62 protein-coding genes and 1 pseudogene (1 of these 63 running past the window's edge) are annotated in these 56,891 nt (G+C 47.5%); 31 read left to right on the forward strand and 32 right to left on the reverse strand.

Features of this window, described 5'->3' with window-relative positions; all coding sequences use genetic code 11:
* The first annotated feature begins 77 nt into the window (after window positions 1-77).
* From P5704_025355 to P5704_025365, 3 genes are all read left to right on the forward strand, one after another.
* Entirely contained in the window at window positions 78-923 is an 846-nt protein-coding gene (locus tag P5704_025355) for a hypothetical protein (protein WOF82118.1), read from the forward strand.
* Between the two features lie 84 nt (window positions 924-1,007).
* Window positions 1,008-1,853, forward strand: a complete 846-nt coding sequence (locus P5704_025360; GenBank protein ID WOF82119.1) for a hypothetical protein — start codon at window positions 1,008-1,010, stop codon at window positions 1,851-1,853.
* Window positions 1,846-2,013 (forward strand): hypothetical protein, encoded by a 168-nt coding sequence (locus P5704_025365; protein ID WOF82120.1) that lies wholly within the window; start codon window positions 1,846-1,848, stop codon window positions 2,011-2,013. Before P5704_025360 ends, P5704_025365 begins: the two co-directional genes overlap by 8 nt.
* Window positions 2,014-2,042: 29 nt before the next feature.
* On the opposite strand, the gene P5704_025370 is transcribed toward P5704_025365, so the two are convergent.
* Window positions 2,043-3,119, reverse strand: coding sequence for a hypothetical protein (locus tag P5704_025370; protein ID WOF82121.1), 1,077 nt, complete (start codon window positions 3,117-3,119; stop codon window positions 2,043-2,045).
* Window positions 3,116-3,607: a hypothetical protein gene (locus P5704_025375; protein WOF82122.1), complete on the reverse strand. Its 492-nt coding sequence runs from the start codon at window positions 3,605-3,607 to the stop codon at window positions 3,116-3,118. The genes P5704_025370 and P5704_025375 overlap by 4 nt, the downstream gene beginning before the upstream one ends.
* Before the next feature lie 116 nt (window positions 3,608-3,723).
* Between P5704_025375 and P5704_025380 the strand changes: the two genes are divergently transcribed.
* Window positions 3,724-4,089, forward strand: coding sequence for a hypothetical protein (locus tag P5704_025380; protein ID WOF82123.1), 366 nt, complete (start codon window positions 3,724-3,726; stop codon window positions 4,087-4,089).
* Here the strand turns inward: P5704_025380 and P5704_025385 are convergent.
* Window positions 4,046-4,573 (reverse strand): hypothetical protein, encoded by a 528-nt coding sequence (locus P5704_025385; protein ID WOF82124.1) that lies wholly within the window; start codon window positions 4,571-4,573, stop codon window positions 4,046-4,048. The genes P5704_025380 and P5704_025385 overlap by 44 nt on opposite strands.
* A 124-nt stretch (window positions 4,574-4,697) precedes the next feature.
* Between P5704_025385 and P5704_025390 the strand changes: the two genes are divergently transcribed.
* Window positions 4,698-7,352, forward strand: coding sequence for a helicase-related protein (locus P5704_025390; protein WOF82125.1), 2,655 nt, complete (start codon window positions 4,698-4,700; stop codon window positions 7,350-7,352).
* Here P5704_025390 and P5704_025395 read toward each other — a convergent pair.
* The 3 genes from P5704_025395 to P5704_025405 all read right to left on the reverse strand — a co-directional run bounded on the left by P5704_025395 (window position 7,336) and on the right by P5704_025405 (window position 10,267).
* Window positions 7,336-7,743: a hypothetical protein gene (locus P5704_025395; GenBank protein WOF82126.1), complete on the reverse strand. Its 408-nt coding sequence runs from the start codon at window positions 7,741-7,743 to the stop codon at window positions 7,336-7,338. The genes P5704_025390 and P5704_025395 overlap by 17 nt on opposite strands.
* A gap of 3 nt (window positions 7,744-7,746) precedes the next feature.
* Entirely contained in the window at window positions 7,747-9,612 is a 1,866-nt protein-coding gene (locus P5704_025400) for a hypothetical protein (GenBank protein WOF82127.1), read from the reverse strand.
* A 61-nt stretch (window positions 9,613-9,673) separates the two neighbouring features.
* Complete coding sequence (locus tag P5704_025405; GenBank protein WOF82128.1) at window positions 9,674-10,267, reverse strand: hypothetical protein; 594 nt, start codon at window positions 10,265-10,267, stop codon at window positions 9,674-9,676.
* 172 nt (window positions 10,268-10,439) lie between these two features.
* On the opposite strand from P5704_025405, the gene P5704_025410 reads away from it, so the two are divergent.
* From P5704_025410 to P5704_025430, 5 genes are all read left to right on the forward strand, one after another.
* Window positions 10,440-11,027 (forward strand): TerD family protein, encoded by a 588-nt coding sequence (locus tag P5704_025410; protein ID WOF82129.1) that lies wholly within the window; start codon window positions 10,440-10,442, stop codon window positions 11,025-11,027.
* Between the two features lie 92 nt (window positions 11,028-11,119).
* Complete coding sequence (locus P5704_025415) at window positions 11,120-11,770, forward strand: hypothetical protein (GenBank protein WOF82130.1); 651 nt, start codon at window positions 11,120-11,122, stop codon at window positions 11,768-11,770.
* A gap of 183 nt (window positions 11,771-11,953) precedes the next feature.
* Entirely contained in the window at window positions 11,954-12,403 is a 450-nt protein-coding gene (locus tag P5704_025420) for a hypothetical protein (protein WOF82131.1), read from the forward strand.
* 68 nt (window positions 12,404-12,471) lie between these two features.
* Complete coding sequence (locus P5704_025425; protein WOF82132.1) at window positions 12,472-13,323, forward strand: hypothetical protein; 852 nt, start codon at window positions 12,472-12,474, stop codon at window positions 13,321-13,323.
* Between the two features lie 82 nt (window positions 13,324-13,405).
* Window positions 13,406-14,293 carry a DHHA1 domain-containing protein gene (locus P5704_025430; GenBank protein ID WOF82133.1) on the forward strand — a complete coding sequence of 296 codons (888 nt, stop codon included), beginning with the start codon at window positions 13,406-13,408 and terminating at the stop codon, window positions 14,291-14,293.
* 119 nt (window positions 14,294-14,412) lie between these two features.
* Here the strand turns inward: P5704_025430 and P5704_025435 are convergent, their stop codons facing one another.
* From P5704_025435 to ligA, 3 genes are all read right to left on the reverse strand, one after another.
* The gene (locus P5704_025435; protein ID WOF82134.1) at window positions 14,413-16,080 is read right to left on the reverse strand and encodes a hypothetical protein; all 1,668 of its coding nucleotides are present in this window, start codon (window positions 16,078-16,080) and stop codon (window positions 14,413-14,415) included.
* Between the two features lie 52 nt (window positions 16,081-16,132).
* Entirely contained in the window at window positions 16,133-16,741 is a 609-nt protein-coding gene (locus P5704_025440) for an IS607 family transposase (GenBank protein WOF82135.1), read from the reverse strand.
* 97 nt (window positions 16,742-16,838) lie between these two features.
* Complete coding sequence (ligA, locus tag P5704_025445; GenBank protein ID WOF82136.1) at window positions 16,839-18,839, reverse strand: NAD-dependent DNA ligase LigA; 2,001 nt, start codon at window positions 18,837-18,839, stop codon at window positions 16,839-16,841.
* A gap of 48 nt (window positions 18,840-18,887) precedes the next feature.
* Between ligA and P5704_025450 the strand changes: the two genes are divergently transcribed.
* Together P5704_025450 and P5704_025455 are read left to right on the forward strand one after the other, a co-directional pair.
* Window positions 18,888-19,541, forward strand: coding sequence for a hypothetical protein (locus P5704_025450; protein WOF82137.1), 654 nt, complete (start codon window positions 18,888-18,890; stop codon window positions 19,539-19,541).
* The gene (locus P5704_025455) at window positions 19,525-20,109 is read left to right on the forward strand and encodes an HAD family hydrolase (GenBank protein WOF82138.1); all 585 of its coding nucleotides are present in this window, start codon (window positions 19,525-19,527) and stop codon (window positions 20,107-20,109) included. Before P5704_025450 ends, P5704_025455 begins: the two co-directional genes overlap by 17 nt.
* 21 nt (window positions 20,110-20,130) lie before the next feature.
* On the opposite strand, the gene P5704_025460 is transcribed toward P5704_025455, so the two are convergent.
* The 3 genes from P5704_025460 to P5704_025470 form a co-directional block, all read right to left on the reverse strand.
* The gene (locus tag P5704_025460; GenBank protein WOF82139.1) at window positions 20,131-20,751 is read right to left on the reverse strand and encodes a YfbR-like 5'-deoxynucleotidase; all 621 of its coding nucleotides are present in this window, start codon (window positions 20,749-20,751) and stop codon (window positions 20,131-20,133) included.
* Between the two features lie 66 nt (window positions 20,752-20,817).
* Window positions 20,818-21,546, reverse strand: a complete 729-nt coding sequence (locus P5704_025465) for a UbiA family prenyltransferase (GenBank protein WOF82140.1) — start codon at window positions 21,544-21,546, stop codon at window positions 20,818-20,820.
* 4 nt (window positions 21,547-21,550) lie between these two features.
* The gene (locus tag P5704_025470) at window positions 21,551-22,072 is read right to left on the reverse strand and encodes a hypothetical protein (GenBank protein WOF82141.1); all 522 of its coding nucleotides are present in this window, start codon (window positions 22,070-22,072) and stop codon (window positions 21,551-21,553) included.
* A gap of 190 nt (window positions 22,073-22,262) precedes the next feature.
* Between P5704_025470 and P5704_025475 the strand changes: the two genes are divergently transcribed.
* Both P5704_025475 and P5704_025480 read left to right on the forward strand, forming a co-directional pair.
* Window positions 22,263-23,666 (forward strand): hypothetical protein, encoded by a 1,404-nt coding sequence (locus tag P5704_025475; protein WOF82142.1) that lies wholly within the window; start codon window positions 22,263-22,265, stop codon window positions 23,664-23,666.
* Between the two features lie 89 nt (window positions 23,667-23,755).
* Window positions 23,756-24,964 (forward strand): hypothetical protein, encoded by a 1,209-nt coding sequence (locus tag P5704_025480; GenBank protein WOF82143.1) that lies wholly within the window; start codon window positions 23,756-23,758, stop codon window positions 24,962-24,964.
* A gap of 2 nt (window positions 24,965-24,966) precedes the next feature.
* Here the strand turns inward: P5704_025480 and P5704_025485 are convergent, their stop codons facing one another.
* The 6 genes from P5704_025485 to P5704_025510 all read right to left on the reverse strand — a co-directional run bounded on the left by P5704_025485 (window position 24,967) and on the right by P5704_025510 (window position 29,919).
* Entirely contained in the window at window positions 24,967-25,863 is an 897-nt protein-coding gene (locus tag P5704_025485; GenBank protein ID WOF82144.1) for a hypothetical protein, read from the reverse strand.
* Window positions 25,864-25,924: 61 nt separating this feature from the next.
* Window positions 25,925-26,404 (reverse strand): hypothetical protein, encoded by a 480-nt coding sequence (locus P5704_025490; GenBank protein ID WOF82145.1) that lies wholly within the window; start codon window positions 26,402-26,404, stop codon window positions 25,925-25,927.
* 54 nt (window positions 26,405-26,458) lie between these two features.
* A complete protein-coding gene (locus tag P5704_025495; protein WOF82146.1) occupies window positions 26,459-27,595 on the reverse strand; it encodes a hypothetical protein in 1,137 nt (378 codons plus the stop codon).
* Complete coding sequence (locus P5704_025500) at window positions 27,592-29,265, reverse strand: hypothetical protein (protein ID WOF82147.1); 1,674 nt, start codon at window positions 29,263-29,265, stop codon at window positions 27,592-27,594. The genes P5704_025495 and P5704_025500 overlap by 4 nt, the downstream gene beginning before the upstream one ends.
* Window positions 29,258-29,464: a hypothetical protein gene (locus P5704_025505; GenBank protein WOF82148.1), complete on the reverse strand. Its 207-nt coding sequence runs from the start codon at window positions 29,462-29,464 to the stop codon at window positions 29,258-29,260. Before P5704_025505 ends, P5704_025500 begins: the two co-directional genes overlap by 8 nt.
* On the reverse strand, window positions 29,461-29,919 hold the full coding sequence (locus P5704_025510; protein ID WOF82149.1) for a hypothetical protein: 459 nt from the start codon (window positions 29,917-29,919) through the stop codon (window positions 29,461-29,463). Before P5704_025510 ends, P5704_025505 begins: the two co-directional genes overlap by 4 nt.
* 73 nt (window positions 29,920-29,992) lie before the next feature.
* On the opposite strand from P5704_025510, the gene P5704_025515 reads away from it, so the two are divergent.
* The gene (locus P5704_025515) at window positions 29,993-30,538 is read left to right on the forward strand and encodes a hypothetical protein (GenBank protein ID WOF82150.1); all 546 of its coding nucleotides are present in this window, start codon (window positions 29,993-29,995) and stop codon (window positions 30,536-30,538) included.
* Here P5704_025515 and P5704_025520 read toward each other — a convergent pair.
* A complete protein-coding gene (locus P5704_025520; protein WOF82151.1) occupies window positions 30,507-30,764 on the reverse strand; it encodes a hypothetical protein in 258 nt (85 codons plus the stop codon). The two genes, P5704_025515 and P5704_025520, sit on opposite strands and share 32 nt — an antisense overlap.
* Window positions 30,765-30,876: 112 nt before the next feature.
* On the opposite strand from P5704_025520, the gene P5704_025525 reads away from it, so the two are divergent.
* Window positions 30,877-31,254 (forward strand): hypothetical protein, encoded by a 378-nt coding sequence (locus P5704_025525; protein WOF82152.1) that lies wholly within the window; start codon window positions 30,877-30,879, stop codon window positions 31,252-31,254.
* A gap of 2 nt (window positions 31,255-31,256) precedes the next feature.
* Here the strand turns inward: P5704_025525 and tmk are convergent, their stop codons facing one another.
* From tmk to P5704_025550, 5 genes are all read right to left on the reverse strand, one after another.
* Window positions 31,257-31,904, reverse strand: coding sequence for a dTMP kinase (tmk, locus tag P5704_025530; GenBank protein WOF82153.1), 648 nt, complete (start codon window positions 31,902-31,904; stop codon window positions 31,257-31,259).
* Between the two features lie 79 nt (window positions 31,905-31,983).
* The gene (locus tag P5704_025535; GenBank protein ID WOF82154.1) at window positions 31,984-32,631 is read right to left on the reverse strand and encodes a hypothetical protein; all 648 of its coding nucleotides are present in this window, start codon (window positions 32,629-32,631) and stop codon (window positions 31,984-31,986) included.
* 80 nt (window positions 32,632-32,711) lie between these two features.
* A complete protein-coding gene (locus P5704_025540) occupies window positions 32,712-33,356 on the reverse strand; it encodes a hypothetical protein (protein WOF82155.1) in 645 nt (214 codons plus the stop codon).
* A gap of 17 nt (window positions 33,357-33,373) precedes the next feature.
* Window positions 33,374-35,779, reverse strand: a complete 2,406-nt coding sequence (locus tag P5704_025545; GenBank protein WOF82156.1) for a patatin-like phospholipase family protein — start codon at window positions 35,777-35,779, stop codon at window positions 33,374-33,376.
* Between the two features lie 52 nt (window positions 35,780-35,831).
* Entirely contained in the window at window positions 35,832-36,665 is an 834-nt protein-coding gene (locus P5704_025550; GenBank protein ID WOF82157.1) for an NYN domain-containing protein, read from the reverse strand.
* Window positions 36,666-36,813: 148 nt separating this feature from the next.
* Between P5704_025550 and P5704_025555 the strand changes: the two genes are divergently transcribed.
* Both P5704_025555 and P5704_025560 read left to right on the forward strand, forming a co-directional pair.
* A complete protein-coding gene (locus P5704_025555) occupies window positions 36,814-37,194 on the forward strand; it encodes a histone-like nucleoid-structuring protein, MvaT/MvaU family (GenBank protein ID WOF82158.1) in 381 nt (126 codons plus the stop codon).
* 120 nt (window positions 37,195-37,314) lie between these two features.
* Window positions 37,315-38,013: a 2OG-Fe(II) oxygenase gene (locus tag P5704_025560; GenBank protein ID WOF82159.1), complete on the forward strand. Its 699-nt coding sequence runs from the start codon at window positions 37,315-37,317 to the stop codon at window positions 38,011-38,013.
* A gap of 4 nt (window positions 38,014-38,017) precedes the next feature.
* Here the strand turns inward: P5704_025560 and P5704_025565 are convergent, their stop codons facing one another.
* Window positions 38,018-38,563 carry an RNase H family protein gene (locus tag P5704_025565; GenBank protein WOF82160.1) on the reverse strand — a complete coding sequence of 182 codons (546 nt, stop codon included), beginning with the start codon at window positions 38,561-38,563 and terminating at the stop codon, window positions 38,018-38,020.
* Between the two features lie 69 nt (window positions 38,564-38,632).
* Between P5704_025565 and P5704_025570 the strand changes: the two genes are divergently transcribed.
* The 3 genes from P5704_025570 to P5704_025580 all read left to right on the forward strand — a co-directional run bounded on the left by P5704_025570 (window position 38,633) and on the right by P5704_025580 (window position 40,638).
* Entirely contained in the window at window positions 38,633-39,430 is a 798-nt protein-coding gene (locus P5704_025570; protein WOF82161.1) for a hypothetical protein, read from the forward strand.
* A 76-nt stretch (window positions 39,431-39,506) separates the two neighbouring features.
* Complete coding sequence (locus tag P5704_025575) at window positions 39,507-39,836, forward strand: hypothetical protein (GenBank protein ID WOF82162.1); 330 nt, start codon at window positions 39,507-39,509, stop codon at window positions 39,834-39,836.
* Window positions 39,796-40,638 carry a hypothetical protein gene (locus tag P5704_025580; GenBank protein ID WOF82163.1) on the forward strand — a complete coding sequence of 281 codons (843 nt, stop codon included), beginning with the start codon at window positions 39,796-39,798 and terminating at the stop codon, window positions 40,636-40,638. Before P5704_025575 ends, P5704_025580 begins: the two co-directional genes overlap by 41 nt.
* Here the strand turns inward: P5704_025580 and P5704_025585 are convergent.
* Entirely contained in the window at window positions 40,635-41,606 is a 972-nt protein-coding gene (locus P5704_025585; protein WOF82164.1) for a hypothetical protein, read from the reverse strand. The two genes, P5704_025580 and P5704_025585, sit on opposite strands and share 4 nt — an antisense overlap.
* 123 nt (window positions 41,607-41,729) lie before the next feature.
* Here P5704_025585 and mfd point away from each other — a divergent pair, with 123 nt between their 5' ends.
* Window positions 41,730-45,113: a transcription-repair coupling factor gene (gene mfd / locus P5704_025590; GenBank protein ID WOF82165.1), complete on the forward strand. Its 3,384-nt coding sequence runs from the start codon at window positions 41,730-41,732 to the stop codon at window positions 45,111-45,113.
* A gap of 101 nt (window positions 45,114-45,214) precedes the next feature.
* Here the strand turns inward: mfd and tnpA are convergent.
* Window positions 45,215-45,550 (reverse strand): annotated as a pseudogene (tnpA, locus tag P5704_025595) (IS200/IS605 family transposase).
* A gap of 642 nt (window positions 45,551-46,192) precedes the next feature.
* Here tnpA and P5704_025600 point away from each other — a divergent pair.
* Window positions 46,193-46,999, forward strand: a complete 807-nt coding sequence (locus P5704_025600) for a transposase (protein WOF82166.1) — start codon at window positions 46,193-46,195, stop codon at window positions 46,997-46,999.
* A gap of 26 nt (window positions 47,000-47,025) precedes the next feature.
* On the opposite strand, the gene P5704_025605 is transcribed toward P5704_025600, so the two are convergent.
* The gene (locus tag P5704_025605) at window positions 47,026-47,523 is read right to left on the reverse strand and encodes a hypothetical protein (GenBank protein WOF82167.1); all 498 of its coding nucleotides are present in this window, start codon (window positions 47,521-47,523) and stop codon (window positions 47,026-47,028) included.
* Between the two features lie 65 nt (window positions 47,524-47,588).
* Here P5704_025605 and P5704_025610 point away from each other — a divergent pair, with 65 nt between their 5' ends.
* The 4 genes from P5704_025610 to P5704_025625 are packed head-to-tail and all read left to right on the forward strand — an operon-like array spanning window position 47,589 to window position 49,855.
* Complete coding sequence (locus P5704_025610; GenBank protein WOF82168.1) at window positions 47,589-48,128, forward strand: hypothetical protein; 540 nt, start codon at window positions 47,589-47,591, stop codon at window positions 48,126-48,128.
* 46 nt (window positions 48,129-48,174) lie between these two features.
* Window positions 48,175-49,065, forward strand: coding sequence for a prepilin peptidase (locus P5704_025615; GenBank protein WOF82169.1), 891 nt, complete (start codon window positions 48,175-48,177; stop codon window positions 49,063-49,065).
* Window positions 49,062-49,442, forward strand: a complete 381-nt coding sequence (locus P5704_025620; GenBank protein WOF82170.1) for a hypothetical protein — start codon at window positions 49,062-49,064, stop codon at window positions 49,440-49,442. Before P5704_025615 ends, P5704_025620 begins: the two co-directional genes overlap by 4 nt.
* A gap of 35 nt (window positions 49,443-49,477) precedes the next feature.
* Complete coding sequence (locus tag P5704_025625) at window positions 49,478-49,855, forward strand: hypothetical protein (protein ID WOF82171.1); 378 nt, start codon at window positions 49,478-49,480, stop codon at window positions 49,853-49,855.
* Window positions 49,856-49,911: 56 nt separating this feature from the next.
* Here the strand turns inward: P5704_025625 and P5704_025630 are convergent, their stop codons facing one another.
* Both P5704_025630 and P5704_025635 read right to left on the reverse strand, forming a co-directional pair.
* The gene (locus tag P5704_025630; protein ID WOF82172.1) at window positions 49,912-50,577 is read right to left on the reverse strand and encodes a dUTPase; all 666 of its coding nucleotides are present in this window, start codon (window positions 50,575-50,577) and stop codon (window positions 49,912-49,914) included.
* 11 nt (window positions 50,578-50,588) lie between these two features.
* Entirely contained in the window at window positions 50,589-50,978 is a 390-nt protein-coding gene (locus P5704_025635; GenBank protein ID WOF82173.1) for a hypothetical protein, read from the reverse strand.
* A gap of 123 nt (window positions 50,979-51,101) precedes the next feature.
* On the opposite strand from P5704_025635, the gene P5704_025640 reads away from it, so the two are divergent.
* The 4 genes from P5704_025640 (at window position 51,102) to P5704_025655 (ending at window position 55,887) form a co-directional block, all read left to right on the forward strand.
* On the forward strand, window positions 51,102-53,729 hold the full coding sequence (locus P5704_025640) for a hypothetical protein (protein ID WOF82174.1): 2,628 nt from the start codon (window positions 51,102-51,104) through the stop codon (window positions 53,727-53,729).
* 81 nt (window positions 53,730-53,810) lie between these two features.
* Window positions 53,811-54,332 (forward strand): hypothetical protein, encoded by a 522-nt coding sequence (locus tag P5704_025645; GenBank protein ID WOF82175.1) that lies wholly within the window; start codon window positions 53,811-53,813, stop codon window positions 54,330-54,332.
* A gap of 219 nt (window positions 54,333-54,551) precedes the next feature.
* Window positions 54,552-55,136, forward strand: coding sequence for a fibrinogen-like YCDxxxxGGGW domain-containing protein (locus P5704_025650; protein ID WOF82176.1), 585 nt, complete (start codon window positions 54,552-54,554; stop codon window positions 55,134-55,136).
* Window positions 55,137-55,455: 319 nt separating this feature from the next.
* Window positions 55,456-55,887, forward strand: a complete 432-nt coding sequence (locus P5704_025655) for a fibrinogen-like YCDxxxxGGGW domain-containing protein (GenBank protein ID WOF82177.1) — start codon at window positions 55,456-55,458, stop codon at window positions 55,885-55,887.
* Here the strand turns inward: P5704_025655 and P5704_025660 are convergent.
* Both P5704_025660 and P5704_025665 read right to left on the reverse strand, forming a co-directional pair.
* A complete protein-coding gene (locus tag P5704_025660; GenBank protein ID WOF82232.1) occupies window positions 55,778-56,305 on the reverse strand; it encodes a hypothetical protein in 528 nt (175 codons plus the stop codon). The genes P5704_025655 and P5704_025660 overlap by 110 nt on opposite strands.
* A gap of 125 nt (window positions 56,306-56,430) precedes the next feature.
* A protein-coding gene (locus tag P5704_025665; protein ID WOF82178.1) for a hypothetical protein crosses the window boundary here: on the reverse strand, window positions 56,431-56,891 show its 3' end. 844 nt of this gene lie beyond the right edge of the window; the window shows 461 of its 1,305 coding nt (coding positions 845-1,305); the start codon falls outside the window, past its right edge; its stop codon occupies window positions 56,431-56,433.

Consider the following 56,891-nt stretch of genomic DNA (forward strand, 5'->3'; position numbering starts at 1 on the left):
TAGGGCATCCAAATTATAGGAATCCATAGCGCACTCATATTCTTTATTGATACTCTATCAAAAAGCGGAGGCTACCAATGGGTTCATCAGTTATCGTCGCCATAAAGCATAATCACAATAGAGCCTTTTCACAAAGGCATGAAGATCTTATTAGTCTCGAAATCAATCTTGATGACTCAATCCCAAAATCATTCACGTCCAATAAAATCATGGAATCCGGGCACCATTTTCGAACATCTGAGCTAAGGGATATGGGCATACTGGTTAGTAAATATCATGATAATGATTATAATACAGCTCTAATTGTTAATCATGATTTCATGTTAAGTCTTGACGGATTACAATCACTTAACTGGGATAAAGTTACCGACGAGAAAACCTTTGTCCGGCAGTTAAGCCATGCAATAAAGAAAAATAGCTATATTTTTAGGGAGACCGTGAAGAAGGGTTATAAGCTATATCCTTCAGAACAGCCAGCACCTTGCAAGGGCGATAGCCCAATAAGCTTATTTGTAATGCAAGCCGATACGCTATCTGAAGCTACAGAATCTGGGAATTTAAAAAACCTGTTGAGTTTTTGTGAGCATGGAATTATGTCACGCAGAACATTCGGCAGCTTCATGATAAACGACGATAGAAAAAGCTTATTGCACTACTCTAATCGGATTGAGTACCTGGGAACACTTGATAGAAATACTGGCGCACTAATAAGCATGTCTTATGGTCAAGCCAAACTTATCAAGATACCGAATAGAATTATCAGCATGAAACTCGAAGTGAATGAAGCGATTGAAATGGATAATTACAACAATTTTCTCACTATAAAAAAGCAAGCATTTAGGAATGTGCTTGCTGCCTTCGGCTTCACGTCGAGGAAAGAATCAGATCTTGAAAAAAATAACAGCTCCAGTCTGAGCTGCTAATAGAAAATCACGACTGCACTCAAGAAAAATGTCTTTACAAGAAAGGAGCGCATACAACATTCTGTTAGAAAAGAGGTAAACCAAATGGCAGCTCACGATGCTTTTTTCTATTCTTCCGTGTCACATTTTGCCGATAAGAATCACGCCGCCCTGGCACGCCTATTCGATGTCAGTGAAAATGAAGTAACTACCAGTGACCTTGTTCAGCTACTAGAGCACTCAATCGGTGAGCAAATGAAGGCATACTTCGAGCGCAAAGGTCGCTTCGATACCGATATTTTAAAGGAACTGGCTTTAGTGCCACCCGCTGAGCGAAGCATAACTGCACTTGCGCCACGTGTTGCTCGGAAAGAATTCGGCATGGCAATGAATAAGCCAATTCATAAAGCAAAAATGATAAACCCTAAATACGGAGCAGCACTCGATCAGCTGATTGTTTTATGGAGGCGAAATCGTATGCGCAAAGAAATGGAGTCACTTGCTGCCTGTTCAAAAGATATTGAATCATACACGCTACGACTTTTAAGTGCTCTCGACAGATTTCGTGATCAGCCAAATTTCGAAAACAGGCTTCGTGTGAAAGCCGCCATGTCACATGTCAACAAGTCTCTACTAAGGGCGCATCGCAGAGCTCGCATCGGAGCCGTATGGGCCTTAAGGTCAGGATACTCCAGCGAGGCTGTCTCTAAGGCTATTCATCGCCTATACCTCAAGAGAATGAGAAACCTGACCACAGGCATGGCAAGGCTTGACCACTACATAGGAAAGCATGGCATACAAAGCCATATTGCTACAGGAATTCAGCGGCGACAGAAAATTTTGACAAGAGAACTAATGAATGCAACTGCAAGCCCTGAGCTATATCAGCAAAAAACGCGTTATGCTAATAGACAAGCTCGTGACATTCTAGGAGATTTGTCGTATGGCTGATTCTTTGCAAAAAGTCCTCAATCCTCATAATGAAACGCTGACTGATGAGCAAGAGGAGGTGTTGACGCTGTTCACGGAAGTGGAATCCGAGATGGCTTCGTTAGACAGGCTTTCTGCTCTTATAGGCGCAAGAATAAAAGAAAGCACTAGTATTCACTGATAGCCGCCTGCGGCGAATGAGCGACTTCTCTAGATATCGAGGTCGCTTTTAATCAGTCTGGACTTCATTGCCTTGTTAATGGCTGGATGGGCGGCTACGGTTTTTGCTGACAAACCCATCATCAAATAACCAGCGAGCTCACTTTCAGACAGCGCCGCTTCGTAAAACCTCTCTGGGTTATCACTAATAAGCTTTGAAAGGTAGGGTTTTTCGTTATGTGGAATGCGCATAACACCCTGCTCAATAACTTTTTGCACAATTTCATTTGCTGGAGTTTGGTCGAGGTAATGCCTTTTTAGAGAGCGCGCCATCTCTTCATTATAAAGATGATAGGGTCTGCGCCAGTAAATCTCTGAAATCCCCTTCCCTGGATCACTAAGCGGCGATAGTAAAATTTCATGCGATGCGCATATAACCCCATCTTTCATAAGCTCATCGCCGCAAGGTAAAAGTAGCAGTACGCCTAGCGATGAAAGTCTACGCATGCTTATTGGAAGTCGATAAAGCTCAGAGCGCCACGGAATATCACCCTCAAGGTTCCTGAGTGTTTCACTTACTTCATGCGCAAGTGCCAAGTACAGAACAGCATCAGGAATTTCGTGGATCTTTTGTCCTGATTCCAATGCAAAAAACCATTCAGCTGCATGCCAATAACTCTCCTGCTCTTGCATGCTGAAATCAAAAATCTGTTTTGCCAAAGATTTCGGAATTTTTTGAGATTGAACGAAACAGCGCAATAAACGCCACCAGGCGTTTGCACCAGAATCCCCGGAGTCACATAGCAATTGCTGAATAGATACGTGTGAAGCTTTGGGCAATATCAGCTGATAGCCTTCGTTAGCTATAGCATTCGCCAGTGATCGCAGAATTGCTGGATGTTTCGCAGACAGTGAGGCCAGGGCACTTGCATAGCAGTTCTTTGTGCAAGCAACGCCTAGTTTATAACCATCCTCGGCTTCATCGGATGACGCTAGAAATGCGGCAAGTGATTTCCAAAATAGAGGATTACTCTTATGCAAGCTGATGGTCACCTTGGCAAGTGGATTACCAGGGTGACTAGTAATCAGCTCTTTTGCAGCGAGTTCATAGTTATAAATATCACTCATATCAACCGAGCGTAGCTTTGCAGTTCGATAAGGGTGGCCCGCAACCTGCTTTCGCTTGCAGTATAGAAACCTACACAATGAAAGTCATCAAAGACTAGGCCATTGGCGAGCATGTTCATATAAGCAATGTCTTTGCCTTTGATGAAATCATCAACAAATGCCTTAGCCTTGTGGCTGAAAAACCCCATCACATAGCCGTTGACTTCAACCTTTTTAAATTCCCTAGACAGGCCGTGTTTGTCTGCCTCGATGAGAATGCTGTTCACAAAGCTTTCTTCAAGAAATTCGTCAGCGCTTGAGTGTATCAACATGAACGGGCGAGACTCATCGTTATTGGGGTCTTCGTTAAATTCACGGAGCATGGCGCGAAAGGCGTTTATTGATGCGCTCGCCTGCTCAGGAGATGTGGTGGCATGAACTGTGGGTTCAATGAGGAGCTCTATGAAGCTTATCGTCTTGTTCAACATCTCACGCTTGCTAGAACTCATCTTAAATCTCCGGTTATTTGTCCTTCATTATATAGCCAGGCGTTGACATGTCAAGTAGAAAGTGCTTGCGCCTTTGCCAATAGTTGATACATAGTGAACTACAAGAGGGTCAAAACATGAACGATGTAAAGATTAACCGAGTAAATATCGATGCTGATGTCAGAAGCTTTCACGGTGAGGCCAGGCAACTGAGTTTATCCGCTGATGAAGACCGCTTCAGCAAAATGGTTTCAATCCTTGATAAAGGCGAAGTCTCTGCATTTGAAAAATTTGCATCAAGCAAAGGGCTTGTTCAAAAAATTGAAATGAACAGTCTTCCTTCAGATTTTGGGCAAAATGACCATGGCGTTGCATCAATCAAGGATCAGCTCGAAGCATTCAAAGCCGCTCGGGCAGAGCCAGAGCGTCCTTCATTCAAGGCCTTCCTTGGATCGCTGTTCAGCAGGGAGAGGGAGTATGAGGATACTGGCCTTGGTCGCTAGATGAAATGAGACTGATGTTATTCTCAAGAACGTAATTACGTATCGTGGTGGCATCTTGAACTGGGTGATGAGTTAGCTTATTTGACTCCACCCAGTTTTCGTACTCCTCTTTTTCTTTCGTAGATAATACGTCTAAAAGAGTCTTTATTGAGAAAGCCATCTTCACACCACTGTCATCGAACAGCTTCTTTATCCAGTACGAATCCCACCTGCTGTCTGAATAAATTGACTTCCCCTTGAAAACAGCATTCATTTCTCTCGCCACCAAGAAGGCGTCACGACCCTGCTGGGTCAACTGCTCCCTGTCGATCCCATGAATGGCTTCAGCAAAGCTGTCCCACTCATCCCAGTCTTCGAGTGGGCAGATCATCCAGTACCACACCTGCCCGTCCGGGCCGCTGACGCCTATCGAAATCGGATAGCTGTGCTCACTAAGGCCGCTTGACTCACAGTCTAGGATCAGCAGGTCATTGGAATCTTTCATTAGGCGTCTCACAACATTGAATAGGCTTACCCGAGAGGATAACGCAAAAAATTCAAAATTTCTAATCCATCCAGGTTTATTGACGCGTATACTGATGACAGGTCACCCAGTTTGGAGTGAGTTTATGCGTGCGTACTCAACATTTACATCCGATGATCTGCTGTCAGGCCACAATGACTTACACCCGAAATTGCTCCAGGACGCTAGACGCCTGGCACTCCACTCCCAGCTTGCTTGCTGGACGTCGACAGATCTTCTCAGGGAGTTGATATCCATCCGAGGTAAATTAACTTTAAACAGGTCGCTTGATAAAAAATGGCCGTTTGAAATCGTCAATGGTCGCGTCATACGCGATCTTACTGAAACGCAAGCATACAACGCGCTTATAACCGGTGACCTTGAGTCCTCACTCCAGGCCATTCCTGCTGCTCTACAAAACGGCATTAGGCTTTCCAGGCTGATAGAAGCGCAGAGGGCCAAAGGAATAGGAGTCTATTTCAAGACTACACTAAAACTAAGGACACAGTGGTATCACGATTACCAATACCATGATCAACTCGCGGCGGAAGCTATGCTCGCCTGGATAGGAATGTCCAGTTGTAGCATTAAACAGTTATTGACTAGCGAAAGCCTTTCGCGTGATGAAATCATTCTTTTGGAGATAGTCAAAGGCCACCGAAAGACAATAGCAAGCAAGGTTTTTATAAAGGGCGTTGAATCAACAATAAGGCATATTCCTCGCTCTTTCATCTTGAGTCCCGACTTCGCTTTTACTCTTATTCCGGCAAGCTCGGACGGATTCACCACAACCACTGAGTATTTCTCAGCGATAGACGCTGAGTTTCAGAAGATAATTGATACAAGCATGGAAATCACTGAGCCACTCCTATCCATGATCCCTGATCATACGAGGCTCTTGCTCATGAGCGACATCAATACATATGAAGCCGTTATGCATTTCAAAGACAATGTAACGCTAGCGCTCAACAGGCACACATATGCTGAGTCATGCCAATTAGTCCTGGATGTGGCTGGTGAAAAAGTAGAGATCATTTGCCCTTTATCATTGCCCAGCAATATAGTTTTAACCAGTGAGATGTATGAGTCCCTCTGCGTTAGAGCGCGCAATAGCATGGAAGAATCTTTCAATAACTTAAAGAAAATAGCCGGATCATTTGATCTTGGGCTAATAGAAAAGCCATTTTTACTAAAGCTTTTGCGAATGAAGAATCGTCAAATGAAAAAGTCATTCTTTCCAATCATGGAAAAAATAAAAGGATCAATCGCCATGGCAGACATACTAGAGTCTGATCCAAGATTTACGCATTATCATGATCTTTATCCCGCAAGAAATATCAATCGCCAATGGATTGCCTACCTTGGCCCAACAAACAGTGGGAAAACACATAGCAGCATGAATGAAATGGCTGCTGCTGAAAACGGAATATACCTATCGCCCTTAAGGCTCATGGCCTTAGAAAATCAAGAAAGACTTGAGCAATCTGGCATACCTTGCTCGCTCGTAACCGGTGAGGAGCAGATTATAAGGGAAGGGGCATCACATTACTGCTGCACTGTTGAAGAATTTGCACGCTTCAAAAATCGAAAATGGGACGTGGTTGTGGTAGATGAAGTGCAAATGCTCTGCGACCAACAGCGAGGGTGGGCGTGGACGGACGCATTAGTGAGTGCGCAAACACCAAGGTTGATAGTGACAGGCCCTGGCGCTATAGAGCCAACAATAAGAAGCCTTGCGCAGATCTGTGGTGATGAGGTAGACGTCCTACTGAAAGATCGCCTGACAGATCTACAGATAGCTTCAGGGCCTGAAAAAATAGAGACCATAAGGGCCGGATCAATTATTGTCGCTTTCAGCAGAAAGACCGTTCTGGATATCAAGCGCATGCTCGACGCGAAAGGCAGATCCACAGCGGTGGTCTATGGCGCGCTGTCTCCTATGGTCAGAAAAGAGCAGGCCAGATTATTTCGTGAGGGGGAAGCAGAAATTATGATTGCCACAGATGCCATCGGCATGGGGCTCAATTTGCCTGCCCATTCTGTTTATTTTTACGCTGACTCCAAGTTTGATGGGCAGTCTGTTCGCCCACTAACAAGCCAGGAGGTTAAGCAGATTGGGGGAAGGGCGGGTCGCTATGGGCTTTCAGAATCAGGAACAATAGGCGCCTTTACTTCTGAAGCTTTATCCAGCATCAGGAGCAGATTCAAACAAATTGACAGGCCCGTAGATCTTCAAAAATTCCAAGTCCGTCCTACACTTGCTCATCTATCCACACTGTCTGAAGTACTTGGCGAAAAAAGCCTTCTTAAGGTCTGGTTAAGCTTCATCAAGACAGTCAATTATGGAGAAGCATTTCGCGCAGTCCTGCCAACTGAACTCATGGAGTGGATAAGGCAGATTGACAATTGCGAAATAGATCTTGAACTACGGTGGATTTTTGCATGTGCTCCGGTGCATGGAGGGCTGGACGGTTACGCTAGTCAGTGGTTACAGGAGTGGTTGCGGTGCCTTCATAAGTCAAAGCCAATCACCTTGCCCATGTATTCACCTCAGCCTGGCCTCAAAGGCTATGAAGACGCTTTGCACATGATTGATGCATACCTTCATCTCGCCAGAGTTCTACCCGATCAATTCTTTCAAGCAGCCGATGCAGAAGCCCTGAAAACTACAATGAATGACAAAATGATCGACGCACTATCGACGCGTCGACGAAACAGCAAAACAAAGCCAAGCGCTGAGTCGACTACAATGCAATGCTAGCCTCACAGCCAGGTTTAGTGGGAGCACGAAGCTCGCGCTGAACCTGTGCTGTAAGAAGATCAACCATCATGCCGTAACGATCCTTGGCGGGCGTTACGTGAGCCAAGTATTGCGCGACCTGCTCAATGTCCTCGATGGGTGCAATCCTTGACCACGGGCCTACCGCTGGCGAAAGAATGCTTTCACTTTTCATGCGTGCATGAATGCCATCAGAAAGTGATATTTTTGCATGGGTTGCCGGATCAACAGTCACCTCCCCCTTTCCAGCCATAACTATCATTTTCGAGTGATCCACGACTAATCCTTTTTCAAGGCTGTCCTTGATTGCCATGGCAAGTGCCGCTTCAGAATTGAAGCCCATAAGTTCAGTGTAATGTTTGATAACGTTCATTGCTTAGAGCTCGAAGTCTGTCGATAATTTTTCGCGGCCCACTCGTCTTCTTATTTTATTGTCTAGCTTATCCAGCACGCCGCTCAAGTCGAAGTTGTTCACCACAAACTCGATTTGCTTTTCCGTGCTGGCGGCCTTAACAACTTCCATAATGTCAAATCTATCGAGGAGCCCTTTTATTTTTTCAATGTCTTCTGGATCTTTGAGACGGCTAGATTTAGTAAGAAGGGCTTGCGGGGTTTCTCCGAAATTGGATGCAAGTCGTTTATACGCACCACCCAATCTTGCTCCAAGCCTTAACTCTTTACTTATCCCATATGCTCCGCAAATGGTTTCATATTTCATGGGAAGACTTGGATCTTGCGCAGAAGCATTTTGTAAATTGAAATCTTCTTTTAGCCATGACACCTTCTCCAGATATTCCAGAGAACCCTTCAGGCTAATGTAGGGCGTAAAGCCCAAATATTCTTTCGCATATCTGAGCTCTTTTTTGAAATCCTCTAATGCCTGGTCAATATCATCACAAGACTGCATAATATGCACTGATTGTTGCTCATTTCGATACGTTCCGATAGTTTCGGATAGGTACTTCCTCATGAACTCTACTTCATGCGATGTTGTCATTAACTTAAGCGTGCTGACGCTGCAAGCATCATGCGTGATCGACACTACACTATTCTGTAGTGATTGCCCCCAGTAAGCACCCCTTAGATAAAGCCTGGTTCCAATATCATTGCTAAACAATGAGTATTGCTGCGGGCGGCTTCCAGTCAGCCATTCAACAACTTCCGGCCTATGGTAACGCATTGCTGTTGATAGCTTTTCATCAACCTCGACACTCTGTTCACTTATGCTGCTATAAGGGATAAGCATTGTAATGTGGCTTTTGCTTTCAAGAATCCTGCTTACAGACTCATGAGGCAGAAGCGTCATGGCCATCGCAGCTTCCACGTCCTCAACGCAATTATTGCCTGAAACTTTAAATCCTCTGTACGGAACGACAGATGAGCTTGTTTCTTTTTGAGTGACGGGCATGGCTCTAACACCGCCAGCAGCCTCAACTGCGTTAGCTAGCGCCGGCTCAACAAGCACTGGGAGATACTTTGGAAAGTTGCGTGCATTCCAACCCTGTGACGTATCTGGTTGATTCAGCCTTAGGGCCTCAACCCGAAACGCCTCTGCAAGCATTTTTCCTGTGGCAAACTCCGGCTTGCCTGATTTGATTTCCTTTATCAGAGGAATTCCCTGCTTCAGCTCCTTAAGCGTTTCCCCGACTAAATCAACTTGTGCCTGGAACCTCTTCAGAGTCCATGGATAATTTCTGGATGTGTGCTCATATTGGCTGAAATCGTCTGGCATCTCTAGCCCGAGTTTTGATAGCAAAACAATTGCATGCTCATCCCAATTTGAAGGGTGGCCAACAAAAATAAACAATCCTTCCCGTTGAGAATATCGCGAGCTGAATAGCTTCACATCAGTTATTAATTCTTTGGCGAAAGCGTCTTTATCAATAAGACCAGAGTGGGCTGTGAGCGCCAAGTCATACATTGAACGGGACATATAGGTGCGGATTAACCTTCCCCTGGATTCTTCATCCAGTGGTTGATCAGCAAGTGAATTCAGAAATGCTGCGTAACCCGGTATATTTTTTACCAAGGAGTCTTGAAATAATCCGTTCAAATCTTCCGCACTATAAGCGCTTCTTAGCAACCCCTGCTTAAATTTATCGTTAAATAGATAGGGGGCTTTCTCAAGGGTTTGAACAACCTCCCGCAAAGAAATAAAAGGCAAAATTGCCGAAACAATATCCCCACGACTTTCTCGGATGGCTTCGCTATACAACTCGCCTATAATACTTTCAATGCTCATAAGATATTCCTGGAAAACTGCTTTGTATTCATCACACCAGAAAATATCACGCGGCGTCAACCTATGGCTGATAGGCGCCTACATTGATTAGGTTTTCCATAGCCATGTTCATTGAGAGCGTGCACCCATAGAAAAGCAATACCGAGACCGACACTGCGGCAAGGATGACCATCCACGGCTTTACGTGCTCAAACCTGGCCTCGGCCATTTGAAAAGCGAACAGGGTTGCCGTGCCTGTCGTGATCGTGATTATGGAGCGAATTAACGACAGAGGATCCATTCCCACCTGCCATGCCACCAGAGAAAAGAACCCAACCATGAGAGTATGGGCCATGAAATATCCATGGAAGACCAAAGAAGAATTTAAAAAACCTTCGGAAAACCTAAATAGAAAGTCGCCTTTGCGATTATCACATAGCATCTGAGGCGCTGTGAGTAACGCCATCATCATGGCGAACATCATCACGAAGAAGCCGATCACCACAGGATTCATGCTGCTTAAAGCCGCCCCAATTGAAGCGAACAGTAATAGATAGAAGGCTGCCAGGCTGGCCTTCATCATCGAGGGCTCATTGACCCACAGCCTGAACAGTTGAGGTGCGTGTGTGATTGCCCCGAAGGTATAGTGGATAGGGTGAACGATTTCTCTAAGCATGGTTTAATCCTGTCAATTCACATTGATCATATTACGAAAACAAGGCGTTGGAAAGCCGCCAGTGGGTCGCTTCTCTGTGTTTCTATGCTGACTATTGACAGAATGTCATTTTAAATGTATAGTTATCTGCAAATGGCTCAGCGCCATTTCAAACACCACAAGGAGATGCAACATGGGAACCCTGAACCTCGACAAAGGCCAGAAGCTCAACCTGGACAAGGTTGCGCCCGCGCTTTCAGTAGCCATGATCGGCCTGGGCTGGGAGGCACGCACCACCGATGGTCAGCCGTTTGACCTTGATGTCAGCGCCTTCATGCTCAATGCCAGTGGCAAGGTGCGAAGCGATAAAGATTTCATCTACTACGGGAACCTGAAATCCATTGAAGGCGCCGTTGAACACACTGGCGACAACCAGACGGGTGACGGCGATGGTGACGACGAATCCATCAAGGTGAACCTGGCGATGGTTCCTGAAGATGTGCAGCGCGTCGTTTTCACCGTAACGATCTACAAGGGATCTGAGCGCCGCCAAAGCTTCGGCCAGGTCAAGGGTGCGTATGCACGCCTGATCGACAACGTGACTGGCGCCGAGATCGCGCGCTTCGACCTGACTGAAGACTACAGCACCGAGACCGCAATGCAGATGGTCGAACTGTACCGTCGCGATGGCACCTGGCGTTTCGGTGCTATTGGCCAAGGCTATACTGGTGGCCTGGCGGCAATGGCTACCGACTTCGGCCTGGATGTGGTTGGCGGCTAATTGCCTGTTCAAGCGCGGGCCTCCGAAGGGATCCGTGACTGAGAAAGGGCTCTTCGGAGCCCTTTTTACTTTATTGAAAAAGGGAAATCATCATGGCAGTGGACATCACGAAGCGCGAAACGCCCGCTCAGGGAAAAAGCGTCATCAACCTCGATAAGCGCGGCTCGACCCTATCTCTCGATAAGAAAACGGGGTTCGACAAAATTGTTGTGAATCTCAACTGGAACCAGGGCAAGCCGCAGAAAGTGGGCTTTCTAAAGTCGCTATTTGGCGGAGAATCCAAAACCGGCGTTGATCTTGATCTAGGATGCCTATTTGAGCTCAAAAATGGGCAAAAAGGCTGCGTGCAGGCGCTTGGTAACGCCTTCGGTGACTACCGTAATGCCCCTTACATCCACCTGCTTGGCGACGACAGGACAGGAGCCAACCAGAATGGCGAATTCATGTGGATCAACGGCGCCTTTTTCAGCCAAATAAAGCGGATCGTTATCTATGCCTTCATTTATGAGGGCGTCGCCAGCTGGGGTGAGACGGATGGTGTTATTACCGTTCAAACACCTGGGCATGACACGATTCAGGTTGCGATGGATTCAAATGCCGATCTCCCGCTTTGTGCAATTGCCATGATTGAAAATGATCATGACAATCTTAAAATCACCAAGCTGGTAGAGTTTTTCAGTGATCAGGAAAAGCTCGATATCGCCTATGGATGGAACATGAATTGGTCGGTAGGATCCAAGTGACTGAATGAAGGAGAAGGCCCTGGGGCAACCTGGGCCTTCGCCATCGTTTTGTAGCAGCCTCATGAGATTGTGTTGCGCTTCAGTTTGAAGGGTATTGCAAGGCTACGTTCATTTTTGTAATATCTATATTGACAGGATCATTCGATCTGTCTAACAACACGTCGCTCAACGAGGACACAATCCATGAGACAACATTATCTGTACATCAATTTCAGCGATCTATTCAACAGCCTTGCCGAAATTGCCAACCCCAAAAAAGCTTTTGGCTTTCCCCCAACTGACATTATCAAGCTGACAGAGACTCAGTATCAGATCCAGGTCGCTTTAGCTGGCTATCGCAACGAGAATGTTACGGTTACCTTTGAGCCATGCGGCGCCCGTAGCCATGAAGGCCAGCTTGTTGGTGATAGGAACCTTCTTCGGATCGAAGGAAACTTTCCCAAGCCGGAAGGTGATTCAGGAATGGTGACCTATATTCAGCGCAACATTGCCCGACGTAACTTCAAACATGCGATTGCGCTAGATCGTCATATTGAAGTTGAAAGCGCAAAACTTGAACATGGATTGCTAACCATCGATCTTAAGCTTGTTGTGCCGGACGAGCACAAGCCGCAAACAATAAAGATCAATTGAGTCAAAAGAGCCGGTCGAAGACCGGCTTTTTGTATAACAATGTTCATCACAGCATCAGGTGTTATTAATTGCAGAACTACATAAATGGCTTGCAATACATCCCAGCAAGTCTAACGAAGAAAGACATTCAAGAGATTGCGTGCCCTTCTTACGAACGATTGATCATTGATCCCGAACACCCCTCTTATCGTGATGCGTGTGAGCATTTTTCACAAACTAAGTATAAATATCCATATTTACCACTTTATCTTGGGAATCATGACATACCAAATGTAGAGAAAATCGACTTGAACGTCTTGCGCCTTTTGATAAGAATGAATAATTCAGAGGCGTCTATTTATTTACCAATGCAACTTCTTCCTTTGAAAGAACTCATTCTTTGCACAATTAATTACCATCGCCAAGCGTATTCAGCAAACAAGGATTGCTTTGTTTATTTAACTGTTAGGGCATGCACGTTTGAACAACTCTATTACAAGAACTCAATGGGTTGGCACATTGATGGTTTCCAGGGATCCAGAATTGAACGTCACATTATTGAGCAAGACGCTTTCTGGTGTAACTTATCAGCAACACAATTCCTATTGCAGCCAATGTTTTGTGAAGGCTTGAACCCAACAAAGCACGATATCAACATGTTCTTTGATAATCAGGCAGATAGTCGATTCATGGTTCAATCCCTCGAAAAATCGATATACCTTGCAACACCATACAATATCCATAGAGTGAATCCCAATCCGTTTGATGGCAAAAGAGTTTTTGTAAGAATTAACTTTTCCCCTGTATTGATAGAAGATCACACAAACACCTTCAATCCTGAATTTCCAGAGTACAAATTCAAACCCAGGGTTGATGTCAGGGATTTTTTATGGCAATACAATGCCTGCGAAGTTAGCGACTCCGGGTTTATCTTTGCCTGACCTACATGATGAAATGGATTAACATGCAGTTTTTGAGTTAAACTGAAAAAATAAACGACCAAAACTGAGTTTTTCAATCGTCATGACCAAGACAACAATCCTTTACCATGCCAACTGTTTTGATGGCACGTTCTCAGCAGCAGTAGCCAAAGAGCATTTTGGGGATTCGGCAACCTACGTGCCCGTAAGCTATGATAAGCCTCTTACTGACTTTTCTAATCAGCGTCTGTTTTTCCTTGATGTCGTCTACAAGGAAAAAGATATGCAATTACTTTTGGGCAAGGGCAATGAGATTCATGTCATTGATCACCATCGAGACAATGTAAAACCCATCGCCCATCTTCCTTTGGCCTCTTTGAGGTACGATGCAAATGAATCCGGCGCCTCCTTGACTTTCAAGCACCTGAATCCAGGAAAAGAGCTGCCGCTTGCCATTGCACATGCCAGAGATTATGACCTTTGGCGCTTTGAATTGACGGGAACCCGCCACTTTGTGGCGAATCAGGCGACTCCCCCCCTCGAAGTAGACAGCTACCGCGAACTGCTCAGGCTTGAGGGCCGAGATTATGAGCAATTCGTTGAAGCTGGCAAGGGAATACTGGCGTATAAGAACAAACTAGTCGAAGAAATTTCCGCAAGTGCAATAAATATCAAACTCAAAGGCATCGAGGGATGGATGGTCAATGGGCCAGCAGAACTCAGAAGCGAAATTGGCAATTATCTATCAATAAAGCATAAAGCAGCTTTCGCCCTGATTTGGAGTGAGCGCTCTGACGGGAAGATCAAAGTATCATTGAGGTCAAGCGAAGGAGATGCGCCTCTCCAGATTGCGAAAGCGCTTGGAGGTGGCGGCCATGACCGGGCAGCCAGTGCCGTCATGGAAAAATCAAAGTTCAATAGACTGGCTAGTTCAGCAAAAAAATCTGTGCAAGCGCGATCCCTGTCAGACTCCTGCTGCGATCATCATTAAAGCAAAACCGCCAGCATGCTGGCGGTAATTCATATCACACTTCGAAAACAACCGCTTTAAACAACCTATCCAAACCTACTCACGCAGTTTGAACAGTGTTTAAAACCTCAAAGTCGCCCTTAAAAGGGCACATCTTCGAGGCCGTCACTCCCGCAGTGAGGGTGACTCGCGTGACGGGGTCTCACCGTCAACGTCCGGGTAGGGCTCAGTGAATGGGCCAGGCCTTTGCGTGTTGCCACGCATTGCTTGGCCGAAATCACAGGCGCAGGGGATTGTTTATGATCCCCAGACCGCACGTGCGCTGCATGCGCCGCTGACAGGTTTTTCCTCACGCCCGCCCAGAATGACCATACATGCTTCGCCCGATTCCTTGCAGGTAGGGCAAAGGTGACATGGCCACCCCCGCGTGTGGGTGCAACACCCGCTCGCGTGGACAGACGTTCGGAAAAACCCAATCCACGTCGGGCGATGGCCGTGGCCGCGCCCTGGTGGACAGAAATGCCTCGGACACTGGCGTGATTCACCGCGCCAATCACCGAGGTGTAGGCCGGGTTGACGTCAATGACTTCTACTCCGGCCCTGAAACAGGCGCTGCGTAACGCAGCCCCCACCTGTGCGTAAAAGAACCCAGAGAGCAGGCGTGCTGCCTTCGGATTCATCATGGTTAAATCGGATTTCTTCTGACGAAAATCCAGCTTTTCCAACACCAGTGGCTTGCCAGCGGCGGCGCACTGCGCCGCCACAGCCTTGGCCAGATCACCTATTTTGGCCTTGGCCTGATCGGTGGATAGACCATAGGTGGCGCATTGCAGGCGTTGGGTATTGGTCAAATTACCAAAACGATCCAGCTCGGCCAACGCCAGGTGATCGGCATTCAGATCGAGGCCAAAGGCACCAAGCCCGCGTTTCGTGACTATCGGGACATCGTCGTGCTGGGTCGAGACAAAGACGCGCCAGCCCTGATCGTCTCGGATAAAGCGATAGCTCAGCGCTCGCCCTGCTACCAGGGAATTCAAAATGGATGGGTGGCCATAGGCAAACTGGACATCGGTCAGTGTGATGTATTTGCCCAGCGCTTCTGGCAAGCGCACCCTGAGCCTCAGGCGCTGATCAGCCTGCACAGTCGCCACGCAGCTCTGGCAGCCTGCGGTTTCATCCTTGGAGCCGACCAGGAAGAACTGATCACTGCGGCTGGTTTGCCAATCCTTTTTCCAGTCAGCGTGCGTCAATTGTGCATCATTGAATTGGCTGCGAAAACGCTTGCGAGAGCCAAAGCATAAACGGACTTTGCCGCAGGCTTTCTCAGTAATCATGCGTTCCAGGCGCGCCTGCTGGCGCGCCAGGCTGCGTTTCTTTTGATGCAGTGAGAACGCTAACTTATCGATCTTGACTGGATCGACAGTTGTCATTTTCTTTTTGGGTTTGCGCAGCACCTTAAGTTCTTTGTCCAGGCGCACAAGGGTTGAGGTCAGTCGCTTAATCTTGCCCTGAGCCTCATGAATGAGGTCACCCTGACGGGACTTAATCGACTCAATCTTGCCTTCCAAGAGCATGCGGATGGCATTGAAATGCCGGGCGGTGATGCCGTAGTCAGCAATAAACCTGGATTTTAGTTGGGCAATAGAAACCACTTCATCCTTGCGGTGGCAAGCGGCAAGCGAAGTGTTCTTCACCATAGCGGCAAACAACTTGCGCTCCAGTTGCCCGTATTGCTTCGCATAGGCATTTAAGGCAGCGTCTTGCGCAGCCTCTAGTACTAAGCGAGTTTGATAGGTGAAGACGGGCAAGTGGGGTATTCCAAACTGAATGGCTTGATACTAATCAGATCTTCTATACGGGTCAAGCCGCTTGCTGCAAGTGTTTTAGGTTTTTCCGTGAACGCGAGCCATATAACCTGGCAGAAAACACCGTCATCAACTCGATAACGTCAGCAACAAGGCTGGTTTCCAGATTGGCCTCTACTGGTTGATCAACAATCACCACCTGTGTTTTATTCAACTTGCACAATTCAAAAATGATATCCGCACCAAACCTGAGCAAGCGGTCTTTGTGAAGTAGTACCAACGTTGATACCTGGCCTAGCGCAATCATCCGCAGTAGCTTGAGAAAGGCTTTCTTTTGATAGTTCAAGCCACTGCCCAAGTCGCTGAGTATTTCTACATCCCTGTGTCCAGCGCTGTGACAATACTGAATCAGCCTGTCTCGTTGTCGAACCAGGTCTTCCTTTTGATCATGGCTAGATACGCGAGCATAGCCCACCACCTTACGTTGTTCTGGACTGTGCCTGCCTATCAGCGCATGGAGATCATTCACAGCATAACGACGATGCTGACCACAGGTGCGAAAAGAGGGTCGCAAGCGGCCATCTTTTTCCCAACGGCGAAGTGTTGAAATGGATACGCCGAGTAATTCGCTGGCTTCGACTATTGATAAATGCTGCATGATCATGACTCACTTGTTATTGTTTGGTCAGATTGTAACAAATGAGTAGGTTTGGTTAGTTATTTATCTTGCAGTAGAAGCCCCGCCATTAGCGGGGCTGCCTTCACCCGATCAGCGCCTCGAAAGCCGCCTCATCCAACACGGGTACGCCTAGCTGCTTAGCCTTATCCAGCTTCGTCCCCGCCGCATCGCCGGAGATCACGCCAGTGGTCTTTTTCGACACACTGCCAGAGACCTTCGCCCCCATCGCTTCAAGCGCTTGAGTGGCAGTCTCACGAGACCACCGTTCAAGTGTCCCTGTGATCACGTACACATGCCCGGAGAGCCGCGTATCAGCAACTGCAACGCTTTGGTGTGTTACACCAAGCGCCACCATCTTCTCGACGCATTCTCTTGTTCTAGCCCCCTGGGCGAATGCCTCGACCAGGAATTTTGCCGTTGTCTTGCCAATGTCCGGAATCGCAACGAAATCAGCTTCGCTTGCATTGATTACCTTCTCAATGGTGCAGAAAGTCTTCGCAAGAGACTTTGAGGTGTTTTCACCCACCTCGCGGATACCCAGCGAATAAATCAACCGGTTCAGTTCCGGGGTTTTTGCCTTCTCAATGGCAGCAAGAAGATTTTTGGTGCTTTGCTCACCCATGCTTGGTAGCGTCATGATGTCTTGCGCTGTCAGCGCAAAAATATCACTCAGATCATTAACCAGCCCACGCTCGCAGAGCGCGGAAATGGTCGAATCCCCCATGCCATCGATATCAAGCGCCTTTCTAGAAACGGCGTTGGCAAGCTTCTCAACCAGCTGAGCAGGGCACCCTTCAGTGTTTGGGCATCGAAGATAGCTGTTTTCCTTGGTTAGCTGGGTATTGCAGCACGGGCAATGCGTAGGTACGCATACAGGGGTCGCCAATACGTCCCGTTTGCTCTCCACCGCCATCATCAGCTGCGGAATGACATCACCGGCACGGCGAATAATAACCTCATCTCCCTCATGCAGACCCAGGCGCGCTACCTCATCCCAGTTATGCAGCGTGGTGTTTGATACTGTCACCCCACCGACCTTGACGGGTACAAGCCTTGCTACCGGAGTAACCATCCCCGTCCGGCCCACCTGCATGTCGACGGCTTTCAGACGAGTACTAACCTCTTGGGCCGGAAACTTCCATGCAATCGCCCAGCGCGGCGTTCTGGAGAGGAAGCCCATTTCACGCTGCGACGCATAACTGTTGACCTTGAAAACGATGCCATCAATGTCGAAATCAAGGCTATCACGCACAGTCTGCTGATCTTCCCATGCCTTACGACAAGCATCGAAACCCCGCATTACCTTCATTTCCCTCGTTGTCGGGAATCCCCATTCGCGAAGAAGCGACATTGCCTCTCCATGACTGGCAGGTGGCGTTCCCTCATACCCCTCCATATGCGCTAGCGAATACGCGCAGAAAGCCAGTGGGCGCTTCGCTGCAACTCTGGAATCAAGCTGCCTTACGCTTCCGGCAGCTGCGTTGCGAGGGTTAGCAAATGTCTTCAATCCTGCCTCGGCAAGACCTTTGTTCAGCGCGTCAAAGCCCGAGCGCGTCATGTAAATCTCCCCGCGAACTTCAAGCAGGGCTGGAAAATTGCCTCGAAGCTTGAGGGGAACGTTTCTGACGGTTTTTACCGAATGAGTAACATCTTCTCCTGTAGTACCATCGCCCCGCGTCGCCGCCAGGACAAGTACACCATTTTCATAACGCAGGGTGTCAGCCATTCCGTCGTATTTAGGCTCGGCTGTAATTTCGACCTCATCAGTTCCAAGGTCTGCTTTGATTCGTGCCAGAAATTCCTTGAACTCGTCATCCGTAAAGGCATTATCAAGACTTAGCATGGGGATCGAGTGACGAACCTCTTTGAGGCCGCTTGCAACGAGCCCTCCAACCTTCTGAGTTGGTGAGCTTGAGTCAAGCAACTCTGGATGCTGCCTCTCCAGGTCGCGAAGTTGATGAAATGCCCTGTCGTATTCCTGATCGGTGATTTGCGGCTCATCAAGAACGTGGTACTTGTAGTTGTGCTCGTTAATGAAGGAGCGCAAAGAAGCCACTTTTTCAGAAACACTGTGTTCAGTCATGGTAATCTCCCTTTGAGGACAGTCAATATACATGAATCGGAAGGCTCTGTGAACGATTTTTTGGTCGCCGCTAGTGCTACATGCTCACATGCTTTGCCCTGGTATCGCTTCATGACGTCGTCATGGATCCTTACGCCGACATCGAGTAAGCCTTCAGGCTTACCGATGATGATGGGTGGAAAGTCGCCATTGATTTACGCTCCCCTGCCCTGCGCCCATTGCGGCGATGAACTCGACTTCGTTGGCGTTTTTCCCGCCTGGTCTGGACGCCTATTTGGGCTCTGGCAGTGTTTCGGTTGCTTGCCTGCAATGCTAGGGAACCATGAAATCAAATGGTTAAAAGGCGAAGACCTATCCATATTGCGTGCCTGCTCAGGCATGAAATGGCTTGAGAGTACTCGCGCCCCCTCCCTGCCTGGCCCTCATCATTTTTCACAAAATCGCTCACTTGCCCTCACTGCCAGACACGATCAACTGCCAAGACAACGTCAATTAGCTTCGTTTGATATACAAACGCTTGGGTGGTCTCACTCTTTCACAAATGCCATGGATCCGCTTTGGCGCAAGCAACCAAGATCAACGCGCCTCCTAATACAGATAAAATCTGATAACGCGATTGACTTTCATCATTCAGGATTGTTCAAATATCTATATTGCCCAATTAAAAAACAGACGGTTTTAGACTATGAGCCAATTCAGTAGACCTTTGGTGGTCTTCGATCTTGATGAAACTCTCATCTACTGCAATGAAAAGCCGTATCGTGATGCCCAAATCACAACACCGCATGGGCACCTATCAATTCGCGATGGGCTGGAAGATATGCTGGAAAAAATATCTGATGTGTATGACATCATGGTATGGAGCACTTCGGGAAAAGAATATATTGATGATATGCTTGCCATTATTTGGCCAATGCATATCCCTCTGGTAGATGTTTTTACCTCGGCGGAATGTGGCATTAAGAGCTTTGAAAATGTTGGAATCCCGCATTACAAGGATATGAAAAAAATAATTAAAAAACACCCTTGCTATACCCTGGATCGGATCGCTGGGGTAGATGATACTCCAGACAAGTACAAAAGAAACTTTGGCAATTTGGTATCAGTGAGTCGCTTCACTGGCGCGCAGGATAACGAGTTAATAAGGTTGGGTGACTATCTAATAACGCTAAGTTTAGCAAGCAGCATAAGAAAAGTTGAAAAGAGATACTGGAGGCGCGTGGATCAAGGATCGGCCTTAAGTGATCCGGAAATTAACAAGTGGCCCTGAGAAACCAGGGCCACTTAGTCATCACGATGGTCTGAATCCTTCGAGTATCTCTTCAAAATCGATTTGTTTTGGCTCATCATTCAGAAGTGCGTCAAGGACGTCTTGCGCGGCAAGCCAATTGTACTGAGGCCACATTTGCAGCCCTTTCTTTATGTATGCGGAGAAAGAGTTTGTGCGTTCTCGATAAATCCTTCTCGCCGCTTTGCCAACCCCTTCATTGTTAATGTGATGAATGGCTTCCATGATGTCAGCAAGTTTGGTAATGATGCCTAGGTGCGTATCAGCCGTCTGATCCGCAAGATCTGCATACGGCTTACAGATTTTTCGCTCAAGCATTTCAATGGGAGACATTTGATCAGGAAATAGTGACTCAAGATATCGCTTGAGAGGTGTGCTCATGTCACCTGTTGAAACCTCGGCCATATCATGCCAGAGACACTTTCGTACCAGAAGCAACTGATCTTTCTCACTCATGTCTGGGTCGATCACTTTGGCCAAGTACTCTGCGTACATGGTTACTAGAAAGGAGTGTTCAGCAACGCTCGGATGACGCAAGCAGCGAACCGAATGCCAGCGTGTCACATTTGCTGCATGTGCAACGTTGGCTATGGAATAGTTTTCATTTTCAAGCTTCGAACTCATGGCATCACTCCTTGGTGTCTATTCAGTTTAACGCACTTAACATGAAACATCCCGGACGGACTCAAATCAAGCCTTTGAGCAAGCAAAAATGGCCAAATAAGGCTCTCTCGTGTTTGAGGTAGACAATATTTTAAGATAGGCAATTATAAGGAAAGGCCACATCAACAGAACCCCAGAGTCGAAATTCAGGCTAGTTACGACACAAAATAAACCGATACCCGAAACACCGATTAGCTTGAATGGCTCTTCAAAACCCTGAAGTTTGTGCAGATAGCTTCTTTGTTTCCAAATTACTAGTGGAAATATTATCAAAGCTATCGAGACAATCAATGAATATTCTTCCGGCTGCACCCCACCCAAGGAAACCAATGGCATTATTCTTGCCAAATAGCATGCGGTTACACATAGTGCAGTGGATAATCCATAACCACACTGTTTTTTTATAATGAGGTTGTAAAAAAAATTAACACCCCAATAAAGTAAGACCCACCTGAAGGAAAATTCATGTGGCCATACAATCCAGGAAGTTAAAAAAAGTACAGGTAATAACACAATTGCGCGCTGAACACTTAATGCGCCGCTTGCTATGGGTCGATCCTTTCGATCTGATCTTAGCGCATCGTCTTTTCTATCCATAATGTCATTGAAGACATAAACCGCACTTGAAGCAAAACAAAATCCTATCACAAGAAGCAGGCTTGAAAGCGTCGGCGTAACTGTTGCTACAAGGAGAGCACTCAGGCACAGAAGGTTTTTGTACCACTGATGTATTCTTAGAACATCCAAGATAGCCATGCCCCTACTCCCTGGTAAGCAAAATCTCGCTGTCGCGCCCCTTGATCACCAAACTATTATTCGAAATGGAAAGTGTGAGCACGTCTCCCTGCCGTATCAAAGGGCAATCACTATAAGAGATTGACTGGACGCGGTGCGTGAGGCTTCTGACGCATGCAACCTGACCAACTGTAACAACGCGCCCTTTCCTAGAGAACTCAGCTGATACACTGACAATAGGAATGCTGCCATCACTATTGAAATCGATGGTTGGGATCTTGGCGTCAAGGTCAATTGATACACTAATGCCTTGGTGACTCCCGCGCCAAATCCCTGCTAGAGAGCCGATGGGACGCGAAAGTGCCTGTAATTGCCGCTCTTCAAGCACAGCCGGGCGAAGATCAGTGATGAGATCGACATTTTCGCGGAGCGGCTGATTTTCAGCTCCCGCACCCCCAAGGAGTATGCCAGCACAGGCTAGCAATGAGATGCTCATGATTGCGAGAAGCGTTGATTGGAGGGGTTTGTTCAGGGCAAGGCCTTTCATTGCAGCGTCCTTAAGATGTGCGCGAATCATACGCTGAGGCCAAACGAACTGTCAATTGTCGGCAATCACTTTTTAGACGACTACGAAGAAGCTATTGGCTTTTTGGTCACATGCCGATAGTATCCGTAACGCATATATTGACAGCCACGAACAGGGGTTTACCAGGGAAGAAATGAACAGCATAAGCCGCATGAATTATGGCGTTACTCGATGCGCATTGATCAACACACGCCACCATAGCCTGGCTGTCTCACCTTTCTGGCCTGGCGCTCTCTCGACGCTGTACACGCAGGAGGTAGAGCTGGGCGAGTTGTCTAGCGCAATGCAATTGCTCTTAATGGGTCGTATTGGAGAGCATGATTTGGATACGCATGATGCATGCAGATCCAGAAACCTGTTTTTACCCGAAGAAACCAGTTTTGCAGTAATGGAGCTGTCGCTTCGCGATGGGGTCTATCTGCTCGGCGCCCACGGAGCAGAATGCGATGAAATGCAAGGATATAGCCATTTTGTATGCAAAAAAAGATTGGACTTAAGCGATTTCATTGAAAATGGCCGCAATCTCTCATACAGATGTGTTTTTGAGAAATGGCGTGCTAGCGGGTGTGCTTTAAAATTCCTCAACCATAAAGAGGTGGTGCAAATCCTCTATGGCGAATTCCCCCGTGTTGGATGCGGTCTTCTCGATTTGACTCTCGCTCCTCTCGTCGGTGCTGGTAATACAACCTATAATGAATTTTTAGGGATTTATAAACATCTTCTGTCTAGGTCTAGCATTACCGGAAATTCTTTTAAACAAATGGTTTTGCATGCGCTTTGCTTGAATAAAAAACACTGCGAATTAAAGGCGCCAATGAAAGATGACTTTGAAACATTAGAAAATTCGATAACATACGCGGCTCAAGCATCGGCCTTAATTAATGAGCTCAAAAAGATCAATAGATTCATTGACGACATTAACAAGGTGTTTAATAAAGTATATTGCACAAGAGGCAGGATTTATTTTCGCGCTCAAGATGTTGGCCAGGTTTCCGAGCTAATTCGCAATCTGGTTACCGAATACAATAAAACTCAAATTGAGCGTAATGATCTGTTTCTTGGTATGTATGACTCTAATCTTGAAAACAATAATGCTTTAGCGATTGCACTAAAAAAGCTAAGGCAATTCATGCTAAGCAACGAAATAAATTATATTACAATTTCATCAATTTTTGATTTATCGTTTAAACTAGATAATTCCAAAAAGCACGAGTTTGAACTCGTTGAATATTTGGACGACGAAAATGCATCCCTCATTTCAATGTTTCTCATGCAATACTTTAAAGACAATAAGTCTGGTGGAGACACATCTCTTCCATGTTGTATATTTTTATCCAAAAGCCCAAGTCAAATTTTGGTTAAAAATATTGCTGAAATTTCAAGTAAATTTGGTTTCTCTCCAATATTTTTTGATAAATATGGTGATGCATTCTATTTACATCAAATCGATAAACATTACAAAACAAAATGCTTGCTTGATGATGAAGGCATTAACAATAGCTCAACAAGGGCAAGACTAGTTACTGAATATCAATTAGGATTTCAATTCCAGTGATTGCGGCTCTGGCCTGGCTGGGCGGTGGTTCGCTAAGCGTGGTATAGTCTAATAAATCAGAGTCTATCTACAGCCCAGGAGGTATCCAGATGAGCATGCCCGACATCCGCAAGGTTTTTTCTGACCTAGGTGAAATCAGCGGGCAGGCATTGTTAATGCCAATGCCCAAGCGAATGGCACTCGATGAAGTCAAGGCACTTAAGCGCGTAACGCTGGGAGAATCGTTCGATAGGCTGCTGAAAGACATAGCAGCCACTGGAGTAAGCGCCTCTACTGCTTACGGCATGCTTCAGGAATCTGATGCGGCTAGAAAAGTAATTGCTGATAAGCAATTTACAAAAGTTACTATTGTCTCTCTTTACATGATAACTAAACATATGATGCGCAAGGCACCTTTGTTTAGTGTGAATCCTGCTCTTAATCTATTGCTGGAAGATACTGCAATTAAGGTGGTAGTGCCAGCAATGTTTTTTGCCCCTCCATTTCCTGAGTGCTTTGTAGAATTTGACCCTGCTGAAAGACGTATTCAATCAGAGCGCATCACATACTCCGGTGGAGAAAAATGTATATGCGAGGGCGCGTATATACAAGAAACTAAATTTGAACGTCTACCACCGGTTAGTCGGGATGTTAGAGAAGTGCTAGAGCTCGATCCAAACAAGCCGGCAAGAGTGATAGAGATTGGATTTAGCGCGTCGCCAGTAAACTCAACAAAGGCAGAAGCTACTGGAGCGCCCGTTGCGTTCGACAATGTTGACCTTATCAGTATTTACATACAGGATGAGCATGAAGCTATCAGCGATATTTTGGACAGGCATTTTGAGCTGTATTCACAAAGGATGTCGGAATCCCATTGTTCAGATGAAAATAATAGCTTTGTAAAGCTTTTTAAGAGTAATTTTGCTCATTTAACTAAAATACTGTTCTATCTTCATGTCGAGAAAGCACAGCGGCGCACTGAATTTGAAGAATCAAAACTTTCTGAGCGTATCAGCCAGGTTCAGGACAAGAAAAAAGAAAAGCTTAAGAAACAATTAACTAGAGTTTATGACCGAATTGTAGTCGGGCCTGATCATTACACGCCAATCAAGGATCTAGTGTCCACAAGCAATCTTCCAAAGGGTACGAAAAGCCCTCATTACCGGAGAGGTTACTTTGGTATACGATGGAAAGGTATTGGTGAAAATAAAGTACCAGAACTAGTGAAGGTATCCCATACCATAATCAACGAGTCATTAATGAAGCAGTCGCTAAAGGATGGCAAGGATAAGTCTCCTAAAGACTACGAGATTCGTTGACCCTAAAGGGAGAGGCCGTGAACAAGCGCGGCCTTCTTGTGTGCCGGTGATTCCATGTCGTCAATAACTGATTCTATTCCAAGCTTGAAAGCCATCACTCTAAGGTCATCGTCTAGAAGCTCAGATTTACGAGTTTTCTCGTCCATGTTATGTAAGTAACTTACAAGTACCGTCCCCACTGACTTATATTTATTAATTATTGTATCGGTGTCATAAACATCGCCCGATAATTTTTGGCAGAGTTCTTGTAGTAGCCCACGCCAGCTATAATCTTGAGTACCCAACTCCTTGGCCATAGCTCTTCTAATCAAGGATATGCTGCTTTCTTGCCGAGCTGACGTCAAAGCCTGCATATAAGCCCTGCTTCTGCACAGAATGTCAACATGGGCTATTTCAGGAAGAAACTCATCCAAATTAGCCAATGCCAAAGACTCTCTATCGAAACGAGAAAGGCTCATTTGGACTGACGCCGACTCGCCCAAGCTTTCCATCCAGTGTGCAATGTCATTAGCAAGAGAATGCCTGTTCATTTGCATTGAATAGGTTAAGACGCCCTGACGATAATGAGTTGAGATAGTGTCCAAACACCCGTCACTTTTAAGCCACAATGACAGCCTTATCCTTGCAAAGCGCTCAGACATGTACATAAGTGTAGACATGAACACGCCTTTACCCATGCCTATTGAGCTTTCCAGACTTGATGAAAGTGCTGAAAACAGCTCCTCATTCATCAATGGACAAAGTTTCTCACCTTGTTCCAGCAAGAGTCTATTTACCTGGCTAGCAAGTTTGCGATTTGTCGCAAGTAGATTTATTAGGTCAATGCCCTCTGATTCCAGATTGCTTGACTTGCCAAATGCTTGGATAAGTGTTTCTGCGCTAATAACTCTGTCGATCATATTGCTTGCGGGTGCGCAGCAGCCGCTCCTGACTAGTAATTTCAAAAAACCGGGTTCTACTCTAGTCTGGGCATATCAGTTCTTCGGGGTCAAGTAAATCGGCTTTTGTTTTGCGAATGAGCTCAAGCGTAAAGTTTTCCGGGCCCGTCATAAATATTCTGAGACAGGACTCTTCATGCCTTAGATGCTTAAGCATGGGTTTGGTTTTCAAGTCACTTAAAGAAGTGGGTTTTTTCTCCAAGAAACCCATTAAGTTTTCATCAATACGCCAATACGGGCTCTCGTTTATGATGAATGTTTTAGGCTCTCGCTCCTCCTCTACAAGACCAATGAAATCTACGCCTTTTTGGCTGTAAATCTTTTTGATGACCTCGTAATGTGAAACGCTGATCCTATCAGGCCGCAACTGAGCATCTTTGAATGCCACTGCAAGCTCTGAGGTTGTGACAAGCTCATTGCCCTGATAAAGCATAAGCTCCGTGGCGGAGCTGAGCGCACTAAACGTAACAAGCACAAATGCGGCGATACAATTCATATTCATGGCATTTCCTCTTGATGCATAATGACACCAATGCCATAAATTGACAATTGCAATTCAAAGATCCAGCTGGCTAAGTAAGATTGGTTTTTTGTCCTGCTGCCGAGCAAAACTCATCCACCCCTGGCCTGGCATTAGCTCCTGGAGGGATGCTATGAGGTTTTTTGAGCGATTTCCCTTTATGATTTCTGCTTTATCAGTGCCCGAGAAAAGATCCGACAAACCATTGTTGATTTCGACGGGAATTTTCTTGGCCCAGTGCGCGCCGATTGCCTTAGCTAATCGTTCTATTGGATCCAGGAGCTTCTGATACTCATCTACCGAAATAACGTAACCATCTCGCTTAGCTGCCAAAAATAGATCAACTTGTCCCTTGAAGGCCGTAAATGCTCTCCCGTCAGCCACCGCTCTTTTTAATGGGTAATATCGCGAGAGATCAAAAACTTCCGTAGCGACCCTAAGCGTTTCTTGCCACATTACACTACTGCTTTTGCTGGAAAGCTTATTAATATAGGCATCCTTTTGTAACCAAAAATTGTTGGCTTGATCCGCCAAACCATAGACATCTTTATCCCCCCTTGCCTTTAGGTCTTCCATTAGCATTGAATGCAACTCGTGTTTTCCTTCGAAGAAGGGCCTCATCCAGTCTTTCACATTTGCCATGATCAATTGGCTGTTGGGAAGATCCTTTTCCTTGAATCTTTTATAAAGAAATTCAAATACATCGAGGTTTCCTGCTGAAAGTTCTCGGTTCAAATGCATAGTTCCAAGAAATGGATGTATTGCCCCGCCAAGCTTGTATATATGAAACTCATCAATCAAGAAAAACATCTCGATATGTTGATCAGTCGTTAGCGGCGGGCTGATTCTATGCATGGCCTCTTTCATCGAAACAAGTGCTGTCCCGATTGCTTCAAAATCGTAATCAACCTGTTCGTCTGTCTGATTAGCTATAAGCGTTGTTGGCTGATTCGCCACTAACTCTTTAACAAGGTCTACGACTGACTCATAATCTCCTGATTTCATCAGTAATTTTGGTATGTCGTACAATGGAATATACGAGGTGGAGGCGTCAAAACCCCTCAGGGCAGGGAACGCGGCCATGGCTAGTTGTGTGACTTCAGAAAGACTTGGGCCCTTGGCGGGCCCAGCCCAGTACGCGTCTATGAGTGCTTTTTTTTCATTGCCAGTCATGGGTTCAGACCTGTTTCATCGTTAGAGAGCTGGTTTTTTGTCTTACGCCTTGAGGACTTGTTAACGCTATGTGCTTCGCGCCAACCCGAAACAGCGTTTTCGAATGCGCTGATGATCTCGCGCTCACCAATGTCCCTACGCATGATCCTCCTCAGGCGCGATTCGCGGATAGTGAAGGCTTCGCCGTGGTAGTCGATATCCAAGTGTGTCAGCTCGTGATGTGCAATATCTATCAAATCACCAACCGAAAGCTTTTCATCTTCAGCAACCTTGGGGTTGAACAGAATAGCAACTCGTTTAGCCTTCTCGTCACGCTGGCAAATTCCTTCTGGAGATCCAAACACAAATCCCGTGTGAATCAACAGGTCTTCATGGAAAAAGGCGTTGCCACGCTTAACCACTCGCAGTGATTCCCTATAATTTTTGGATTCAAGTAGCGTGTTGATGATCGCTTCCCAGCCTGCGGCAAGCTTTCCATAACGTTTGAGGTTCATCTTCTGTGCGATTTCACCCGCATATTGATGAGCGCCTTCTGGAGAGCTTGATTCATCGAGATATTTTACTTTAAAGTTTTCTGGATACCATTCACTCGGTATTTTATTTATTTTGGAATCCAGATGATTTTTGACACGGTTGATTTTTTCAACGAGATGTCCAAATGGGTGCTTGGCGCGACCATCAATAACCTCATCAGCAGCATCTTCAAGGTAGGTGAGCATTTGCTCCGGATCCATGCCTTTGCTATATGCGGCCTCTCTAATTTCATTCTCAAGCTCTACGCCATAAGCCGATATATTTCGCTCGTTTAGCAAAATATCGATGTCACCACTAAGCTTAAGCTTCTCCCTGTCATTAGACAGTTGCTGCATAATTTGATTTAAAACATCGCGATGATTGCGATTAAGCGAATCACGGTTCGAAGTCATCAGATCCTTGGAATCACCCTCAAGCTCAAGGTAGCCCTCAAATGCCGTCCCTGAGCTCATGTAAAGCCGCTCGTTGAACATCGCAAGGCCACGCATCCTCACCCACAGCAATGATGTTGAGTACCCGTGCGGCTGGTCTTTGAAGGACAGGGGGCCAAGAGGGGTTTGCTTGGTGTACGGATGATCATCAACACCGCAAGCCAGAGATTCGCCATTTAGGGTGATTTTCACTGCCGAGGGAAGGCGAGAATGATGAATCAGTCTTCTTAGCGAATCCTCCATCATCCAGATTTCAGCCTCCTCCTTGGGCATGTCAGCTGTAAGGCGAACACCAGGCATGGTCTCATTGCCTGTCGTCCAGGAGTAGCTACCACCTGCGCCCGTAAGGTGTATGCCCTTTGTTTCAACTTCATAGCGAGTGTGCGCGAAGGCCAGAATGACCTTGGCATAGCCAAACCCCCCGATGCTTCCCTCCTCTTTCTCGGATTGACCGAGAGCTAGAAAGACGTTGAAGAGCTTGTGCTCATCCATGCCACGACCATCCCCATGGCAAACGACACGCGTTAGCCCTGGATCTTCAGCGTTCGGGCAGATGGTGAAGTCGATATGAGTGGCTCCCGCATCCAGTTCATTCTGGATGGCCTCCCTGAACCAGGCGATGCGCCAATCTGCATATTCGTTTTTGGCTTTTGCGTAATAGCTGGCAGGAAGCTTGACCTGCCCGTGATGAATCATATCAGTCATGATTTTTGCCTGCGGTTCTTATGAGTATACGAATTGCTTCCTGTTTTGACAGGCCCTTGCTGGCTTTTTTGGACATTGCTTTGGTCACGTTGCACAGAATCGCCCAGTCACTTTCGGTCAACGGCAAGCCAACAGCTCGCATGCATGCCTCAGCCTGCAACCTCGGCCTCCCAGCTTTTCTTTTTCCGGAAAGGGTCATGGCGCACCATCCTCAAGCCCCTGTGCGGGCTTCAGGTGTGGACAGGTTTCATAGAGTATATCTAACAAGATCTTTTGGTTAAGGCTTGAAACAAGATACTCTTTATTTTCCGAATATCCTTCGAGTGATACGGTAAAAGCGGTCACAGGATTTGAAAATTTTACTGCCTTTTCAGCAGCCTCCAAAGCCATGTGCTCTTTGACCTCCAGCAATTTATGCTCAATGCTGTTAACCTTTATTTTCTTCATCACGCCGTATTCATGGCGAACTATTTCGCTTCTTCTTTTGTCCGCAATCATGGCCAGCATTGATTTTTCACTATCTCGACCAATGCTGTACCAGGAAAAATCATCGCCACGCAGATAATATTGCTTGAAGACAAGGCGCACAGGCTTTTCCTTTGGGCTAAACCCTCTGGAAATTTTCTTGCCCTCGTTGTAAATCTTGATCGCCATGTGATTACCCTATATCGTAGATATAAGTTTGACCCATGAGCGACACCTTATTCAAGATACGAGAGTCAAGAAAATGTTAAACGCGCGTGAGAAAAGGCTTTTGATTACAGCACTCAAGATCCTGGTTGCACTTGATTCGAGAAATCCAAAGCCCATTATGAGGCTTCTAAACAAGCACAGGGGAAACGCATTAAAGTTTATGCCTGAAAAAGAGTTTGAGGAGGCTTTAATAGCAATTAATGAGATAACAACTAGCGCGCCACTTTGCCACACCAAGGACAAAAGACGCAAAGACATCCTTGATTTACTAGAACAGGATGATGATCGCTCAATGGTTATTTCACATCACTCGCGTGATGCACTGAACCTATTCATGCGGGTAGGAATTTTGCAGTTTGATATTATTTCAGAAGAACTATTCTTGCCCTTTACTTCTGGTCGATATGACTCGCTTGTTGAAATCTTAAGGGGATCGAGGAATTTTGCCAGGCCAGGAATACATTCACAGAAAATAGATCCTGTTTTCAAAAGAGCATATGAGCTTGGCGATAAACTCAAACGCCTTTCAGAAAACCCTCTGGAAAAATTTATCCAGGGATCTGATGGTAAGCAATTATAGCTATTGCACTTAAGGAAACTATTTGTAGGCCTATTTTTATTCGATTCATTACTTTGTGTATTCGTACGTACACCCCAATTGCTTCTATCGCTAGATCCCGATCAGCACCAGTAAGCTTATTGGAAATAAAAATATTCTTTTCTGGCATCATGATTGACGCCATGCCGAATTTTTCTAAAGCATCACAGAATTGGAGGGCTTTGACGTAATAGTTGAGAGCTTTCATGGACATCCTGCTGCCTTGACAATTTCCTGTCTCCTAGTATACAGAACCACTGATGAATGTCAAGTATCAATAAATGTGTTATACAATACTCTCAACCATTCACAGGCTTACCATGAGCAAGCATCCACTCTCTCCAAAATTTAGCAAGAAGCAAGCTGGCGAAAAAATGGGCGAATCGCCGCTGTGGCAGAATTTTGCGCTTCGGATCCAGCATCATCCAGATATCAAGCAATCATTGATCATCCTGCAACAGGGCAAATGCCCTTTGTGCCAGATGCCTGTTGTGCATACTGACACCGTCCATCATTTAAGCTACTTGTCTAAATGTATTACAGAAGAGGTAGTTTCGTTTCCAACCCCCACGCAAAAACGACCCAGCAAGACCAGTAAGGCACCACCCTGCTCAGGATGTCCTGAGCAGCAGCGATGCCTGAGACTGCTGGCACTTGTCCATGATCGTTGTCACTACAAGATTCACGCGAATGACTAAGGTTAGGCGATGAACTGAATTACGCGTGACATTTTTTCATTAATTACATTGAAGACGTCATTTATCACCTGATCCAATGATTTAGATGCATCAATAATCCGATAGTCATCCGGGTTCTCCCTCGCCTGCGCAAGAAACCCCTCCCGAGCCCTTGCATGAAAATCCAGCTCAGCCAACTCCACTCTTTCGAGCTTCTCGCCTCGCGATTTGACGCGCTGTGCACCCACTTCAGGATCAATATCAAGAATAATTGTCAAATCAGGCTTGAAGCCACCAAGCGCTATTGCATTTAGCGATTTGATCAAGTGAAGTGAAATCCCCCTCCCGTAATGTTGAAAACTCACGCCCGATGCTGCGAAACGATCACAAATCACGACCTTTCCTGCCTCTATGGCTGGAATGATAAGCTGCCTCACATGCTGAGCTCTCGAAGCCGCAAAGATCATTGCCTCAGTGACATCATGCATTTCAGGTGTGTCAGGAGACAGCACAATCTCTCTTAGCTTTTCACCAATAACCGTTCCTCCTGGCTCTCGACTGAATACAACCTGGTGACCATCGGCACTTAGTCGATCCCCAACCATCCTAATCACGCTTGATTTTCCAGCGCCATTGCCGCCATCGAAAGCGATCATAAAACCTTTTTTCATGTACTTCTCTACTCGTCGATATGCATAGTGAATGAACAAAAAATCCCGCCTTATGCGGGACTTTTCTTTTTTTGGCGAATTAAAGCTGATCAACCACGGCTGGGTCAGCTGACACCAGTACAAGGACGCAATCCTCTTGCACCGTGTCGCAGGCCTGCTTCTCAACTGCGGGCGCTGGATCAGCCACGAGATCTTCTGCGACGAGCGCGCCTTGAGTTACCTCGACTGATGCTGCCACGGGCGACACGCTGGTCTCCTGGCTGTCATGAGTCAGGTCATCATCCTGATCACCTGAATTGGCGTGCCTGATGCCAAGAACATCGAAGAGATCCACCGTCTCTTTGTCTTTGAGCTCAAACGGCATTTTTCGAACGTGCTCTGAAAGCTGAAGCAGTGCATCTGCAAGCACTTCATTGCTAACAGAGCTCTCGCGAAGGCCAACAACTGCTGTGAGGCGCGTATTGAGGATTCTTGCGCGAAGTGTGGTGGTCATCGAAGCGTCACGCGTGGTTCTGGCGCTGTCGCGTGAGCAATCGATAAGCTCCAGACGCGGCGTGTCTCCGAGAATGACCTTAATCTTCGCATCAGGAACCTGTGACTCAAAGTCTTCAGCCCATTTTGCCATTTCTGCGGTAACCACCTCCACAGGAGCCTTTACCGACTGGAGGACGTTGAAAATATTGTTTACGTTCGCCCATAGGGCTTTTTGCTGCTTGTTGAGATTCATGAATTTCTCCTGTTAGACCAATATGATAACATGGTATTGACAGGATATTTAGACGCTTTATCGAAAATTTACGATTGCGTTCAGCTTTCAATCATCGATTGAGCGTCAATCGCCCACTCCACGTCGACGCAGCAGGCTGCATCAATACACGCATCTTCAAGCATGATCCGCCCCCCGTTTTCAATCAAATGATTGAACCATTGTTCTCCTGTGTACGTTAGGGCAATGGTTGAGTACCCTTCACTCAGCATGAATGTCGAGGTTGCCACTCTCTCAAGGTCACTTCCAATCAAGAATTGATCCTCAGGAAGCGCTCTGACGAGGTTATGATGACGCTCAATGGCTGCTGTCATGCACCCAGGCTTCCACCTCAGGAAAATAGCTTTGGCGTGCGGCTTACCCTTTCCATTGACCATTTCGCTCGCCATAAACTGCCAGGCGAAGGATCCTTGCTGCACCTGTACAAGCCATTTGTTGACGCTCTCATCTCCCTGCTTTCGCATGGTTTGAAGCATGATGCCCGCTGAGCGATCAGCTACTGGCAGGTTGTCCACGAAGATGACAGCAACAAGCCCATGGGGTGTATCGCATAGCCCCGACAACCCAGGCACAGACTTCGACGTCAAGACCGATGTGCCTGTAATCAGAGAATAGCTGCTGTCGGTACTAAAGTAGGGTGACAGCATTCCCGCGTAGCTAATGAGTGAAATTTGATCAATGAGCATGGTGGAAGCTTGACCCCCTAAACAGCTTTGAGTGATCTGTCATCATGCGTTTTGTCTTCCCTGTCGTCAATACCACTCATTGGCTTTTGATGATGAGCTGACGTGCTGGGTAATGATCCGGACAGCAAATCTCCAAAACTCACCTCTTTATCAAACGCATCATTCAATGCTTGAGCCAGGAGCCTCGCGTCATTCATGGCGAGCGCGGGTATTTGCAACTGGCTTTGCTCACCCATTTTCTCACAGAGCTCGTTTTCGATATTGATCAGACTTGAAAGCCGGTCTTTTGAGAAGCGCAGATGCCGATCAGAATGATCACTCAGTATGCTCAGGGCGGCCCGTTTTCCAGCGCTTATCAGCACATCCTTTTGATCTGCCGAAAGATGGAACTGCTCGGTTTTCACCATTCCTGTGTTGACTACACCGGTATTTTCCAAGATCTGCTCAGATGGGAGGGCTGCATTGTATTTATCCATAATGCTCTCAACCATCCAGCCAGCTGCCTTGCCAAGTGGCGCGGTCAAAAGTGACTTGATCTGGCTGGCCGCATCACCAATTCTCAGCGACCCAAGGTTTAATCCAAGGCTGTATAGGAAAATGCCGAATTCAACACTCGCCGTTTTGGCTTTGTTGATGAATCCCTCTGGGTATCGCTCAAGCTCGATGGCCATCTGCTTCTTGGCAACCTTGGCCATATCATCAATAGCCAGGCTTTCCATATCTGAGTCTATTGTTGAGAGAACAAACCCTATTGTCTTCTCCTCGGCCAATTTCGGATCGTCACCGAATTTATCGAGAAATATTGAAAATGGGTTGTTCGCTATCATCCCGCCGTCAAAATGCTTCTTCCCTTTGTAGCGCATGGTGTCGAACACAAATGGCAGGTTCATGCTGGCGCGAACAGCTGTCTTGACCGGCATATCTACGTAGTCGCCACCGCCAGCCCGCGCAAATACAGGTTTGAAATTTGCATGCTCATCCTTTATTTGGTGGGCAGAATCATTCACATCCACTTTCCCGAATAAGGACTTCAATGACCTTACGGCGCTATCATAGGCACGTGGAAACCAGCCTAGCGTCATAATATGGCTTTCAGTGATGGCTACCCCAAATTCCTTGAACGATTGATAATTGCTCTCCTGGGCAAGCCCTTGTAGCTCTGTAAAGCTTATGGCCCTCATCTTTTCCTTTGATGTGAGGGTCTTTGCCATTTCGGATGCCGGGTTTTTTTCAATATAGCGCGAGACAGCAATCTCAATGATGTCGGCAAGGTATGACTCGATCATGTCATTCTCAGGATGATACGACTCACGGCAGCACCGCACAGAGGTTGCGCAGGCCTGAAGATACTCGCTTCGCCCTGGCAGGCCTGAGAACTTGATTACATCAACCTCATTTACCCTTCCTGATGAAATCAGATGTCGCTCGTATGCATCCTTCGATTCCCTATATAGCGCGTCAAGATTGGCCCCCTGATCCCTCAGAAGCGAATCAAGCTCAGTGTCCTTAAGCATGATCAAATCGATCCTGGCTATGCCTGTTTCTTTCACCAGCCTTGGCAACATGAATTTTTCAGCAAACTCTGACAGATTGAAGCCTTCGAGGTATGGGTGATCTTCTGGCTTGAGTGTGCCTCTCCAGCGATCAATAATTAGCCCAGGCGCGGCCATCAACTTGAATATTTGCGAACTTTGAGCGAAAAATTGAGCAAATTGACCGTTTCGAACGATTGAGTTTATCTCTTGCGACTCAAATCCCATGGAGACAAGCAGTCCAAGCAGCGCCCCTGCTGATGTACCTGCCACATATTTAACATTCGACGTGATGCCGGCCTTCGTCAAAATCTCTTCAACCCCTGCATAGCTCATCCCTTTTGCCCCACCACCCTGAAACGTCAGAATTTCAGGGCAGAACCCACGCCGCTGACGTCTAAACATATTTTCAGCACGGTCAATGGCGCTTGGGATTAGTGATTCGAATTGCTTGATTGCCCGCCCAATTTTCTCCACAAGTTTAATGGGTCTATCGGCTGGGTTTAGGGGGTACGCCTTAACCATGTCTTCGAAGCTTCTAATGTGCTCAATGACACGGGTGTAGCGCAATCTACTATCAGGGTCGTTGCAAATCGCCTTGGCAATCGCATACGTCGCCTCTCCTCCGACTCTGCGAATAAGCTCAGGGGAGGGCCTTGGCTGCTCAACAGCCATGAGCATCTGCGTTGTAAAGATCTTGTGAACAACAGGTATCAGATTTTCAGCCCTGATATAGTCACTAGGGTTGTCGCGCTGTGCTATTGCAGCATTGATTACATCCGGCAAAACCCCTTTGATGACTGCTGCCATTTCATGGATGGCGAGATCCTTTAGAAACTGCGCGCTGGCTTTCTCGCGCGCCTCTCGCACCTTTGATAACAATGCTCTCATGGGAATGTCTCGAATTTGTCAATATATTTATTATAGGAATGGCCGCATCTGGTTAAGCAACCATAAAAGGTTTGTACCATCCCGAGCGGGTTGCAATTCTGAGCGGCTGAATATCCACTGCCCGAATTTCGATTTGCTCACCCTCATCTGCGTCTGACTCATGGGGCGTGAACTCAACCACGGCTCCACGCAGGATTGACTGATCTGTGACTCTTACAGAGTCATTGTGGAAAATGGCGTAACCACAGTTTTCTGGTGCCATTGGCATCAGTGGCTGGGTATTGATCAGATCATCTCTCAGGTATCGGATTACCCCAAGCTCGCTCCCTTGAACACTGATCTCTTCAATGATTCCTCGCAGACGAGCCCTGCCTGAATCAGTGGGAAGCAGGCCAGGAATGAGCCAGCCTGGGAATACGGCATCGGCTGCCTCGCGCAGCATGGCGCTACAATTATCGAAAGCTATCACTTCTACCCTCGACCCCAGGCGTCGCGCCGCCTGAATCAGCGTTGCAAAATCGCCATCGCCTGTAAGCAACACTATACGATCAAGGCGAGCGGCACTCTCCATGATGTCTACTGCAATATCAACGTCAACATTAGCCTTGCAGATCTTCTTCTCGCCGTCATCGAACATTTGGCTTTGTTTCATTTTGAGGTGATAGCCCAGCTGACGTATCGCACTCTGATACCCCAAAAAGCGACTTGCCCAACCAGGGTCTCGCTCCGCCTTACCTGCATCAAAGGATGAGTACACGTTTAAGTGCACACCTTGAGCCTCTCCTCTTAAGGCAAAATTGCGCAAAACCGAGTAGTCCATGGTGTATCCACCACTCATGTTAATATTCGACTGGTCTACATAGACCCCAACGCGCTCGCGCAACATAAACCTTGTCCCCCTGACCTTCTTCTGTAGCAACCTATCAATAGTTGCATTAGATCAGAAAAAAACTTCATTAAGTAGTTGACGACCACATACATGATGATTATATTCAGCCACGAAAGAAACAAAACTACCCAACGGAGTGAACCTCATGAGCAAAATCGAACTGCTGAACGATCTCGAAAAACAACGCGCCGCTCTGGAAAAGCGCATTTCTGATCTAAGTGAGCAAGTTAAGACGCTTGCCGACTACAGCGAAGAAATCAAGTCGGTCGCTAAAGAGCGTGGACTTCGCCTGCGTGATATTGCTCTCGCAATTGCGCCCGAACTGAATCCCGAGACCCGTGGTCGCAAGACTAGCACTGGAGGTGGCACTACCAGCACTCGCCAGCCGCGCCGCGTAAAGGTGTATCGCCACCCTGACACTGGCGAAGTTATTGAAACCAAAGGCGGCAACCACAAGCTCCTGAAGGAGTGGAAGTCCGAATACGGTGCCGAAACCGTTGAAGGTTGGGTCGAGAAAAACGACTAACAGAGTAGCTTGCCATCTAAGGCATGCCAGCTGAAAAAGCCCCGCTTTGCGGGGCTTTTCCATATGTGCTTCTTGGAAATTTTGGGTTTTCGTATATGCTCGAATGGAAGGAGATTAACCATGAAAGAAATACGGCCAATTGACCTTAATGCGATTTACGAATCCGGCTTTGATGCCATACTGCTTAGCCGTGAACACTACCAGCTTCTGCTTGAGCTGGTGCAATCCCAGAATTGGATCGATGATCCAGATGGCATATTCATAAAGGTGCCTTCGTGGTCATCCACGTTCAAGAAAAGTCAGGCTATCGAAAAAATCGACCAGGAATCGGAATATAACGACTGGGCCATGCACAATGCCCCGGACAACCTGCTTCAGTCCTGTCGAGGTCTGTTAGAGTCAAAGTCCATCATGGGCATCTGGATGGAGGCATACAGGGCACAAATGTCATTTATCAGCCTTTGGAATGGGGCCGAAGATCTCGACTGGCACTGGGATGGGCCTGCTCAAGCAGATTTTTTCTTTTTGATCTATCTAAATAGAAAAACGGGCTGGCCAGAAGATGGTGGCGGCGAGCTTATTGTCGGCGTCCGTGACGTTTCGAGTGGATACTTAAAGACGAACTTAAGTGTCGTTCGAGAAGCTCAGCGCATCAGGCCTGCATCACGAACACTGGTTTGTGTTAACAACCAAAATCCTCGCTTCGTGCACAAGGTATTGCCCTTGAAGAATGCAGATGAGCGAACAGTGCTGATGATTGGGTTCAATCTGATACCCACCATGTCTGGAGAAAAATCTCGACAGCTTCCAGAGATGTGATCCTTCATTGCAGGTATCGCATCATATGAAGTTCGCCTGGGTCAGGTGAGTTACCGCCTTTAAGGGTGCTCGCGGCGAGTCTATCGGCTAGATGATTACCCCAGGCGAGAAGATCATCGTAGGAAGGATTGGGCGGTAGTGATGAAAGTGGCGTATGGCTTTTAACCCACTTAACCGCTATTGACGTACCCCGTGATTCACGAAAAAGCCTTGTCGACATCAGCTTTAGGAGCCATGGCCAGTAGGGTCGTTTTTGCTGGGGCCTTAATTGGTTGATTTTTTTTGCGCTCAAAAATGCGTGAACATTACGGTTATCGACCACCAAGGTCACATTTTCTTCGTCAGCCCAACAGAGCGCTTGTTGAGCCGCCATACATTCCGCGATAAGTGAATCTGCCTGAGATATTTTGCCAGATGCGGACTGAATAAACAGGTTGTCATCTGCTGACTGAACCCTGACTACTGCCCATGCACCCCCACATGAAGGGGCGGCAGAGCCATCAGCAAAGTACATGACCGAATTGAGCATTAATGGGTTTGACAAAATCATCCCCTTACCATGAAAACAATTTTAGCTTATCATAAGAAATGAAAACCAAAAAATTCTGAGAGCGTTACCATGTGGGACATCCTATTCTTTTCGTCTTCCGAGCTTTCGCTTGCCCTACGAAAAGGGCATCAGGATTACGTATACGCATTCCCATGGCAAAAACCCTATGAGTGCCCTAGATGGGATTTTGAGTCAAAACCTGAAGCCATAAATTTGGCTGACGACACTCTTTTCATAGCTCTTCTTGTCCGGGCAAAGGCTGATGCATTCTCCCGAGCTGCACAGCTGGCTCGTGCGCAGATGAATGGCAAGATACCGCGCACGCTTGATGAGCTTCAGACAGGTGCGCTCAAATTCGCCTACCGCCGCCTACAGCAGAAAAAAATTCCAGCGGATGATTTTCTTGATGTGCTGCGGTGTTGCGCACTGCTTCAGCCTGTACCAGAGTCTTTCTGGGACGCAATGGCAAGCCATATGAGAGAAGACAGGTTGGCGAAGCTAAAGAAGTCTATGGGCGTTCTCACGCGCTTTCATGCTCAGGATTCATTATGGATTGAGCCACTCTTCACGTATCTTTCACGAGTCCTATGGGCTCAGGATCAATTCCAGGTCATTTCTTTCGCCGCGAGTCAATTGGCGATCTGCTACCCCGATTCGGTAGCCAGGCAGAGCCTTGTGGAACTGGCGCAGCGCGCACAGGGGCTCATGAAGGCTCGTGAGATTGAGCAGACGATGGCGGGAATGAAACCTTGGCAACGCACAGGCCCGACCATCAAAAAATCAATTCGCATTGGCCCAAAAAGCATTGTGGCAAAGGCCAAAGACCCTAAAGACGCGGCCTCCGGGGGCGGGGAGCAGGAGAAATAATTCGATAGATACCTATTGCAATGTCTCCCGAATCTGTCAATATTGGTTATACAGATTTACTAAAGGGAGCTTCAACATGACACGCACTACCGACAAAAACGCTTCTGGCGCAGGACTTGTTCTCTCTCGCTATCGTGGCGAACGCATCATGATCAAGGCGAACCAAAAAGCAACAGATCAGGAGATCCTCGACGCCATCCGTAACGAAGGAATCGTTGTCACTCTGGTGGATATGTTTGATTACCGTCATCCAAATCACAAGACTACTCGTCGGGTCGCGAAAGTGGGCATTCGGGCATCAAATCACTTGTCAATCGCGCGTGAAGAAATTATAAATCGGGAAAGAGCCGTCAAGGATAGTACCGATGGAAATATTCAAGCTGAAGGAGACGCTCAAAGCGCTTGATGAGCAGACCCGCCAGCTCTGTCTGGTTCTAGATGATTCAGAAGCAATCTGCGCCAATTCGCCCGGCCCATTTCTAAATGGTGACCGGGCGATTTCGCTTATATCAGAGCGACTCACAAACATTTGGTGTAGTGACGACCAGAGAGATGGAAGAGAAACGCCTATTGGCATTGGCGCCGTAGCATGCGACGCACAAGCCATATCCATCGCTCAAGAGATTAACCTTATAAAGGATGATTTAGCCTCCCAATTTAAAGCACTCAGAGCGCTCTTTTGTGGAAAAGGGCAATCCAGGGCAGGCCATGATAAAGCATTTCGTCGATTTCTTGCTGATGCCGGGCTTGGAAGACTCTCTTTGAGGCTCGTTAACAGGCATATTCCAATTCTTGATCAGACACCAAAAAAAATTGACTTTTCGCTTAGTACAAAAGGAAAAAGTATTAGCCGAATGACTGCGGAACAGGCCATAGATTTGTTACTAAGTAGCGGTATGGAAGGTGCTCATATTGACATACAAATCAAAAAACTGATTCAGCTGCCAGCAACCTATCCTTTGGCACAGATCCAGCATTTGAAAAATTACTACAAATCGAACATTAGAAGTCGTGACGGAATCCGAACAACACGCCCGGTCTTTTTACCCATTTTTTACCCAAAAGGGAAAAGAGTCATTCTTCCAGAAGAGCTTTGCGGTGTGCAGCGATCCATAAGGGCCAGAAAAGATATTAACCTGGAGGCTGAGCCTTTCATCCCAAGCCTCCGGCTATATCTTTACAAGAACGTTATGAATCAGCCTGACTAATCCACCTTGGGTTCCGTCAAAAACGCCGAGTAGTCAAGCGGCGGCGGAACCCTCTCAACTTCAACCTCAACTAGCTTCTCTACTTCTACCAGCCTCTCGACCTCAACCCTTTTCTCAACCTCAACAAGTCGCTCAACCTCCACAACCTTCTCCTTGATGATTGGATCAATCATTGGATGGGTTCCGGTAAAACCCCATGCTGGTCGCAGTGAACAGGAGTACCCACTCTCATTCAGCTGCTCCTTGAGTGCATCAAGAAGCATAAGAGGCGCCTGAATCCTCTCCCTGGCCCTGATTGAATAGACAACGTTCAGTGGCTCGCGTGTATCCTTGCTTAAAATCTCGAAATCAGCGTTAACAATGTCTTCGAGCACATCGCTGCGACCCATACTTCGCACCATTAGAAGGGCATAGATTCCACCGCTTGTTTCCTTGAAGATGCCTTTCCCTGCAAGAATTCCAGATATTGAAACAATCAGCTTATCCGCCTGAAGCCTGACGAATTCTGTAAATGCCTTCTCAAGCTGTGGCGATCTAAGGATGTTGATTGCCGTTGGTGCCCATACAAGTGTCGGGTCGTTACAAAACTCGAACCTTAAGTCGTCATGAATTTCTCGGCATCCACACTTGATGCCTAGTTCAGCAGCAAGATCTGTTAAAGAGATTTTCAGATCGAGTTTTTCCACCAGGTCTTTATGAGCTTGAACGCTGTAATTAAGCCTGCCTAGCGTAAGGGAGATATTGAAGTAGATCGGGTAGTTATTTGGAACATCGTATTTAAGGCTTAACACGCCATATCTGCTGAGCAGCATGGCATCTTCGCGACATGGCAAGATTATTTGTTCAGGATCTCGTCCATATACAAGTGCGTTGTGTATATAGGTGTAATTGTTCTTGCCAAGCGAGCCAAGCACCGACTCAAATATGTCGTGCCTAAGCTGTTCAAAAGATAAATCGATATCAGACATGAATGTGTCCCCCTTATTCCAATTTAAAACTTAAAGTTAATAAAATCCACTACATTCGGCTTGCATTTTATGAAAGGTTGGTTATGATGGCGAGAGAAACGGGTTAACTACGCGAGATGGAATATGTATTGGAACGCGCTCTCTGGCTCAGCAATGTCGTTTGCCATTGCAAACCACCTGAAGGAACGTGAGGGATTCGTCCTTACCCGGCAGGAAAACGAGGCAGAAACTGTAGCAAGAGAAATGGCCTATTTCCGGCCTGACATGTCCAGCCGAATCGTCTATGTGCCCGATAGCGAAACGCTGCCATTTGATCTTGAGCGCCCATCAGCAAGCATCATGAGCCAGCGAGCTTTTGAGCTTTCACGCCTTGCGGGCGGTTCTATCCAGAAACCCATTATTGTGAGCTGCGTGCGCAACGCCATGCGTCTATTCGCCGGCTCAGATTTCTGGAAATCGCACCTGACATTCGAGCTCGGCGCCAAGATCAACGATGACATCGCGAGCGTATTTGAGTCATGGGGCTACTCGCCAGCTTTTCGCACAAAGTCTCCCGGCCAATATTCGATTCGCGGAAAAGTGATTGATGTCTACCCAATAGGCGGGATTCGTGAGCAGTCTCGCTTTTCTCATAGCGCACTTCGCATACGCCTAAACGATCAGCGCGAGATTAACCAGATCAAAAAGCTCGATGCGTTGACGCAAGAATCCTCTGGAAGCTTTAGTCGCTGTGTGGTTTACCCAAACCGCGATTACCCTATCGACAAGAGCATCATTGAGGGTTTCCGTCGCGGAAGCTACGAGCATCATGATGATCCACGCTCAACATCTGTTTATAAGGAGGTCAGCCAGGGTAGCGATCATCCCGAGCTCGCCTGGTGGGTTTCTGATAGCGCCGTGGGCTCAATTAGCCTGCTGGATATGGTTGAAAAACCCTCATTCGTTATCCTGCCTGGAGCGCGTGAAGCCTGCGAGGAATTCAATCAGCTCGTCAGCACCCGCCATCAAGAGGTTCTTGCTGATGTGACACGCATTGTCCCAGCCATTGAAAAGGCTTTTTTGCCTTGCTCAACGTTACTGCAACGGATCTCAAAAGCAGCCACTGTTGAAATTTCAGACAAGCCAGAGCCGGGCGCTGTTAATTTCGGCTACACCGAAAGCGGTATGCGACGCATGGCATCGTTGCAGGAATCGCTGAAAGCCCTGCAAGCGCTCATCAAGTCTCACGGTGACACGCTTTTTGTAATCAAAAGCCAGGTCAGGGAAAAGCACATGCGCGTGATGGCCAACATGCTTGGCTACCGGGCGACCCTTGTCGAAGGTTTTGATGATTTCCTTGAGCAATCGAGAACGCCTTCTGACGTCAATCGGATCTATATCAGCATGGGTGATTTGGCGCATGGGCATGCCAGCGAAAAAAACAATTATCGCCTTATCACTGAGAGAGAGATTTTCGGAAGCGTCATTGAAACCAGCCTTGAAAACGAGCTGAATGAACATCAGCGACGCATCATCCTTCAGGGGCTGCATGAAATTGAGCCTGGGGAGCCGCTAGTCCACGCCTTGAATGGGGTTGGGCGTTTCGCGGGCTTTGAGCGTATTAACATGCAAGGCCTTCACGGCACTGAAGAAGATGTTGTTCGCGTCGCCTATGCTGACAACGCGATGGCTTTTGTGCGAATCAGGGATCTTGATCTGGTTTCTCGCTATTCAGGCGGTTCTCCAGAAAAAGCCCCCTTATCAAAACTGAATGATCAGTCCTGGATGATGGGTATCCGTGAGGCTCAGCACAGCGCCTTTTCTGTCGCGGCTGACCTGGTTAAAATCAGAACCATCCGTGAAAATGCTGTCGGCATTTCTCTCAAGCCTGCGGATTCTCATTACGACCGATTCTGCGAGGTTTTCGTTTACGAAGAGACTCCAGATCAGCTGCGCGCTATTCAAGACATCATTGCAGACCTGACGTCAGGCAAGCCTATGGATAGGCTTGTATGCGGTGATGTAGGTTTCGGCAAGACTGAAGTTGCCATGCGTGCCGCGTTCCTGGCTGCACACCAGGGTTATCAGGTGGTTGTCCTGGCGCCCACTACCATCCTCGCAGAACAGCACTTCAACAGCTTTGTTTCTCGATTTGAAGAAACCAGCATTAAGATCAAGCTGGCCAATCGAAATAGCCTTTCTCGTGGCGATCTTGATGAAATCAAGAGCGGAGATGCCTCTATTATTATTGGCACCCATCGATTGCTTCAGGGCGATATTGAGTTTAAAAGCCTTGGCCTGATTATTGTGGATGAGGAGCACCGCTTCGGCGTCAAGCAGAAGGAAATGCTGCGCAGCCTGCGCGGCAATCGGCACATGTTGACGCTGACGGCGACCCCTATCCCAAGAACGCTTGGTATGGCCATCTCGGGTATCCGCGATCTTTCAATCATTGCGACCCCGCCAGCTAGACGCCTTTCGGTAAGAACACTGGTCAGGGAATTTACGGATTCATCGCTAAAAATCGCGATGACACGGGAGCTCTCTCGAAACGGCCAGATTTTCTATCTGCATAATGTTATCGACACGATGGATCAGTGTGTAAAACGACTCCAGTCGCTGATGCCTGATGCGCGTATTGGCATTCTGCACGGACGAATGAGTGAAGCCGAGATGACGAAAACAATGTTCGCCTTCAGGCGACATGAGTTCGACATCCTGGTGAGCACAACGGTCATTGAGATAGGCATCGATGTTCCGAATGCCAATACCCTGATTGTTGAAGATGCGGACAACCTTGGCCTTGCCCAATTGCATCAGTTGCGTGGCCGAGTTGGTCGTTCCTCTCGGCAGGCTTATGCCTACCTGCTGCACAAGCCAAAATCAAGCCAGACAGGCATGCTTCGCCTCAAGGCGATGGAGAAGGCATCCAATCTTGGCGAGGGCGTGATGATCGCGCGCCATGACATGGAAATCCGTGGAATCGGTGAAATCCTTGGCGAGGAACAGAGTGGCCATGTTCACAACATCGGCTTCACTCTCTACATGAGACTGCTTGAGCAGGCCGTCAGAGCAATGGAGGATGGGAGCGCCTCCGCCGAGCGGGCGATCATGCTTAACAACGTCGAAATGCCAATTGAGGGCCGGATCCCTCATCAGTTCATAGCGGAAACCGGTGAGCGTCTTGCCTGGTATCAACGGCTGATGAGCAGTGAAAGTCGCGATGAGCTGGACATGCATCTCTCTGAGCTTGAGGATCTCTATGGCTATTTGCCGGATGAGATTCATACACTCAAGGAATCTGTCTATAAGCACATTGCGCTTCGCAAGTGGGGAATTAGGCGCATCGAGCAAGATGGTGATGACGTGATCATTACCCTCCATGAGGATGCGCCCACTCAGACCAACATTATGCTTGGTATCATGTTTCCGGGCCTTGCGCTCGCAGATAGAAAGCATCAATTGCTTCTTGAAAACGACAAGGTTGATCGGGTCATCGATACGCTGGTAGCCAGGGCGACTAAATAGCAATGATCGACTAGCCTGCGTCCATTCGCATCAAACATCCAATTGAGCAACTAAGCGGCGCATCCTACGTTTCATGCGAAGCATGATGCGCTAGTCAGCCGCTATCCGAGCTTGCGAGGATCATCCTGGTTTTCGATGTACTTCAGCAGTGTTTCGATATTGGCTCTACCGCCAACACTGATGAGTGCATACGCATGGTTCCAGAAGTATGGCTTCCAGTAAAAATGCGCCAGTTCAGCCGCAAACTCTTTGCGCATATGCCGAGCAGAGACTGATTTAAGGTTCTTAACCAGATCTGAGAGCTTTGATGTAGGTGTGGTTTCGAATAGCAGGTGCACGTGATCAGCTTCACCACCAAATTCAACCAGCTCGGCATCCCATTTGCGCAGAACGGATACGAAGATTTCCCTCATTCGCTCAAGCATTTCAGTGGATAGGCATTTGTGTCGTTACTTCATCGACAGCACGAGATGGTAATGCAGCCTGAAAGCGGCATGGTTGCTCGTTTTTAGCCTTGAATAGTCCATGATATTCATGTACTATTCGACTATGACGAAAGCCATTATACGCACTGACAAATGGCCGCTTCAAGCCACCCCTCATCATCACGAGCTTTGCCAGCTCACAGTGAGTGAGTATCGCCGTTATTGTCGTGCGTTAAGCATCGTGATCATGGCGAATTGGGCGTCTTTGCAGAGGGCTCCAAGTTTTACGGCTGCGGTCGAGCGTTTGATGCACACGACTAACAAAAACCGGCAACCCAAACACCGCTACTTTGATCGTCAGTTTTACAAGTTTCCCTCGTACCTGCGCCGGGCAGCGATTGAATTCGTCAAAGGGCAGGTTTCGTCGTATATCAGTCGTTACGACGATTGGCTCGACGGCAAGCGAAAACATTCGCACGCCAAGCCTCCAGTATTTAACCCGTTTCTGGCTGTTATCCGGCGCTGTATCGGGGCCAACTGTACAAACTCGATGCCCAGTTCAAAACGGCCTCGATCAAGCTCTGGGATGGTAAAGAGTGGCTGTGGCACCAGATCCCGATCAAGGCCACACGCCAGCGACATACCCTGGGTGATTTGAAGTCGCCTTCGCTGATCGTGGGTAAATCAATCCATCTCTCGGTGCCGGTGTCGTTGATACCGGTACGTCTGACCAACCGTCAACGGGTATTGGCGGTGGATATCGGCATCAACACCCTGGCAACGGCCAGCGTGGTGACTTCATCCGGCACTGTGACTGCGCGTGGATTTTTCCATCCCGCAGCCGACATAGACCGGCGTAACCAACGGGCGAATACCATTCGCCAAAAAGCGCGTAAAACCGCTGTACTGAGTAAAGGGTTCTGCAAAGGTGATTACCGCAAGGCCCGGCATATTAACGAGCAGATCGCGCAGCTGACTTCCCGTCAGCTGGTCGACTTTGCCCGTAAACACCAGGCTGACACGATAGTGCTGGAGAATCTGAAAGGCTGGCGCCCGCAAGGCGGGAGCAAGCGTTCAGCGCTGAAGCAAAAGTTCCATCAATGGCTGCACCGCAGGCTCGCCAATCTGATCGAGATGAAGTTTGTCGAGATGGGCGGGAAAGTGGTGTATGTGTATGCCCGAGGCACCTCTTCCTGGGCGCATGATGGTTCCGGAAAACTCAAGCGCGACCCTAAACAGTATGAGCTGGCGACCTTCAGCACATGCAAAACATACAACTGTGACTTGAATGCCAGCTACAACATTGCGGCCCGTTATTGGGCCATGGTGTTAAAACTGACTCACCGAAAGGATGAGCAGGCTGCGAAAGGCCAAAGTTCCTGCGCAGCACCGAGAATACCGGTGACGCTCTCGACCCTTTGGGGAACGCAGAGCCGATGCACCGTATCATGCGCAGCATGATGCGTGGGAGTATTCACATGCCTGAGTTAAAAGCTCAGGCCCCTCGATCTCGATGCAATCGTCGGCTTCCAGAATGGGTGCTGACTGTCTCTGGCGGCAAACTGAGCAAGCAGATAGGCTGCATACGGCTGCTCAAGGCAGAATCGCTCAAGCCTTGCCTTCATCTTGATTACAGCCTCCCAATACTCCGATGTCTTGTAAACATTGGCGCTTGGCAGGGTAAAGCCCTCTGGGATATCAAGCGTCGCAATGTCTGTTCTGATCTTGAAGCTTCTGACTATCAGTCCCTGATAGGAAAACACGCCTTCGAGCTCAAGCTTGATGTCTTCAATCGGCATGTGATATCCAATCGCGTCTATCCTGAGATCGCCCGTGGAGGCCTTAACACCTGGCGGAAAGCCTAGTGGTTTGTGAGCTCTGAGCATCCAATCCGCCAATGCCAGGTAGAAATTTCGCGTATGAAGCTGAGCCCTGACCTGTCCTAGCCTATTAAGTTCCTCGACGGTATAGATAAATGGCACCATTTGTCATTTTCCTCATTGACAGTGGGGATTAATCCGGCTATAAATGCTCACCACACGGAGGACACATGAAAAGCTATCAATACACTGACCCAAAGTACCGGTTCTCTTCAACAGTCGAAATTGGCAAGTATTTGGTTACGGTAGAAATTGATGACCTTCCAAAAGCCAGCTTTTGTTACTTCAATTTGAAAGACTTTATTCATAGTAACCCAGAAGCAATCTCTGTGCTGCTCGAATTTCACAAACACGAGCCTTGGCACGTCTGCCTTTCAGATGAGCAGACAATTGCCATGATTCGGGATGTCATGAAAATCCGTGGTTACCATTCCCTCTCCGATATTGTTGAAAATCACCTAGAGCGATTCAAGAGTGCTCGCAACCTTCGCGACTACTGGCGCACAACCCTGATTCCAGAGCTTATGCATCATGTTCGAGACCATGGCATTGCCGAAGATGAAAGTCTTCAAGTCATGCTTGCCTGGTGCAATCCAGCGGTTGCCAGTCAGCGCCTACATCCAAGGGCCATCCAATTCATTGAAAGTCATTGGCCAAAAATCGTTGATATGCATAAAGCAAATTTAACTGGATTTGAAAAGCTAGCCTGAATGTGTCAATATCCATTTATCACTTGATGGTTTATGGATATTGATTATGTTCTTATTCGAATGGCCGCTTTATGAGTCACTAAATCCCGCCTTTTTGGCGGTTTTCGCGTTTATTGGAGCCTTGTTCGGCAGTTTCTTTAACGTTCTCTCCCAGCGGTGGGGCAACACCCAGCTAAGGGCAAACGATGAACAAAGTGCTCTATGGCTTAAGTTGCGAGGTGTCGATGCGTCAATCAAAGACCAGCCCTGCAAACCACTGATGGGGGGTCGTTCTAGCTGCCCACACTGCAAGGCCCCCATCCCTCTATATCGCAATATTCCACTGGTGAGCTGGCTGCTCCAGAGGGGTAAGACAAACTGCTGCAAACAAAGCATTTCAATACGGTATCTTGCCTTTGAGGTTGTTGGGGCTGCGCTGTTCACTGCGGTTGCCTGGCTAATTTCTCCGTCTATGTATGCACTAACCATAAGCATCATGCTCATGATTTTGGTGCTAATTTCTGTGGTGGATCTGCATGACGGCTTCATCCCCGATTCTCTTCTTATGATTTCAGCGGGGATTGGTCTTGCACTTACGACCCATGAAAATCACTGGATAACGCCAGCGGTCAGCATTGAGTATCTTGTCCTGACCAGTCTTTGCGTGATTCTTTTCTTCACATTGCTTTCTAAGCTTGTGGGCAGGGGCGTTATCGGTGGAGCTGATCAATATTTACTCGGTATTTCGGCATCAATCCAGGGCCCTGTATTCTTTATGACATTGCCTGTTTTGCTTGTTGGACTGATCATTAGCGCGATGCTAATCAGGTCTGGCTGGGTCAAGCGAGGTTTTTTTACGCGTCTTATTGACGCCGAAAAGAGCGTACCCGCTGGGCCTGCCATCTCCATTTCCATCATTGTGGGGGTTTTCATTCATCTGAGCGGGATCGCAGTATGAGGCAGGATCTTGCAGAGATCGGGCGCACAATGCCGTTCGCATCCCCCACGGCGCAGGCCGTTGAAGATGGCTACATTGCAATGGTAAGTATAAATGTGGCTGCTTTTAAGGCTCATCAGAAAGAAATTCTTTGCAAATGCCTAACTGGTTGGGTGGGTGCTGGCGAACAATTATTTTTTAGTCCCGTGTGTGACAACAGGGAAGATGCAATAGTGTTTGATACCGAAAGCGAAGCCCTTGAACATGCAAAAATTCGCGCAAGCTCCCTTCCGAGGCAATTCTCATACGGTGCCTATGCAGAATATGGCATCGCAGTACCCATCGAGCAATCGCCGCAAATTTTCTTTACACCAAGAAAAAAGTTGAATCGTCAATAGAAGTTATTAATAATATAGAAAATGAGGGTTATACCATGAAGAAAATAATTGCGGCATTTATGCTCATGATGGCATTCGTCATGCCTGCCTACGCAGATGGCATGTCTTGCTTTGAAACACCTGCCAACGACGCAATATTCAATGATCGAACCGGCTACAACAAGCAGCAGCAGCGAGAGGTTGCGTACGGTCAGCTTGAGAACCCTGTGATGGAGCTCATGATGTGCGCCGTCTCTAATCTTCAGGGCGGTATTAGTCTGGATATTTTGAAAAGCAACTGCAAGTGCAAGGAGCGAGTTAAGGAAATTTGCCACTTCTCGATCAAGAAGGGAAAAATTCGCTACAAGCCCCAGCAGGGCGCCGAGCTCGCCTGGTGCATGGTCTTCCCTCTCAACATGTGGACAAAAAAATAATCCACCCAAAAGTAAAAAGCACATGCCTGGCATGTGCTTTTTTTGTTTCTGCGGGCTTACTGACCCGTTAGCTGCTTATAGCGATCCGAAAGCCTTACATACAGATCGTCCATCGTTTCTTCCGGCGTCCACTCCGCCATCAATTCTGTAAGATGGATATTGTCTTCTTTCCCGGCCCACACCTTGATATATGTACCCTTCTTATCCCCATTATGCTGACGGAAAAGGTTGAGCACATTTTTGCCGGCGTACTGGTGATACAGATCCATGAAGGTCATTTCGGAATCAGCCAGCACGGAGCGGTAGAGCGACCAGCAAATGCGTCGTGAAACCGCCAGCCCAATCATGAGCTCTACTTTATCAAGCAGACTCATTTCAGAAAGCACATAGGGCTTTCCATCAAACTGGACTTGCATCTCATCCTTTACCCACTCGTCACGCAGAACCTGGGCGGCATTGCCCTGATAGTGGCGTGCAACCTCGGAGAGATAGAAATGGATGATATCAACCAGTTCAAGCTGCATCTGGCCAAGATCTTTGCTCTGCAACTTCCACCACTTGTAGCCATGGTGATCGATCATCTCACCGCCTTCGACAACCGCAGCGCGCAGGTAAGGATAGCGCTCAGTGCGCCAATCTGGCGCAAACACATCGTTTAACGCTTCCTGATACTTCAGCATAGTTAGCAGTTTCGATGTGATGTGTTCACTTGCAAATTCCATTAAGGATTCTCTCATTGTGGTTGGTAAAGGTTGCGAATTTCTTCAATCTTGCGCTCAACGTTCTCATTGAGTGGAAGTTCTGGGCTAACCACCTTCAATGCCCTGATTACGTCAGCATTGGTAAGAATGTAGGCGTGAAAGGGAGCGTATCCTTTCTCCAGGTAGAGCCTGAATATTTCAGGCACTCCCTCCAGTCTTGGCAGCAGACTGACTAAAACCTCAGGGTTTTTGGCGTCAGCGAAACTAAGCTCGCGCTTTTCATTGGTCAGCGGGTCGACAACGAATACCGGCCTAACGCTCTGTGCTTCGACAGTTTCCTGTGCCGACCGAGCGCCCGTGTCTTGGGCCATTGCGACGCCAGAGGCCAGCATCAGTGCTAGCGCAAGTGTGGTGATCTTCATGCCTATCTCCAATAGATCTGATGAAGAAAGGATAAGCCACTGGCTCAACGCTGTCAATTTCCTCTATTCATTTTACATAGTCTGACTTTCGCAGTATGATTGAGCCCTTCACAGGAGTTGGTTATGCTCAAATTGTTAGACGCGCACTTGCGCACTAGAAAAGTTAATAAGTACAGGAACGAAGCATCTCGGGTAAAGCAAATCTGGGATGAATTGAGCGGCCTACCACAGGGGACTTTGGCCAACAGTTTCGGAAATTTGTATGGTCGTACCGACCGAGAGTCCATGTTGATCGGCTTTGCCATCATTTCTGAAATGGCATCAAGAACGCTGGGTCTCCGTCCATACCTGGTACAGATCATGGGCGCGCTAATCATGAGCGATGGCCGCATAGCAGAAATGGCTACAGGTGAGGGCAAAACCCTAACCGCAGCGCTTCCTCTTGCCTGGCACGGCCTTCAAAATCGTGCACACGCAATGACGGTGAATGATTACCTGGCCAAGCGAGACGCACAGCTTCTTGAGCCACTTTTTGAGGCGCTGGGGTTAACGGTCAGCTACCTCCAAAATGATCTTAGCCACGAATCCCGGCAGTACGCATATCGCTCAAATATCGTTTACGGGACGCCCTCTCAATTCGTATTTGACTACCTTCGCGACAACATTGCCTATTCAACCCAAAATCTCTTGCAGCAGGGCACCGACTTCGCACTTGTTGATGAAGCAGACTCGATCTTCATTGATGAGGCAAGAACGCCGATGGTGCTATCTGGCGAAGGGGAGCTAGATCAGGGCATCTGGAGCGCCGTGTACAGGATGGTCACCACACTGAGCCATGAGCATATTTCTCAGGATAAGCGCACCCAGCTTGAAAAGGTGCTGGTAGACGCGAGCGATGTGACCGCTGACATCGCAGTGAACATGGCTGAGCATCAAGCATTTCTCACAGAATCGGGAACCGAGAAGATTGAGCAATTCTTTGTTGCTGAGGGCTATATCACTCACCCCAAGGAGCTGTGGCAAACAGGAAAATCTCACCTATGGCGCATCGTCACAGCCTGTGTAAAAGCGTGTCACCTTTTCAGTCTGGATCGGGACTACATCATTCGTGACGACAAAGCCATCATCATTGACCAGGAAACAGGACGACTGTCTCACGGGCGTCGGTGGAGTGATGGCATCCATCAGGCTGTAGAGGCGAAGGAAGGCATTACGATCCGACCTGAATCCAAGGATCTAGGCAAGATTGCGCTGTCAAATTTCCTGGCTTTGTATAAGAAGGTCAGTGGGATGACTGGAACAGCAATTACAGAAGCCGAAGAGATTCAAGATCTGTATGGCTTGCAGGTAGTTCCCGTGCCGACTCACAAGCCCCGCATTCGTGAAGACCTGCCGGATGTTGTATTTCTGTCTCAAAAAGCCAAGCTCAAGCAAATTACATCCGACGTTAAGGCAATTCACGCAACGGGTCAGCCGATTCTGATCGGAACCGCAAGCGTCGATGACTCTGAGAAGTTGTCTGTAATCTTCAAGGAGGCTGGGATCGTTCATCGCGTGCTCAATGCCCGGCAAGATGCCGCCGAGGCCTTGATCGTTGCTCAGGCGGGCCGCTTGGGGGCTGTGACTATTGCCACAAGCATGGCGGGTCGAGGTACTGATATTCTGCTTGGAGGCAACAACGAAATCATCGCGGGTTACGATGAAGAAACCTTAAGTGAGTTCGGCATCAGTGCTCCACTGGAGAATGAAAGAGAGAAAGTGCTGGAGGCTGGGGGTTTGTTTGTCATCGGCTGTGAGCGTCTGGACTCACCAAGGCTTGACCTGCAATTGGCCGGTCGCTCCGGTCGTCAGGGAGATCCGGGTAAAAGCCGATTCTATATCGCGCTTGATGATCCACTGATGAAGAACTTTGGCGGTGAAGCCCTTGGCAATTTCTTCCGCAAAATGGGAGTGGAAGAGGACGATGGGCTGGAGCACCCCATGATCACCAGGGCAATTGCCCAGGCTCAGTCGCGCAAGCAGTCGCTGTATGTTGCCTCTAGAAAGCAGGGGCTTAAGCAAGACACCGTTATTGACAAGCCGAGAAAGGTGTTCTTCTCAATCAGAAAGTCGATTCTTCATGCAGAGATTGAAGAGGCGGTAGCGATGCTTAATGGCCAAGTTGAATATGCAATGGGTCAGATGATCGCCAGCTACCTTAATGGTGGTATTGGCTTTGAAGAAGAGTGGGATACAGCATCCTTTGCGAGCAAATTTGCACAATGGGGTCTTTCTAAGTCTTGGTACGAAAACCTGTATTCTGAATTTTCAGCCAGTGGGTTCAATGCCAACAACTACAAAGAAAAACTGAGCGAATGGATCCGCTTTGACCTCATGGCGCGCCTTGGGCAGCTGGGTGAGTCACGAAATGAGCTCGTTCAGCAATGCATGCTGATGGCAATAGATCGTCAATGGCAGCTATTCCTGGACGAATCGGAGCAGATAAGAAACGGGATACACCTTCGAGCATATGCCCAGGAAAAACCCGAGCAGTCGTTTCAAAAAGAGGTGTTCAAGCTATTCAATGGCCTATATGAAGACCTACCTGTTGTTGTGCTCGACTATGTGTATGGCTTGATCATGGATCAAGAGCGTGCTCTTGATGCTGCCGAGCATAAAGCTGAGGCTGAGGCTGAGTCTGAGTCTGAGTCTGAGTCTGAGTCTGAGTCTGAGTCTGAGTCTGAGTCTGAGTCTGGAAATTCTGCGCCCTAAGGGTGCAAGCACAAGGAATATTCAGGGCAAGGACGCCCTGGAATGCCTTTCACTTAACCCGTAAATTTGTTGCGCAGCGGTGTGGATTGCAACCCAATTAAAAAGATTCTCATCTTACCTCAGAACCCGTTGGTTCCGTATTATTCGTTGAGATCTTCAATTAAGGAGGGCCATTACGTCTTCTCAGAAGAGCACCTGAGCGGCGAACACTACCTAACCTACGTTCAGTCCCAGTGGTATAAATCACCAAGTGATGCGAAGGATGAGCTGTTCAACTGCGTAAAAACCGTTGGCGCCAACTGCCTGGTGAACCTAACCCTGCATAAGAGAACCTTCAGTGAGGGCAACTACAATTACACTATGCACTCCTGGAGTGGCCTTACAGGGATTTACTTCGACAATTATGAGTTCGACACCGAAGCAGAAATGAATGAGGCCAATGAGCAGTTGCGACCGCATGCTGCCATGGTGAAGGAGAGGCTAGTCCTGGTCGAGAAGGATCTGGCGAAACAACGAGCTCGACAGGAGTCTGGCAACTTCCTAGGAGCTATTATCATTACCACAGTCGTGCTTCTTGTTTTGTATTTCATGTTTTCAGGCTGATAATCGTGGCGGCTTATGACTAGTCTTCCTTGCTGATGATGGGTAGTTTTAAATATTCCCATCGTCACCCGAACCCCAAAGTTATAATCACGACTAAAACAACCTGAAGGTAAACATGCATTCTCTTTAGGACTCCGTATTTTCGAGGCTCTGTTCTTGTAATCCTTGTTTAAGCTAATAATAAAGGCTATTATTTGCAGAAAACCAGGTGCCTTCATTATGAAAAGAATAACCCTCCTCCTATTTACTGGATTATTTTTAGTCATTCCAGCAATTGCCAGTGAAGGTAACATTTTGCGCGCAAGTGCTCCTATTGCTTCTGCGCCTAAGGCACCGACCCCAGTGTTCTTTAGCTCATGCAATGAGATCAAGCAATCCAAGCCCGATTCTGCAAGCGGGGTGTACACCATCAAGCCAAGCGGTGTTGACCTGCCAGTCTACTGCGATATGACTTCAGCGGGTGGCGGCTGGACGATGGTTCTGGCTCAGTTCGAAAGCAATCCCTCCAGGAATTGGAATGCTGGAATCCAATCTGATTACGACCCATCACTCAGTGCTGGCAAAAGCTTCACGCTTAGCGCGTCAGAAATCCCGAGCCATACCCATACTGCTTTTGGTAAAGACCTCTCAGCAACGGCGGTCGATTTTGTTGAGTTCAAATACAGCACGGGTGAAATACCACGGACTTTATTGGCAGGATCAAAAGCGAAATACGAGATTCACCGAAACCCCGTTACTTTTTTCAATTATCACGACCCTGAGCTGTCGATGTATACGACCAGTAAAGGCACTGGCATAGAGTGAGAGGAAACGCTGACCCTTGATGAAACTGGAGGGACTAAGTTTAGTTGGGCATTTTCACCAATGAATTCAATTCAATCACGTAGAGGATATGCGCTTAAGGGCTCATTTTACCAAGACACTCATGAATCATTTGCCTGGACAGTATGGGTTAGATGACACACAACCGGCATCAACAATGAATAAATATAGTCGAATAATACTTTAACTGGTCATTGCTGCATTTTCATCTGTAGCCGTTGCTGAGAACATTATCCGCCTAAAGGTGCCCATTTACCTAGTCGGGCAGAAATCACCAGAGCATCTGGTCAATAGATCCTGTATGAGCCTCAAAACGAACAACCCCTCGCTTTCGAGTGGAACTTATACGATCAATATTGCTGGCAATGAGAAAGTTGTTTATTGCGACATGGTTACTGATGGTGGCGGCTGGACGCTTGTGGGCAGGGGTGTACAGCAGCGCTTATTTGGATGGAACTCCACACGCGAAGCAATTAACCAGAATATAAGCCCGAGCGAATATTCACCAGAAACCTTTAAGCTATCTGATCTTGATATTAACTCAATCGAAAAAGCAGTTTTTAAATACAAATACCTTGAAGCGCTGAAGCTAGCGCACCCAAATATTAAAGACCCGCAAAGGTCTAAAGGCACAGATCCCTGTGCGCAACAGCACGCTTCCAGTATTGATGGCCAGTCACCATCAGTTCTTTTACGGGGAGTCTGTCGAATACGTGCTCAACAAGAAGGTTGATCAGGCTGAAAGATGTGATCCGATTAAGCTCCACTAGACTGCTGCCTCCTGACAGGGCTAGGTGCAACACCCTTGCTGGATTGTCTCCGGCTTCATCCAGTGTTCCACACCGATAGCGTGACCAACCGCCTAATGGAATTGCATCTATCATGGCAGCCTGCAAGTTGATCGGGATATCGACAGACCACATGGTGTCGAGAAGCTTGTCTGCATGAATGACCACTGCGGTCAACTCAAGCTCTTTCGTAACATGGCTATGACTGACGCGATGCCAATAAAGATCCATCAAATAGCAGGCAAAGGATGGATTAAATGACGAAAAAATCAGCGCAATTTTGAGATTGTAGGCAGGATCTGTCATCAGAAGATCCGCTATCTCTTCACCCTTGGCTAATTGATCCGCCACCAATTTTGTCATGGCATCATAATCATGCCCCTCTAGCAGAGTGCATAGCTTGTTATAGAGCAAGGCGGAGCGCAGGAGAGAGGGAGATAGGCTTGGCATAAGCTAAGGGGTGGCTCAACCACCCCTCCTCTTTTCGGTTACTGACTGTATTCCATGTCCGAGGCTCGCTTCGGATAGCCCTTTACAAAGGGCTCTGGAAGTTGAGAGAGCTTCAAGGCGCGCTCTCCCCTGCTGTTTAGCTCCAGAACATTGCCAATCGCCTTACCGAACGAGTGGATGGAAGACAGCAGCACAGTACCTGCATAGCCTGATTTACGCGTCTCAGCGGTTCTCATGGCGATTGGGCAGGCTAGATATCCATTTTGAAGCCCGAAGTTGACGTAAGGCGCGTGATGGAAGCGAGTATCAACAAATGCCTTGATTTGTTTCGAGAAACCACCCTTGACCATTTCTTTGGTGTATTTCTGGTTGGAAACCGGGCCGCAATTGACTCGCTGAACTGGAATGACCTCAACGTCATAGCCTTTAGCCTTCATCGTCTTCAGCCAGCCTGAGCCACCCTTTTCAACAAAGGTCGACCAGACACTGTCCGCCGTTG

Origin of the sequence: Pseudomonas sp. FeN3W (assembly GCA_030263805.2) — a bacterium.
GTDB classification, from domain to species: domain Bacteria; phylum Pseudomonadota; class Gammaproteobacteria; order Pseudomonadales; family Pseudomonadaceae; genus Stutzerimonas; species Stutzerimonas stutzeri_G.

Coding starts and splice junctions, on each gene's coding strand:
- P5704_025355 (WOF82118.1), top strand. CDS start 78: ATGGGTTCATCAGTTATCGTCGCCATAAAGCATAATCACAATAGAGCC.
- P5704_025360 (WOF82119.1), top strand. CDS start 1,008: ATGGCAGCTCACGATGCTTTTTTCTATTCTTCCGTGTCACATTTTGCC.
- P5704_025365 (WOF82120.1), top strand. CDS start 1,846: ATGGCTGATTCTTTGCAAAAAGTCCTCAATCCTCATAATGAAACGCTG.
- P5704_025370 (WOF82121.1), bottom strand. CDS start 3,119: ATGAGTGATATTTATAACTATGAACTCGCTGCAAAAGAGCTGATTACT.
- P5704_025375 (WOF82122.1), bottom strand. CDS start 3,607: ATGAGTTCTAGCAAGCGTGAGATGTTGAACAAGACGATAAGCTTCATA.
- P5704_025380 (WOF82123.1), top strand. CDS start 3,724: ATGAACGATGTAAAGATTAACCGAGTAAATATCGATGCTGATGTCAGA.
- P5704_025385 (WOF82124.1), bottom strand. CDS start 4,573: ATGAAAGATTCCAATGACCTGCTGATCCTAGACTGTGAGTCAAGCGGC.
- P5704_025390 (WOF82125.1), top strand. CDS start 4,698: ATGCGTGCGTACTCAACATTTACATCCGATGATCTGCTGTCAGGCCAC.
- P5704_025395 (WOF82126.1), bottom strand. CDS start 7,743: ATGAACGTTATCAAACATTACACTGAACTTATGGGCTTCAATTCTGAA.
- P5704_025400 (WOF82127.1), bottom strand. CDS start 9,612: ATGAGCATTGAAAGTATTATAGGCGAGTTGTATAGCGAAGCCATCCGA.
- P5704_025405 (WOF82128.1), bottom strand. CDS start 10,267: ATGCTTAGAGAAATCGTTCACCCTATCCACTATACCTTCGGGGCAATC.
- P5704_025410 (WOF82129.1), top strand. CDS start 10,440: ATGGGAACCCTGAACCTCGACAAAGGCCAGAAGCTCAACCTGGACAAG.
- P5704_025415 (WOF82130.1), top strand. CDS start 11,120: ATGGCAGTGGACATCACGAAGCGCGAAACGCCCGCTCAGGGAAAAAGC.
- P5704_025420 (WOF82131.1), top strand. CDS start 11,954: ATGAGACAACATTATCTGTACATCAATTTCAGCGATCTATTCAACAGC.
- P5704_025430 (WOF82133.1), top strand. CDS start 13,406: ATGACCAAGACAACAATCCTTTACCATGCCAACTGTTTTGATGGCACG.
- P5704_025440 (WOF82135.1), bottom strand. CDS start 16,741: ATGATCATGCAGCATTTATCAATAGTCGAAGCCAGCGAATTACTCGGC.
- ligA (WOF82136.1), bottom strand. CDS start 18,839: ATGACTGAACACAGTGTTTCTGAAAAAGTGGCTTCTTTGCGCTCCTTC.
- P5704_025455 (WOF82138.1), top strand. CDS start 19,525: ATGAGCCAATTCAGTAGACCTTTGGTGGTCTTCGATCTTGATGAAACT.
- P5704_025460 (WOF82139.1), bottom strand. CDS start 20,751: ATGAGTTCGAAGCTTGAAAATGAAAACTATTCCATAGCCAACGTTGCA.
- P5704_025465 (WOF82140.1), bottom strand. CDS start 21,546: ATGGCTATCTTGGATGTTCTAAGAATACATCAGTGGTACAAAAACCTT.
- P5704_025470 (WOF82141.1), bottom strand. CDS start 22,072: ATGAAAGGCCTTGCCCTGAACAAACCCCTCCAATCAACGCTTCTCGCA.
- P5704_025475 (WOF82142.1), top strand. CDS start 22,263: ATGAATTATGGCGTTACTCGATGCGCATTGATCAACACACGCCACCAT.
- P5704_025480 (WOF82143.1), top strand. CDS start 23,756: ATGAGCATGCCCGACATCCGCAAGGTTTTTTCTGACCTAGGTGAAATC.
- P5704_025485 (WOF82144.1), bottom strand. CDS start 25,863: ATGATCGACAGAGTTATTAGCGCAGAAACACTTATCCAAGCATTTGGC.
- P5704_025490 (WOF82145.1), bottom strand. CDS start 26,404: ATGAATATGAATTGTATCGCCGCATTTGTGCTTGTTACGTTTAGTGCG.
- P5704_025495 (WOF82146.1), bottom strand. CDS start 27,595: ATGACTGGCAATGAAAAAAAAGCACTCATAGACGCGTACTGGGCTGGG.
- P5704_025500 (WOF82147.1), bottom strand. CDS start 29,265: ATGACTGATATGATTCATCACGGGCAGGTCAAGCTTCCTGCCAGCTAT.
- P5704_025505 (WOF82148.1), bottom strand. CDS start 29,464: ATGACCCTTTCCGGAAAAAGAAAAGCTGGGAGGCCGAGGTTGCAGGCT.
- P5704_025510 (WOF82149.1), bottom strand. CDS start 29,919: ATGGCGATCAAGATTTACAACGAGGGCAAGAAAATTTCCAGAGGGTTT.
- P5704_025515 (WOF82150.1), top strand. CDS start 29,993: ATGTTAAACGCGCGTGAGAAAAGGCTTTTGATTACAGCACTCAAGATC.
- P5704_025520 (WOF82151.1), bottom strand. CDS start 30,764: ATGAAAGCTCTCAACTATTACGTCAAAGCCCTCCAATTCTGTGATGCT.
- P5704_025525 (WOF82152.1), top strand. CDS start 30,877: ATGAGCAAGCATCCACTCTCTCCAAAATTTAGCAAGAAGCAAGCTGGC.
- tmk (WOF82153.1), bottom strand. CDS start 31,904: ATGAAAAAAGGTTTTATGATCGCTTTCGATGGCGGCAATGGCGCTGGA.
- P5704_025535 (WOF82154.1), bottom strand. CDS start 32,631: ATGAATCTCAACAAGCAGCAAAAAGCCCTATGGGCGAACGTAAACAAT.
- P5704_025540 (WOF82155.1), bottom strand. CDS start 33,356: ATGCTCATTGATCAAATTTCACTCATTAGCTACGCGGGAATGCTGTCA.
- P5704_025545 (WOF82156.1), bottom strand. CDS start 35,779: ATGAGAGCATTGTTATCAAAGGTGCGAGAGGCGCGCGAGAAAGCCAGC.
- P5704_025550 (WOF82157.1), bottom strand. CDS start 36,665: ATGTTGCGCGAGCGCGTTGGGGTCTATGTAGACCAGTCGAATATTAAC.
- P5704_025555 (WOF82158.1), top strand. CDS start 36,814: ATGAGCAAAATCGAACTGCTGAACGATCTCGAAAAACAACGCGCCGCT.
- P5704_025560 (WOF82159.1), top strand. CDS start 37,315: ATGAAAGAAATACGGCCAATTGACCTTAATGCGATTTACGAATCCGGC.
- P5704_025565 (WOF82160.1), bottom strand. CDS start 38,563: ATGATTTTGTCAAACCCATTAATGCTCAATTCGGTCATGTACTTTGCT.
- P5704_025570 (WOF82161.1), top strand. CDS start 38,633: ATGTGGGACATCCTATTCTTTTCGTCTTCCGAGCTTTCGCTTGCCCTA.
- P5704_025575 (WOF82162.1), top strand. CDS start 39,507: ATGACACGCACTACCGACAAAAACGCTTCTGGCGCAGGACTTGTTCTC.
- P5704_025580 (WOF82163.1), top strand. CDS start 39,796: ATGGAAATATTCAAGCTGAAGGAGACGCTCAAAGCGCTTGATGAGCAG.
- P5704_025585 (WOF82164.1), bottom strand. CDS start 41,606: ATGTCTGATATCGATTTATCTTTTGAACAGCTTAGGCACGACATATTT.
- mfd (WOF82165.1), top strand. CDS start 41,730: ATGTATTGGAACGCGCTCTCTGGCTCAGCAATGTCGTTTGCCATTGCA.
- P5704_025605 (WOF82167.1), bottom strand. CDS start 47,523: ATGGTGCCATTTATCTATACCGTCGAGGAACTTAATAGGCTAGGACAG.
- P5704_025610 (WOF82168.1), top strand. CDS start 47,589: ATGAAAAGCTATCAATACACTGACCCAAAGTACCGGTTCTCTTCAACA.
- P5704_025615 (WOF82169.1), top strand. CDS start 48,175: ATGTTCTTATTCGAATGGCCGCTTTATGAGTCACTAAATCCCGCCTTT.
- P5704_025620 (WOF82170.1), top strand. CDS start 49,062: ATGAGGCAGGATCTTGCAGAGATCGGGCGCACAATGCCGTTCGCATCC.
- P5704_025625 (WOF82171.1), top strand. CDS start 49,478: ATGAAGAAAATAATTGCGGCATTTATGCTCATGATGGCATTCGTCATG.
- P5704_025630 (WOF82172.1), bottom strand. CDS start 50,577: ATGGAATTTGCAAGTGAACACATCACATCGAAACTGCTAACTATGCTG.
- P5704_025635 (WOF82173.1), bottom strand. CDS start 50,978: ATGAAGATCACCACACTTGCGCTAGCACTGATGCTGGCCTCTGGCGTC.
- P5704_025640 (WOF82174.1), top strand. CDS start 51,102: ATGCTCAAATTGTTAGACGCGCACTTGCGCACTAGAAAAGTTAATAAG.
- P5704_025650 (WOF82176.1), top strand. CDS start 54,552: ATGAAAAGAATAACCCTCCTCCTATTTACTGGATTATTTTTAGTCATT.
- P5704_025655 (WOF82177.1), top strand. CDS start 55,456: ATGAGCCTCAAAACGAACAACCCCTCGCTTTCGAGTGGAACTTATACG.
- P5704_025660 (WOF82232.1), bottom strand. CDS start 56,305: ATGACAAAATTGGTGGCGGATCAATTAGCCAAGGGTGAAGAGATAGCG.